The following is a 57,671-nucleotide window of genomic DNA, read 5'->3' as shown; positions in this document are numbered from 1 at the left end:
TGGAAGAGAAAATCTTCGATCGTTCCTTAGTTTTATATAGCGAACATGAAATGCCAAATTCTACCTTTACAGCACGCGTGATTGCATCTACTCAATCAGATTTATATGGTGCTTTAACTGGTGCGGTTGCATCTTTAAAAGGAAGCTTACATGGCGGTGCAAATGAAGCGGTTATGTACATGCTGTTAGAGGCAGGTAATGTTGAGAAATTTGAAGAGTTACTGCAAAAGAAATTATATAACAAAGAAAAAATCATGGGATTTGGACATCGCGTTTATATGAAGAAGATGGATCCAAGGGCACTTATGATGAAAGAAGCTTTAAAACAGTTATGTGATGTAAAAGGTGATTATTCATTATATGAAATGTGTGAAGCTGGAGAAAAGATTATGGAGAAGGAAAAAGGCATTTATCCGAACTTAGATTATTATGCAGCTCCAGTGTATTGGATGTTAGGTATTCCAATTCAACTATATACACCAATCTTTTTCAGTTCAAGAACGGTGGGCTTATGTGCGCATGTGATTGAGCAACATGCAAATAATCGATTGTTCCGTCCACGTGTAAATTATATCGGCGAGCGACATGTGCTTAGCAAATAAAAACAACTGGGGAGTTGTTAGAGCCGCCCGCCAGGTGGGTGTTTGATCGACACCCATCCTTAATAATAACGAATTTTCGACAGAAAGGGAAGAATAGCATGATTAAAACAAATGAAATTAAACAAAAAGATGCAATTTTAGAAGAGATTACGGATTATGTACTAAACAAAGAGGTGACAAGCTCAGAAGCGTTCAGTACAGCTCGCTATGTGTTACTTGATACGCTTGGATGTGGAATTTTAGCACTTCAATACCCGGAGTGTACGAAATTATTAGGGCCAGTTGTACCAGGGACTATCGTGCCAAATGGTACACGTGTACCGGGAACGTCATTTGTACTTGATCCAGTAAAAGGTGCTTTTAATATTGGGTGTATGATTCGTTGGCTAGATTATAACGATACATGGCTAGCTGCAGAATGGGGACATCCATCAGATAACTTAGGTGGAATTTTAGCTGTTGCAGATTACATTAGCCGCGTTCGTATTTCAGAAGGGAAAGAGCCATTAAAAGTACGAGATGTACTTGAAATGATGATTAAAGCACATGAAATTCAAGGTGTACTTGCATTAGAAAATAGTTTAAACCGCGTTGGTCTTGATCATGTATTATATGTAAAAGTAGCAACAACAGCAGTTGTTACAAAAATGCTAGGTGGTACACGTGAAGAGATTTTTAACGCATTGTCTCATGCTTGGATTGATAATTCGAGTCTTCGTACATATCGTCATGCTCCAAATACTGGTTCACGTAAATCATGGGCAGCAGGTGATGCGACGAGCCGTGGTGTTCATCTTGCAATGACTGCTCTAAAAGGTGAAATGGGTTACCCAACAGCATTATCTGCACCAGGCTGGGGATTCCAAGATGTACTGTTTAATAAACAAGAATTAAAATTAGCAAGACCTTTAGATTCTTATGTAATGGAAAATGTATTATTTAAAGTATCATATCCAGCAGAATTCCATGCACAAACAGCTGCGGAATGTGCAGTCAAATTACATCCAGAAGTGATAGAACGACTAGATGAAATTGATCGTATTACAATTACGACACATGAATCAGCAGTTCGTATTATCGATAAAGAAGGTCCATTAAATAATCCAGCTGACCGCGATCATTGCTTGCAATATATTACGGCAATTGGTTTATTAAAAGGTGATATTGTCGCGGATGATTATGAGGATGAAGTAGCAGCTGACATGCGTGTAGATGAATTACGTAATAAGATGGTTGTTGTTGAAAACAAACAGTACAGTTTAGATTACCTTGATCCGAACAAGCGCTCAATCGCCAACGCTGTTCAAGTTCATTTTAAAGATGGTACTGTAACAGAAAATGTGGAATGTGAATACCCACTTGGCCACCGTTTCCGTAGAGACGAAGCGATTCCAAAAGTTGTTCAAAAATTCACTGCAAATATGGCAGGTCATTATTCTAGTAAACAACAAGAAAAAATTCATGAAGCTTGTCTAAATGAAGAAAAACTAGAAAATATGAATGTAAATGAATTTGTAGACCTTTTCTTAATTTAAAATAGGGGGAATAGAAATGGCTTGGGTTGTGAATAAACAGTCAACACAAGAAGAGCTTGCTAATCGATTCCGAGCTTTAGTAGAAGCACCTGAAATTTTACAAATCCCTGGTGCACATGATGCAATGGCTGCTCTTGTTGCAAAAAACACTGGATTTTCAGCTCTTTATTTATCAGGAGCTGCTTATACAGCAAGTAAAGGGTTGCCGGATTTAGGAATTGTAACGTCTACTGAAGTAGCTGAACGAGCAAGAGATCTTGTTAGAGCAACGGATTTACCTCTTCTTGTTGATATTGATACAGGATTTGGCGGAGTATTAAATGTAGCAAGAACAGCTGTAGAAATGGTAGAAGCAAATGTAGCTGCTGTTCAAATTGAAGATCAACAATTACCGAAAAAATGTGGACACTTAAATGGAAAAAAACTAGTTTCCACTGAAGAATTAGTACAGAAGATTAAAGCGATTAAAGAAGTAGCACCAACACTTGTTGTTGTAGCACGTACAGATGCTCGCGGTGTTGAAGGATTGGATGCAGCAATCGAAAGAGCAATTGCTTACGTAGAAGCAGGTGCAGATGCTATATTCCCGGAAGCGCTTCAATCTGAAGAGGAATTCCGTTTATTTAACAGTAAAGTAAATGTTCCACTACTTGCGAACATGACTGAGTTTGGAAAGACACCATATTATAGTGCAGAAGAATTTGCAAATATGGGCTTCCAAATGGTAATTTATCCGGTTACATCACTTCGCGTTGCAGCAAAAGCATATGAGCGTGTATTCACACTTATTAAAGAAACAGGCTCACAAAAAGAAGGACTATCTAATATGCAAACGAGAAGTGAATTATATGAAACAATTTCGTATCATGATTTTGAAGAATTAGATAACGGAATTGCAAAAACAGTTTTATCTGAAGATCAATAAAACAAAGGGAAAAGGCGATGATGATACATCTTTGGCAAAAACAACTGCTTGATGTGAAGAGTCATCGCCTTTTCATATTTCCTAATTGCTTGCAAAAGAGGTGGAAACATATGAACTCTATAGAAGATTACTCTGTAGGAAGATGGCTGAATAAAGAGTTTCAGTTTGTGAAAATGAGTAATACGGTTGCAGAGGCAATCAATCTACTAATCGCAACAAAAACTGATGAACTGCCTGTACTAGAGGAAGAAAGAATAATAGGTATTGTGAAATTACTAGATTGTGTGCAGTGGGTGAAAGAAAATAGTGATGAAAGTACATTAGTTCATATGATTATAGATAAATCTTTTCACAAGGGAACAAGAGTGAATGCAATGGAAGTGGTTCAACATGTACCGTTTTATGTGATAAATGAAAAAAGCGGAGTGCTAGAAGGGGTTATTGGTCAAAATGAGCTTTTCGCTTTTCAGAAACATATAAAAGAACAATTGGAAGAAGCAGGGCGTGTGATTGAATGGCTACGACTCTCTTTTGATACTGCATATGAGGGCATTGCAATTGTGGATGAAAACGGCGTTATTCAAATGTTTAATGACACGTATAGTCGCTTTGTCGGTGTGACGAAAGAAGAGGCAATTGGACAGCGTGCTGAAAATATAATTGAGAATACGCGCCTGCCAGTTGTATTAAAAACGGGAGTACCAGAAAGAAATCAAGTGCATCGTCTGCAAGGGCAGAATTTAGTTGTACACCGCATGCCAATTTGGAAGCAGGGAAGAGTAATTGGTGCAGTAGGGATGCTGATTCATGAAGGGATTTCAGATATTTACAAAATACTAGAGCGATTTGATCAAAAGGATAGGAAAATCCAACCAACGTTTTCTAAACCGAAAAAGAAGCAGATTCGATTTGAAGATATTCTTGGAGAAAGCCAAACAATTTCTGAAACGAAAAAAATGGCCCGAAAAGCAGCTGGATCGAAAGCATCGGTGTTAATTACTGGGGAAAGTGGTGTTGGTAAGGAGCAATTCGCAAGAGCTATACATGATGCAGGTATAACGCAAAATGGTCCATTTATTAGCGTGAACTGTGCTGCCATTCCTGATAATTTACTAGAATCTGAATTGTTTGGTTATGCAGAAGGGGCTTTTACGGGTGCGAAAAAGAACGGGAAGGCAGGAAAGTTTGAGCTTGCAAATCATGGAACGTTATTTTTAGACGAGATTGGCGATATGTCTCTATTAACGCAAGTGAAAATTTTACGCGTTTTGCAAGAAAGGGAAATAGAAAGGATAGGTGGTACACATCCAATACCTGTTGATTTCAGGTTAATCGCAGCGACAAATAAAGATTTAAAACAAATGGTTAGAGAAGGAACCTTTAGAGAGGATTTATATCATCGTCTTCATGTTATTCCGATTCATATTCCGCCGCTTCGCTTTCGAAAACAAGATATACCACTCATTGTCGAAGAACATTTACAAAAGTTATGTCAAATGTATGGTGCTGAAGAAAAGACACTTGATAAAGAAGTATTGCGTCGTATGTTCCATTATAACTGGCCAGGTAATGTCAGGGAATTAATCAATGTGTTAGAAAGGCTATTCGCACTATCAGATGATGCACATATACGAGCGAAGGATTTACCAGAAGAATTTTATTATCGGGATATGGAGCAAAAGAAACTAGTACCTATGATTCAGTCCTTACCTGCAAAACAAGAAGCGATGAAAGTTGTGCGTGAAGAGGAAGAGAGAGGATTAATTGAACGCGTTTTAAAAGAAGCCAAAGGAAATAAGTCAAAAGCAGCAGCGTTGTTAGGGATTTCTAGGGCGACCCTGTATAACAAATTGTCCCGATTCAAAATCTAGACAATTTGTTATATCAAGTGTAAAACTGTCTAGACAGTTTTACGTTTTCTTGTCATTTCGCCCTTGTTCTATCAAGTTTTTAGTTTGGCATAGATTTTGCATATAAATAAAATGAAGATCGAAATGATAGGGGGATACAGATGGAGAAAACAAAGTTGCAATGGGACGAATTTTTTTCGCTGAATCAGGAGCTTCATACAACCTTTTTTACACCTGAGGATTTTTCAGGGGATGAAGATTTAATCGCAAAAACAACAGAACAATTTGTGAAACAAGAAATTGTTCCGCAAATTGAACATATTGAGCAGCACAATTATCAAGTTTCTCGCCAGTTGTTTGAAAAGGCTGGAGAACTTGGATTACTAAGTATAGAAGTTCCAGAAGAATATGGAGGGTTTGAATTAGGAAAAGCAGTTTCTGGCTTGGTGGCAGAAAAGATGGGATATGCAGGCGCGTTTAGTGTTTCCTTTAACATTCATGCCGGAGTAGGAACACTGCCATATATATACTACGGAACCAAAGAGCAAAAGGAAAAGTATTTACCTAAAATTGCATCAGGCGAATGGATTGGAGCTTATGCATTAACAGAGCCAAATGCTGGATCTGATGCGTTAAGTGCAAAAACAAGTGCGGTCTTAAGTGAAGATGGCACAACATGGACATTAAACGGTGAAAAGCAGTGGATTACGAATGCTCATATGGCTGATGTATATGTTGTTTTTGCGAAAACAAATAAAGGAATGACAGCATTTATTGTCGAAAGAACATGTGAAGGCGTTTCTATTGGCCTAGAAGAAAAGAAGATGGGTATTAAAGGTTCTTCTACTGCAACGTTGATATTAGAGGATGTTGTAATTCCAGCTGAAAATGTATTAGGGAAAGTTGGAAAAGGGCATCATGTGGCTCTTAATATTCTCAATTTTGCGAGATTGAAACTTGCTTTCGGAAATATTGGGACAGCAAAGCAAGCAATTGGTCTATCTGTTCAATACGGAAAAGAACGAAGACAGTTTCAAACAGAATTAGTTGATTTCACGATGATCCAAGAGAAAATTGCAAATATGATTATTGATACATATGGTGCAGAGAGCGCAGCTTATCGAACAGCAGGCGTAATTGATGACGCGATTCATGAGAGTGATGAAAGTATTATGCAGAAAATGTCACAATTTGCAATAGAGTGTGCGATTAATAAAGTGAACGCTTCAGAAACACTTGGAAATATTGTGGATGAGGCGGTACAAATTCACGGTGGTTATGGTTATATGCAAGAATATGAAGTAGAACGATTATATCGTGATGCTAGAATTAGCCGTATATTTGAAGGGACAAATGAAATTAATCGCTTAACAGTTGCGAAAATGTTAATGAAACAAACGAAGCTACTAGGGGACCAAGTAGATGAAGGCACATTTGAAAATGTGGAACGAAATCATCGCTATATTTTATTATCGAAACAATTATTGAAGCAATCTTTGAAAACGCTATCTCAAACTCCTGAACTAAAAATTGAACAAGAACAAGAATATTCACGCGTGCTAGCAGACATGTTGAAAGATGTGTATGTAATGGAATCAGCATTTTTACGTACAAAGAAAGCGGTAAGTAAAAATGGTGAAGAAAAAGAACGTACAAAACAGTCTATAACAGATGTTCTTTGTGAAGAAGGATATCGAAAAGTGGAATCAGCGGCAATTGTTCTTCTTTCTGCAGCAGTACAAGAGGAGCAAAATAGAAATGCTATTCTAGATGAAATTCGTCAACTGTCAGTACCTCTATATACGAACGTATTTACGAAGAAGAGAGAAATCGCAAAAGCGATTATAAATCGCGGGAAATATATTGTTTAAATAGGAGGAGAACAGTATGAAAAAGATTGGTTTTATTGGTTTAGGTAATATGGGTCTTCCAATGTCTAAAAATTTAGTTAAATCAAATTACACAGTATATGGATTCGATTTAAATAAAGATGCGGAAGCTTCTTTTGAGAAAGAAGGAGGAATCATTGGCTTATCAATTGCAAATTTGGCAGAAACATGTGATTTGATTTTTACAAGTTTACCATCACCTCGAGCTGTTGAAGCTGTTTACTTTGGTGAAGAAGGTTTAATTGAGAATAGCCATTCGAATGTTGTTCTAATTGATACAAGTACAGTAGCACCAGAGCTAAATAAAAGATTGGCAGATGCTGCGAATGATAAAAAAGTAGACTTCTTAGCAGGGCCAGTTAGTGGTGGAGTGATTGGAGCGGAAAACCGCACATTAACTTTTATGGTTGGTGGATCAAAAGAAGTGTACGAAAAGGGCTTACCAGTGATGGAAGTATTAGGGGCAAATATTTTTCATGTGAGTGAGCAAATTGATAGTGGTACGACTGTAAAGCTTATAAATAACTTATTGATAGGCTTCTACACAGCAGGTGTTAGTGAAGCTCTGACTTTAGCGAAGAAAAACAATATGGATTTAGATAAAATGTTTGATATTTTAAATGTGAGTTATGGACAAAGTAGAATTTACGAGCGTAATTATAAAAGCTTTATTGCGCCGGAAAACTATGAACCAGGATTTACTGTAAATCTACTAAAGAAAGACTTAGGATTTGCAGTTGATCTAGCGAAAGAAAGCGAGCTTCACTTACCAGTAAGTGAAATGCTATTGAACTTGTATGATGAAGCTGGGAAAGCAGGATATGGTGAAAAAGACATGGCTGCTTTATATCAAAAGGTAAGTGAACAATTAATCTCTAATCAAAAATAATAATGATACTAGCAAATATAAAAAATAAAAAGGAGCGAATACAATGATTACAACAGAAATTAAACGCGTGAAAAATCATATTAATGGTGAATGGGTAGAATCTACTGGTACAGAAGTGGAAGCTGTTCCAAATCCTGCGACTGGTAAAATAATTGCTTATGTTCCGCTTTCCCCAAAAGAAGATGTGGATCGTGCAGTTGAAGCTGCAAAATTTGCTTATGAAACATGGTCTAAAGTACCAGTTCCAAATCGCTCAAGACAGCTATATAAATATTTACAACTTTTACAAGAAAACAAAGATGAACTTGCAAAAATCATTACATTAGAAAATGGTAAAACGCTAAAAGATGCGACTGGCGAAGTACAGCGAGGGATTGAAGCTGTAGAACTAGCAACATCAACACCAAATTTAATGATGGGGCAAGCACTTCCAAATATTGCGGGCGGGATTGATGGTTCGATTTGGCGTTACCCAATTGGAGTTGTTGCTGGTATTACACCGTTTAACTTCCCAATGATGATTCCTTTATGGATGTTCCCACTTGCAATTGCTTGCGGTAATACATTCGTATTAAAAACATCTGAAAGAACACCACTTTTAGCTGAAAGATTAGTAGAATTATTCTATGAAGCAGGTTTTCCAAAAGGCGTCTTAAACTTAGTGCAAGGTGGTAAAGATGTTGTAAATAGTATTCTAGAAAATAAAGACATTCAAGCTGTTTCATTTGTTGGATCTGAACCAGTTGCACGTTACGTGTACGAAACAGGAACAAAATATGGAAAACGAGTACAAGCACTTGCAGGAGCAAAAAACCATGCGATTGTTATGCCAGATTGTAACCTTGAAAAGACGGTACAAGGTGTAATTGGTTCTGCGTTTGCGAGTAGTGGAGAGCGCTGCATGGCATGCTCTGTTGTAGCAGTTGTGGATGAAATTGCTGATGAATTTATTGATGTTCTAGTAGCGGAAACACGTAAATTAAAAGTAGGTGATGGTTTCCACGAAGATAATTATGTAGGACCATTAATTCGTGAATCTCACAAAGAGCGTGTACTAGGTTATATTAATGGTGGTGTAGCAGATGGAGCTACTTTATTAGTAGATGGCCGTAAAATAGATGAGGAAGTTGGCGATGGGTATTTTGTTGGAGCAACTATTTTTGATGGTGTAAATCAAGATATGAAAATTTGGCAAGAAGAAATTTTTGCTCCAGTATTAAGCATTGTGAGAGTAAAAGATTTAGAAGAGGGAATTAAGCTGACGAACCAATCAAAATTCGCAAATGGTGCCGTTATTTATACATCAAGTGGTAAACATGCACAAACATTCCGTGATAATATCGATGCTGGAATGATTGGTGTAAACGTTAACGTTCCAGCTCCAATGGCATTCTTCGCATTTGCAGGAAATAAAGCGTCCTTCTACGGTGATCTTGGAACAAATGGGACAGATGGTGTTCAATTCTACACACGTAAAAAAGTGGTAACAGAGCGCTGGTTTTAATAGAGAGAACACGTATGTAACTTGTTACATGTACGAAAAATCCACCCCTCATTCATGAGTGGTGGATTTTTCTTGTTAACTGTTTTTTTCGAACGCTAATTTTATACCAAATCCAATTAATATAATACCAGTAAGCCCTTGAATATATCTTTGTGTAGCAGGCTTTTTCATAAAGACACTTATTTTATCAATTAAAAATATATAAAAAGCAAACCATATTACAGTTAAAACAAGATAGGTAAGCCCCATAATCAAAAACTGAATAAGTGTATTATGATTAGGATTTAAAAATTGCGGTAAAAAGGTCAAAAAGAAAACAGCAACTTTAGGATTTAAAAGGTTAGTAAGAAAACCTTGGCGAAAACAAGAAGTGTTTCCATCGGTGTGTTTCATAGGCAAGTCATTCATATTTATGTTGTTTTTGTTTTTTAAGGATAAAAGTGCTTTTATGCCTAAATAGACGAGATAAAGTGCACCAACATATTTAAAAATAGAAAATAAGAAAGCTGATTTAACAATAATAGCAGAAAGACCAATTACAGCAGCTAAAGTATGAATTAAGAGTGCGATACATGTACCGAAAACCGTTTTCACACCTCCGATTTTCCCAGCAGTAAGAGTGTTTTTCGTAGCCATTGCAGTGTCAGGTCCTGGTAAAATGATAAGACAAATCGACATGATAATAAAAAGAAGATAGTTCTCCATAATCACTCCGCCTTTCTTTATTTATATTTTGAAAATTTAATTAAAATAAGTTTAACACAATTTAAGTTGCATGTTAAACTAAATTTAAGTGTGTTAAAATATATTTAATTAAAGTCGTTAAAAGGGGTATAAAATGTGGAGAATATAAATATAGGGAAAAAGGTGGAAGAGCTACGAAAACAAAAAAACTTAAGTATGAGGGAGCTAGCAAAGTTAGCAGAAATAACACCCTCTATGCTAAGTCAAATTGAGAGGGGATTAGCCAACCCTTCTATTCAAACGTTGAAACTATTAGCGAGAGCATTAGAGGTTCCAACTTTTAGCTTTTTAATGGAAGATACGAATACGAATGACTTAGTTGTAAGAGCGAATGAACGTAAGAAAATGATTGTAGGAAATTTATCATATGAATTATTATCACCAGATTTAACGGGTTCTTTGGCTGTATCTTTAATGACCTTACCACCTAATGCTATTTCCTCAGAAAAACTTTTGGAACATAAAGGAGAAGAAATTGCACATGTTTTAGAAGGAGAGGTTGTTTTTCATTTACAACAAAATATATACACTTTACATTCAGGTGATAGCGTGAAAATTCCTTCGTACATGAAACATAAATGGGAAAATCCATTTGATCAGGATGCTATTATTTTATTCGCTGTAACACCTCCGTCATTTTAATCGTACGGTAATAAACCAGGCTAGATAGAGCAGAAAATAAACTGCTTTTATCTAGCCTGGTTGCTATTATGCATTAAGAAGGTTAAAGAAGCGATTTACCTCTTCATCTGAAACATCACTTAATTGTTTATATTTGTATTGTGGGTTTTGATCCTTATCGACTACGACAGAACGGACTCCTTCAAAGAAATCTTCGTGTCTCATGAAATTTTTAGCGAGTATGAGATCAGTTGCAAAGCATTCTTCTATCGATTTTTCTTTCCCATCAATCAGTTGCTTTAATGTTACTTTTAATGAGAATGGAGATTTTGAGAGTAACTTTTCTTTTGTTTTTAAAGCGAAAGAACTGTCAGTATTCTCTAATGAATGGATGATATCCTCGACTGTTTGGAATGAAAAGTGCTTATCAATTTCTTCTTGCACGGAAGTAAGTTCACCTTCTACACTAGGTGTTGTTTCATATTTATTTATGAGTTCTTTTAAAGTAATATGTACATTTTGATTGTGCCAATTTACTTTTTCGATTGCATCAAGAAAAGTAGGTAACGTTTCAGATGGCATGTAATGATCAGCAGCATTTATATATAACACATCAGTAGCTTGTAAGACAGATGCTGATAATGCGACATAACGGCCAGCTTGTCCAGGAGCTTTATTTAAGAAATAAGCAGCGCCGACATCTGGGAAAAACCCAATGTTCATTTCAGGCATTGCCCATTTTGTACGCTCTGTGACAATTCTATGTTTGGCGCCATTCGTAAGGCCGACGCCACCACCCATAACAATTCCATCTAAACAAGCGATAATTGGCTTTGGATAATGATATAAATAAGTATCTATTTCATATTCTTCTTCAAAAAACTGTTCTGCATGTTGTAATGCAACTTCACTTGAACGCGCTTCATATAATGTTTTAATATCACCGCCAGCACAAAAGCCTTTTGTACCAGCGCCTTTTAAGACGATCATGGCGATGCGATCATCCTTTTCCCATTCTTTTAGTTTTTGCCCAATTGGTTGTAACATATCATAAGATAAAGAGTTAAGTGCTTTTGGACGGTTTAAAGTAATCGATGCAACACCATTTTCACTAATGGAAAATAAAACATTTTCAGTCATTTTAAATCCTCCTCTTATATATTTTCTCGTTCTTATTTCTCGATACAATCTGAAATGTCCTTTATAATTTACTTAATAAGCAAGTAACGTGCCAGTTTTAATGCCTTTCATAAAGAAGAAATACTAGCAAAAAAGTGTCTAACTGTCTAAACAAATAAACAATTAGACATAATATTAGACTTTTTGTAGAAAATTGCATATTTTGACGAGTTCTATTTGCAGGATTTCCACGGATGAAAAGGAATATTACAACAATCATGATTGATTATAGGTTAAAAATGGAGGATATACTATATATGACTCTTATGCTTGGAAGGAAAGGGTTGAATATAGATAAGAATCATATTTTGTTATATTCGCTGAATTGTCAAACTTTTAACGAAGCTTGAGTTTGTATATAATAAGGAATAGAGAAAGGGGAGATCGGAATGCCAGGGCCTTTGCTATTATCGGTTATTATTTTGTCTTCTCTCATGGTAGGAATTACACAGTATTTTCATCATACAGATACGACAGAAGAAGTGAAAGATAAAGTACGTCTCGTGTTTCCGGTTTTTATCATATCTATTTCACTTTGTTTTATATTAAATAAAGATGGGTATATCGTGGCCTTATTTTCATTTATTATAGCGATTATTTTAATTACTGTATTGTACTATGTAATGAAAGATTATTTGCAAAAATAAAATTTGATTAAAGGTACCTCCACAAATTAGATTATTCCACATTATAAAAAAGAAACTGTTTTGAAAAAAGATGGATCAAAATGGTTTCTTTTCTTTTGGAAAGAACAAGCTCTGCATGCAAAATAATTGCGCAATGAAGCAATAGACATCATCATAGTATTTTCTAATTGTAAAATTTCACATACTGTATTATAAAATGAAAAATAAACAAATGTGTAAGTAAATTCTTTATCATCTATTCACTTGTCAATCATGAGTAGCCACTATACTATTAAAGTATAGTGAATAGTAAAAGGAGTTGTGTTTATATGAAATTTGAGATGCACACAAAGATTATTTCAAATGAAAAAGAAACGAGATTACATATAGAAGAAAATGTATTTCAATTAATGTTAGATGGTCATCATTTATTTGCTATGAATGAAATGTTACCTTTATATAAATCAGATCAAGAAAGAATTGGTAGTGTAATTGTTCAAAAGATAGAGTGGGAAAATGGAAAGACCACACTTAAGTATCAACTTGTTTCATTACAATCAGTAAATTAAAAGAGAGAAAGGAAGGGAAAGATGAAACTTTTTCATACAGCAGATTGGCATTTAGGAAAACTTGTTCACGGTGTATATATGACCGAAGATCAACGAATTGTTTTAGAGCAGTTCGTTCGAGCTGTACAAGAAGAAAAACCAGATGCCGTAATCATTGCAGGTGATTTATACGACCGAGCAATTCCACCGACAGAAGCAGTAGACTTATTAAATGAGGTATTACAAAAAATAGTGATTGATTTACAAACACCGGTAATCGCGGTAGCAGGGAATCATGATAGTCCAGACCGTATTCATTTTGGCAGTAGTTTAATGAAGAAACAAGGGTTACATATTGTGGGACAATTTCAATTTCCTTATGAACCAGTTGTTTTGCATGATGCGTATGGAGAGGTCCATTTTCATTTAGTACCATATGCTGACCCGAGTATTGTTAGACATGTGATGCAAAATGAAGATATTCGCTCGCATGATGATGCGATGCGTATTTTTATGAATGAACTTTCGGAAACAATGAATCAAAAAGCAAGACATGTATTTGTGGGACATGCATTTGTTACTTCTTCAGGTGAAGCAGAAGAAAATACGAGTGATGCAGAACGTCCTCTTTCAATTGGTGGTGCTGAATATGTTAATAGTCACTATTTTGACAAGTTTCATTACACAGCGCTTGGTCATTTACATCAAGCGCATTTTGTACGTAATGAAACAATTCGCTATTCAGGGTCACCACTTGCGTATTCCATTTCTGAAGAGCGACATAAAAAAGGGTATTATATTGTTGAATTAGATGAAACGGGACAAACCACAATAGAGAAGCGTTTATTTACACCTCGACGCCAAATGCGAACAGTAGAAGCGAAAATAGATGATTTATTAAAGCATCCGACAAGTGAAGATTACGTTTTCGTCAAATTATTAGATGAAAATCCTGTACTGCAGCCAATGGAGAAAGTTCGTTCTGTCTATCCAAATGCAATGCATGTTGAACGTTCTATGAAAAGAAGAGAATTTACAGAAGCAGATGAAATTGTTGTTTCTAGGCATAAAATGGATGACGTATCTCTTTTAAAAGCTTTTTATAAAGAAATGAAGGGGGCAGATTTATCAGAAGAGAAAGAATGTCTTTTCTTAGAAGTATTACAAACAGTGCAGGAACGGGAAGGTGAACGAAGATGAGGCCACTGCAACTTATTATGACGGCGTTTGGTCCTTATAAACAGCGAGAGATTATTGATTTCAGTGATTTAGGGGATCATCGCATTTTTGCAATTTCAGGAAATACAGGAGCGGGAAAAACGACGATATTTGATGCGATTTGTTATGTGTTATATGGGGAAGCGAGCGGAGAGGAACGTAGTGATACGAGTATGCTTCGCAGCCAATTTGCTGATGACAACGTATATACCAGTGTAGAATTAATCTTTCAATTGAAAGGTAAACAATATGAAATTAAAAGACAGCTTGGTCATAAAAAACAAGGGAATAAAACAGTTACTGGGCATGCTGTTGAGTTATATGAAGTAATAGGTGATGAGAAAGTTCCATGTGTGGACCGTTTTCATGTAACAGATGTGAACAAAAAGGTTGAAGATTTAATTGGACTTAGTAAGCATCAATTTAGTCAAATTGTTATGCTTCCGCAAGGAGAATTTCGAAAACTACTAACATCTGAAACAGAAAACAAAGAAGAAATTTTACGACGTATTTTTAAAACAGATCGCTATAAGTTAATGCGTGAATTATTGGATCAAAAACGGAAGCAGTGGAAAGACGTCTTGCAAGAAAAGCAAAAAGAAAGAGAACTATATTTTCGTAATGTCTTTAAGTTGCCGATTCGAGATGGTTCGTTGTTAGAAACATTGGTGCAGCAGGAACATGTTAATACCCATCAAGTAGTCGAAGCACTTGAACAAGAAACGAGTTGTTATGAAGCAGAAGTTGAGCAATTACAAGCGCAGCAAACAGTACAAACACAGCAATTAAAAGAAGTAGACAGTCGTTTTCATATAGCGAAGTCTGTTAATGAAAAGTTCAAAGATTTAGAGCAGAAACAAGAGCAACAAACAACTTTACAAGAGAATCGCACGCAAATAGAAATGCAGGAACAGCGTTTTAAACATGCAGAACAAGCAAAACGATTATTGCCATTCGAACAGTGGTATGAAGAAGCAGTGCAAAGTGAACAAAATGCTGAACAATTACTAAAGCAAATAGTTGTTAAGAAGGAAAAGACGACTGCAACCTTTGCACTTGCACAGGAGAAATATGAAGAATTAAAGGGCAGAGAGCCTGTACGTGAAGAGGCTAAGAAAAATGTACAGAGATTAGAAGAATTACAGCCAATTATTGCTTCATTGGCAGAGAAAAAATCAACATTGCAAAAGATAGAGCGTCAGAGTGAGCAGTTAAAAACAGGTATTCATAAGCTTGAACAACAGCTAGAAGGACAGATATCCCAAAAACAACAAATAGCTGGAGAACTGCAGCAGTTAGAAGTAGCACTTGAACAATATGTAGTAAAAGTAGAAGAACTAACAAATATGCGAGAAGATGCAAAAGTCTTAAAGCAAGCATATGACGTTTGGAAAGAAAAACAAACATATGAACAAGAAAAACAAACTGCTTATCAAAAAATGGAAATAGTTGTTAAATCGTATGAAGATATGGAACGCCGCTGGCTAAACGAACAAGCTGGTGTGTTGGCTCTTCATCTTCATGACGGGGAATCTTGTCCAGTATGTGGTAGCATGAATCACCCGAAGAAAGCTACAGAATTGGGAGATTCCATCGATGAGAAGCAGCTTAATGAACTGCGGGAAAATAAGAATGTTGCTGAAAAATTGCACGTTCAATTAGAAGAAAAATGGAATTTCTATCGCTTGCAGTATGAACAAGTAATAGAAGAAGTCGTGAAGCGTGGGTATCGCTCAGAAGAATTAGTTGAAACATATCGCGAATTGGTGCAAAAAGGAAAACAACTAGCAGCTGAAGTAAATGCATTAAAAGCAAGCGAAGAAAAGCGTAAACAATTGGCTTCAAATCTAAAAGGATTAGAAGAACAATTAGAAGAGTTACAGAAGCAAAAGCGTGAAGCAGAGGCTATGCAGCATCGCATCGAAATAGAATGCATAGAGCTTCGTACGTCTTATGAACATGATCAACAAAAAATCCCTGAAAGCTTGCAAACGTTAGCAGCATGGAAACAGCAGTATGACAATGTTGTTCAAGAGCTTCGTTTTATGGAAGATGAGTGGAAGAAAGTACAAGAAGCTTATCAACATTGGCAAAATGAAAATATACGTGTACAAGCTGAGTACGATGGGGCTGTGAAGCAAGTAACTCATACAAAAGAAAAGAAAGAAGAAACTTTACTTCGTTTTACGACAGAGCTAAAGCAAGGTGGATTTATTGATCAACAAGCTTATAAAGAAGCAAAATTAACAGATGTAGAAATGAAACATCTGCAAGAGCACATCCAAAAATACTATTCATCCCTTGAAGTATTAGCGAAACAAATTGAAGAATTAGCAAATGAATTAGAGGAGAAAGAATGGATAGATATTACGATTCTAGAAGAACAAGTGAAAGAACTAGAAATTCAACTTGATATTACAAAAGAAAAACGTCAGCGCGCTCAAAGTGCAGTTGCGTACATTTCTGATTTACATGAAAATATTAGACGAATTGATGAACAAATTCATGAAGAAGAAAAAGCTTTCCAAGAACTTGTTGATTTATACGAAGTAATGAAAGGGGATAACGAGAGCCGTATTTCCTTTGAACGATACATTTTAATTGAGTATCTAGAACAAATTGTTCAAATTGCTAACGAAAGACTTCGTAAACTATCAAATGGACAATTCTATTTAAAAAGAAGTGAACGAGTTGAAAAACGAAATCGTCAAAGTGGATTAGGATTAGATGTATATGATGCATACACAGGCCAAACGCGTGACGTAAAAACATTGTCCGGCGGAGAGAAATTTAATGCATCGCTTTGTCTAGCGCTTGGTATGGCAGATGTAATTCAAGCGTATGAAGGCGGTATTTCTATCGAAACGATGTTTATCGATGAAGGATTTGGCTCACTTGACGAAGAGTCACTAACAAAAGCAGTCGATGCATTAATAGACTTACAAAAATCAGGACGATTTATCGGTGTAATTTCGCACGTACAAGAGTTGAAAAATGCAATGCCGGCAGTGCTTGAAGTAACAAAGCAGAAGGATGGTTGTAGTCAGACGAGGTTTGTGGTGAAGTAACAGTCTCAATAGAGCAACCAAAATGTGATGAATTAGAAAGAAGTACTTACGAAACGGATTGAAAACTCCTTTGATATGATGGAACTTTTAGAACCAACAATTACATTTGAAGAAACGATTGTAAGAATATAAGGAAAAGAGTCAGCGTAGGCTGGCTCTTTTTTATACTTAGAAATATAATGTTTATTCTATTATAGGGGGGAGTATGTGAATGGAATTATGTTATTTAGAAAAGAAAGTAAGATTGTTACAAGTTAATAAAAAATGAAATTATATATTTCCAGGTGTTTTTTCAGAAATTTATTGAGAAAATATTTAATTTATAAAATAGTATTCCCTGTATTAAAAGGTAATATGTATAAATTTATCTAAAATATAGATAATTTATAGAGGGGGGTAAATCTTATTTTGAATTATTATTTTTAAAGAAAAAGACATTGAAAACACGTTTTTCATAGGTATTAGTATAGGAAAATAACAAAATATTTTATCTGAAAAGTAAAAAAAGATTGACAAGTATATTGAGAAACATTATCATTTCGATGTAACAAAAGAAAATGAAAATCATTATCAATTAATCAATTGTGATTATTATTTAGGATAGTGTGTAAAAAATTAAGATTTAAATACACTTGACTGATAAGTTTACTAAGTGTATTATTTTTTGTGAAAACATTAATTGATAATGATTATCAGTATTGATTAGTGTTTTCGATATGGGGTTCGTCTTTTGCAAGACAGAAGTATATAAGAATCTAATAGATTCTTGCAAAGAAAGGAATTGAGAATATGGACCTTAGAGAGTTTGATGGGAAAGTTGCTTTAGTTACTGGTGCAGCACAAGGAATTGGCGAGACTGTAGCAAATATGTTTGCGGAAAGAGGAGCAAAGGTTGCAGCGGTTGATAAAAATATTTTAGGTCTTAATAAACTTTCCGATTATCATGCAACAAGAGGCAGCTCGTTGAAAACATTCGCTTTAGACGTGAGTGATAGTTCCGCTGTGGAAGACACAGTAAATCAGATTGAGGATGCGATGGGGCCGATTGGTATTTTAATTAACGTTGCTGGTGTTTTGAAGATGAATGCAATTCATTCTTTAAGTGATGAAGATTGGGATAAGACGTTTTCTGTAAATGCTACAGGGGTGTTTTATGTATCCAGATCAGTAAGTAAACGTATGATGTCACGTAAATCAGGTGCGATTGTAACTGTAGGGTCCAATGCGGCGAGTGTACCGAGAATGGAAATGGCTGCTTATGTAGCATCGAAAGCTGCTGCAACGATGTTTACAAAATGTCTTGCTCTAGAGCTTGCGGAATATAATATTCGCTGCAATTTAGTTTCTCCTGGTTCAACTGAGACAGAAATGCAGCGCCTACTTTGGACAGATGAAAATGGGGCTGAAAAAATTATTGCAGGCTCACAAGATACATATAGATTAGGAATTCCATTAAAAAAAATAGCAACGCCTTTTGAGATTGCTGAAGCAGTTCTATTTTTAGCCTCAGATAAAGCAAGTCATATTACAATGCATAATCTATGCATTGATGGCGGTGCTACTTTAGGAATCTAAATTAAATATAGGAGGTTCAAAATAATGAATCATACAACTGCTTTAAAGGAGTTAGCAACAAAATTACTAGATGACTATAAAGCTGGATCTTCATTCTTTTTTGCTTCACCGTACCGCACAATACTTGCCGAGGGGACATTTGCTACGGTGAAAAATAGTCAGGTAGAAAATTTTCCTGAGCTGGTTCATGCTGTACTAAATAATGCGAAGCAAGCTGGGCACCATAATCCCATTGTTGTAGGAGCGCTACCTTTTGATCGTAGAAAGGCGGTACAGCTCGTTGTACCTCAAGAGAGCAGGCTAGCAGAACGTTTACAATTTGATTTTACAGATCGAATGCAGCAATCACCTGCACTTACATATGAAATGAACCCTATCCCGGCACCTGCAGAATATATGCGCGGTGTAGAGCAAGGAGTAGCGAAAATAAAGAGCGGTGACCTAAAAAAAATCGTTCTATCTAGATCACTAGATTTAAAATCTCCAGAAAAGGTTGATATTCAAAAACTACTTTGTGATTTAGCACAGCACAATAAACACGGGTATACGTTTGCAGTAGATTTACCGAAGAGTGAAGGAGGAGAGAATTGTGATGTTTCATCAAAGTGTAGTCGTACACTTATAGGAGCGAGTCCAGAGTTACTTGTTTCACGGAGTGGAATGCATGTCATTTCTAATCCACTTGCAGGATCTAGACCTCGTAGTGAGGATCCTGTAGAAGATAAAAGACGAGCAGATGAGTTGCTTTCTTCGGCTAAAGATTTACATGAACATGCTGTTGTTGTTGAAGCAGTAGCTGCAGCGCTTCGTCCGTACTGCCGCACATTACATGTTCCAGAAAAGCCAACATTAATAAATAGTGAAGTAATGTGGCATTTATCTACTGAAGTAAAAGGAGAATTACTTGATGCATCAGTGTCTGCGTTAGAATTAGCACTTGCACTTCATCCTACACCAGCAGTTTGTGGAACTCCGACAGAAGAAGCTCGTGAAGCTATTAACGAAATTGAACCGTTTGATCGAGAGTTTTTCACGGGAATGCTTGGGTGGAATGATTTGAATGGTGACGGTGAATGGATTGTTACGATTCGTTGTGCGGAAGTTGAAGAAAATTCTCTTCGTTTATTCGCAGGAGCTGGTATTGTTGCGGAGTCAAAACCTAAAGATGAATTAGCTGAAACATCAGCTAAATTTCGCACAATGCTTCGGGCTATGGGATTAAATGATGAATCTTTGAAATAGAAGTTATAGGGGGATAAATGATGTTAACAGGATGCCGTGAGTGGCCAAAAGAGTTTGCAAATCGATATAGAGAGAAAGGTTGCTGGCGCGGAGAGACCTTTGGAGAGATGCTGCGAGAGCGGGCGATGAGACATGGTGACCAGATTGCAGTGACAAGTGGCGAAAATCACTTAAGCTATAGTGAACTGGACAAAAGGGTGGATCGGTTAGCTGCAGGATTTCTAAATTTGGGAATTAAACAAACGGATCGAGTGGTTCTTCAGTTACCAAATATTGCTGAGTTTTTCGAAGTCTGCTTTGCGCTTTTTCGAATTGGTGCACTTCCAGTTTTTGCTTTGCCGTCACACCGAAGTAGTGAAATAAGCTATTTTTGTGAATTCGCTGAAGCGACTGCTTATATTATTTCTGATAAACAGCTTGGATTCGACTATCGAAAACTTGCAAGAGAAATAAAAGACAAAGTTCCAACGCTGCAACATGTAATTGTTGTAGGAGAGGCAGAGGAATTTGTAGGAATTTGTGATCTTTATATGAATCCGGTCAATCTGCCAGAAGTGAAATCTAGCGATGTAGCTTTCTTGCAATTATCAGGCGGAACAACAGGGTTATCTAAATTAATCCCAAGAACACATGATGACTATATTTATAGTTTAAGAGTGAGTGCTGAAATTTGTAAATTGGATCAAGGTAGTGTGTATCTTGCTGTCCTTCCAGTTGCACATAACTATCCCCTCAGTTCACCGGGGACTTTTGGAACGTTATATGCCGGAGGACGGATTGTTCTAGCTTCTGGGGGAAGTCCAGATGAAGCGTTCGCCCTTATTGAGAAGGAACGTGTCACAATTACAGCGCTTGTGCCACCCCTTGCAATGATATGGCTTGACGCAATAGCTTTACGCAATAATGATTTATCTAGCCTTCAAGTTTTACAGGTAGGTGGCGCAAAATTTAGCGCGGAAGTGGCCAAGCGTATACGTCCAGCATTCGGTTGTACATTACAACAAGTATTTGGTATGGCAGAAGGACTAGTAAATTACACAAGACTGGATGATCCAGAAGAAATCATTATTCATACGCAAGGAAGACCAATGTCAGAGTTTGATGAAGTTCGTGTGGTTGATAAAGATGATAATGATGTAGAACCTGGACAAGTTGGGAGTTTATTAACGCGTGGGCCATATACAATCCGTGGATATTACAAAGCTGAAGAACATAATGCGAAATCCTTTACTTCGGATGGTTTTTACCGCACAGGTGATCTTGTCAAAATAAATGGGCAAGGATATTTAGTAGTTGAAGGACGCGATAAGGATCAGATTAATCGTGGCGGAGAGAAAGTTGCAGCTGAAGAAGTTGAAAATCATCTGTTAGCTCATGCAGAGGTACATGATGTAGCAATTGTATCTATGCCAGATGATTATTTAGGGGAGCGTACTTGTGCTTTTGTAATAGCTCGTGGGCAAGCACCTACTGTCGGGGAGTTGAAAATGTTTTTAAGGAATCGAGGAATTGCAGCATACAAGATTCCAGATCGTATCGAATTTATCGAATCGTTTCCACAAACTGGTGTCGGAAAAGTGAGTAAGAAAGAATTACGAAAAGCAATTGCTGAAAAATTAACAACTACTATCAATTCATAGAGTTTAAATATTATTAATAATTCGGAAGGAAGTGATTAGATGGCTATTCCAGCTATCTCAGTATACCCAATGCCATTAGCGTCAGACTTACCAAGTAATAAAGTAACGTGGAAACCAGATCCAAAACGTGCGGTTCTTCTTATTCATGACATGCAAGAGTACTTTCTGGATGCATATCATGCAGAGGAGTCACCAAGGGTAGAACTGATTTCGAATATTCAATCTATCAGACAAACATGTAAGGAACTTGGTGTTCCTGTTGTTTATACTGCACAGCCAGGTGGACAAACGATAGAGCAAAGGGGATTATTACAAGATTTCTGGGGAGCGGGCATTCCTGAAGGGCCTCATAAGCAACAAATTGTAGATGAGCTCACTCCTGATGAGAATGATATTTTTCTTACAAAATGGCGATACAGTGCTTTTAAGAAAACAAATCTTCTAGAAATTTTACAGGAACAAGGGCGCGATCAGCTTATTATTTGCGGAGTGTATGCACATATCGGATGCCTTTTAACAGCATGTGAAGCATTCATGGACGGGATACAGCCATTCTTCATCGCTGATGCAGTTGCCGATTTTTCACAAGAACATCATAAACAAGCCATGCAGTATGCATCTGATCGATGTGCAGTGACTACAACGACAAGTTTATTAGTAGCAGATTTACAGAGTTTAACAAACACTTCTAAGGTAGAAGAAACTACAGAATTCACAATACAGTCAGTACGTGAACAAGTTGCTGAATTACTTCGTGAATCACCAGCAGATATTGGGGATGATGAAGATTTATTAAATAGAGGGCTGGACTCAGTTAGAATTATGAGTTTAGTAGAGAAATGGCGCCAAATAGGTGTAGAAGTCACATTTGCAGATTTGGCTGAGCGTCCAACAATTTATGAATGGTTTAATTTGTTATCCTCCAGAGAAGAAAAGGTGCTGTCAAATACAGATAAATAAAGGGGTAAATACGAATGTCTAATTGTCTAAAGGTTCGTCATTCATTATCAGGTGCGCAAACAGGTATGTGGTTTGCGCAGCAACTTGATCCAGAAAACCCAATTTATAATACGGGTGAGTACATAGAAATACATGGTTCAGTTGATGTAAAAACATTTGAATTAGCTGTGCGTAAGGTTGTAATGGAAGCTGAATCTTTACATGTCCACTTTGAAGAAGATGAGAAAGGACCATGGCAAGTTATCGATGCTTCTCCTGCATTTCATATGCATATTATCGATGTTAGTAAAGAAGAGAATCCTCAAAAAGCCGCTGAAACGTGGATGAAAGTAGATTTATCTACACCAGTTAATTTGAAAAAGGACAAGCTGTATACAGAGGCGCTCTTTAAAGTCGATTCTAATCGTTACTTCTGGTATCAGCGCATTCACCACATTGTGATGGATGGCTACGGTTTTTCGTTACTTGCAGAACGAGTAGCAAAAGTGTATACGGCATTTATGAATAATCAATCGTATGATGAGAGAACATTTGGTTCTTTACATTCCATTTTAGAGGAGGATGCTACATATCAAGCGTCAGAGCAATTTGAGAAAGATCGAAGCTTTTGGTTAGGACGATTCCAAGATCAACCAGAAGTAGTAAGTTTGGCGGAACGTGCTCCTAGAACATCAAAGGGATTTCTTCGCCAAACAGCGCGCTTGTCTCGTGTACATACAGAGTCGTTGCAAAAAGTTGCACATGGATGTACGGCAAATTGGCCGGATCTTATCATCGCTGCAACTGCTATCTATATACACAAGTTAACAAATACGGAGAATGTAATTTTAGGTTTACCAATGATGGGACGTTTAGGATCAGTGTCAATTAATACTCCTAGTATGGTTATGAATGTTGTTCCGCTTAGATTGTCTATAAGCTCTAATATGAGTTTTGCTGAAGTTGTAAAGCAGGTTTCTAATGAAATTCGTCATATACGTCTTCACCATAAGTATCGTCATGAAGAATTACGCCGAGACCTTAAATTATTAGGGGAAAACCAAAGATTATTTGGCCCAATCATTAATGTCATGCCATTTGATTATAGTCTAAGTTTTGCAGGAAGTTATGGTGTTAAACATAACCTTTCAGCAGGACCGGTTGATGACCTTTCAATAAATGTGTCAAACGAGTTTGGCGGAAATGGTTTAAGGATTAATTTTGATGCAAACCCTGAAGTATATAGCTTAGAAGAGTTATTCACTCATAAAAAGAGATTTATGAATATTCTAGAAAATATCGCGCATCTTCAGGTAGATTCACCGATTGGCAAACTAGAACTCTTACTTCATGAGGAACGTAAGCAAGTCTTAGTAGAGTGGAATCAAACTACGAAAGGAAGCTCATTCGTAAGTGTACCTGCTCTCATTGAAAAACAAGTAAGTAAATCTCCTGATTCTATTGCTGTAGTATGTGATGAATTAGAACTTACTTATAAAGAATTAAATGAACAGGCAAATCAACTTGCTCACTTATTGTTAGAACGGGGAGTTCAATCTCAACAATTTGTAGCGTTAGCATTTCCAAGATCTGTAGAGATGGTTATCGGTATGATCGCAGTTCTTAAGACAGGAGCAGCGTATTTACCAATTGACCCAGAATATCCAGAAGATCGAATTACATATATACTAGGTGATGCTCAGCCTACTTGTATCCTAACACATTCTTCTATTTTGGCTAATATACCGAATGAGGATCATATACAAAGAATTATATTAGATGATAAGGATACAAAAGAGGAGTTAAGAGGATATTCAAAAAATAATTTAGATTTATTTGATGGTGTATCACCTTTAAATCCTTCATACACAATTTATACTTCAGGTTCAACAGGAAGGCCAAAGGGTGTAGTTGTGCCGATGCAAAGTTTAAGTAACTTTTTATTGGCAATGCAAGATCAGTTTGCATTACATGTGAATGACCGCTTGTTAGCTGTTACAACTTTTGCATTTGATATTTCTGCTTTAGAAATTTATTTACCACTTATTAGTGGAGCAAGTGTTCAAGTTGCACAAAAAGAAACAGTTCAAGATTCTTCAGCTTTAACAGAGATCATCCAAAAGAAAGATATTACAATTATGCAAGCCACGCCAACACTTTGGCATGCGCTTGTAACAGATTATCCAGAAAAATTAATTGGACTTAAAGTTCTTGTTGGTGGTGAGGCGCTTCCATCGAATTTAGCGCCTCGGTTAAAAGAATTAAATTGTCATGTTACAAATCTTTATGGGCCAACCGAGACAACAATTTGGTCAACTTTTATGGATATGAATGAAGAAGAGAGTGATATACCTTCTATTGGAAGACCAATTTGGAATACAGAGGTGTATGTACTAGATGCAGGGTTACAACCAGTACCACCTGGAGTGGTAGGAGAACTGTATATTGCTGGTACGGGGCTTGCTAATGGATATTTAGGAAAACCAGAATTAACAGCTGAACGATTTGTTGCGAATCCATTTGGGAAACCTGGTACAAGGATGTATCGCACAGGTGACCTTGTTAAATGGCGTAAGGATGGTTCGTTAGATTATGTGAGCCGTGCTGACCATCAAATTAAGATTCGCGGATTCCGTATTGAGTTATCTGAAGTAGAAACTGTATTATCTCAGCACCCTCATGTGGAGCAAGTCGTTGTAATTGTTCGAGAAGATCAACCTGGTGATAAACGTTTGGTTGCTTACATTGTACCTGGTGCTGAAGGCAATCTTGATCTTGCAGAAATTCGAATATATGCAGCAGAGAGTTTACCAGGTTATATGATACCGGCAGCAATTATGATGATGCCTGAATTGCCATTGACACCAAACGGAAAGATTAATCGGAAAGTGTTACCAGCACCTGACTTTAATTTACTTGTTAGTGAACGCGTAGCTAGAAATCCACAAGAAGAAATTTTATGTGATTTATTTGCGGAAGTGCTTAGCTTAGCGCGGATTGGAATCGATGATAACTTCTTTGAAATAGGCGGACATTCTTTGTTAGCTGCCCAGTTAATGGGACGTATTCGTGAAACATTAGGTGTGGAATTAGGTATTGGAAAACTATTTGAATCACCTACAGTCGCTGAACTCGCTAAACAATTAGATAGGACGCAGAGTGCAAGGCCAGCTATTCAGAAGGTAGAGCGACCAAAAGAAGTACCGCTTTCTTTTGCACAGCGTCGTTTATGGTTCTTGAACTGCTTAGAAGGTCCGAGCCCAACTTACAATATTCCAGTAGTCATTCGAATGTCTGGTGAATTGAATCGAGAAGCTTTACAAGCTGCATTTTATGATATCGTCGATCGACATGAGACACTTCGAACTATTTTTCCTAACACGCTTGGTACGTCATATCAGCAAATTTTGGAGACTAATGAGGCAAATCCTACTTTAATTGTTACGCAGACTACTGATTCAGAATTACCTAAAGTACTTGCTGAAGCTGTAAGATATAGTTTTAATCTTGCAGAAGAGCCAGCTATCCGTATGGAGCTTTTTGAAATAAATCCGGATGAACATGTGTTACTTGTATTGTTGCATCATATTGTAGGGGATGGATGGTCATTAAATCCATTGTCAAGAGACATAGCAGCTGCTTACCAAGCACATTGTAAAGGTGAATCAGTTCAGTGGAAGTCACTTCCAGTACAGTATGTCGATTATGCCCTTTGGCAACAAGAACTATTAGGAAATGAGAGTTTACAAGATAGTCTTATTTCACAACAAATTGAGTTTTGGAAAGAAGAGCTGAAGGGATTACCCGATCAACTGGAGTTACCTACAGATTATCAACGTCCTGTGGAAACGAGTTATCGTGGAGAAACGATAGATTTTCATATGAATCCAGAGTTACATGAACGACTATTAGAGCTTGCTCGTAAAAATGGTGTTAGCTTGTTTATGGTGTTGCAATCCGGACTTGCTGCATTACTTACACGATTAGGAGCTGGAACGGATATTCCAATAGGCAGTCCAATTGCGGGACGCAGTGATGATGCGCTTGGAAATATTGTTGGATTGTTCGTAAATACACTTGTATTACGTACAGATACATCTGGAGATCCTAGCTTTAGTGAACTATTAAGTAGGGTACGTAAAGTTAACCTTTCGGCATATGAAAATCAAGATGTTCCGTTTGAAAGGCTTGTTGAAGTATTGAACCCTGTGCGTTCGAGAAATAGTCATCCGCTATTCCAAATTATGTTAGCCTTTCAAAACACACCAGAGGCTACACTTAATATACCGAATCTAGAAACGCATCTTGAGATTAAGAGTGTTGGTTCTTCGAAGTTTGATATGACGATAGAAATAAGTGAAAGTAGCACGTCTGAAGGTCAGCCAAATGGATTACATGGTTTACTTGAATTTAGTACAGATTTATTTAAGCGTGAGACAGCTGAAAAATTTGTGAGTCGTTTCATTCGTTTATTAGAAGATGCAGCAAAGGATCCAGAACAATCTATTGGACGTTTGGAAATTTTGGAGGAAGAAGAGCGTCGAACAATACTTGAAAAATGGAATGGTGGCTTTCAAATTGCTCCTGAAATGACTTTGCCGGAATTGTTTGAGAAACAAGTTCACTTAATGCCAGATGCAACCGCTATCGTATTTGAGGATACTACGCTCACTTATGAAGAGTTAAATAAGAGGTCGAATAAACTTGCACGTCTCTTAATTGAAAAAGGAGTAGGTCCAGAGCAATTGGTTGCTTTGGCGATGCCAAGATCTCTTGATATGGTCGTAAGTTTATTAGCAGTTTTAAAAGCGGGAGCAGGATATTTACCGCTAGATCCTGATTATCCATCAGACCGAATTTCATTTATGTTAAGTGATGCTAAGCCTGTTTGTATGATTACGAACAGGGAAGTGATAATAGAGATTGATGAGATCGAAGCGATTGTAGTAGATGATCCGAAAATAATTGAGACATTAAACAAATATAGTGAAGAGAATATAGAGAATGTGGAGCGAATACAGCCACTATCCCCTTTACACATTGCTTATGTAATTTACACATCAGGTTCAACAGGTAGACCAAAAGGTGTAATGATCCCTCATCAAAATGTTGTAAGGTTATTTGGAGCAACTGATCATTGGTTCCAATTTGATTCAAATGATATTTGGACAATGTTCCATTCTTACGCGTTTGATTTCTCAGTTTGGGAAATTTGGGGACCGTTACTGTATGGAGGGCATCTCGTTATTGTACCGCATACTGTGAGTCGTTCACCTAGGGAATTTTTAAATCTGCTTGTTCAAGAAAAGGTAACAGTTTTAAATCAGACACCATCAGCGTTTTACCAACTTATGCAGGCGGATCGTGAAAATGCCCAATTAGGGCAGAAGCTTTCTTTACGATATGTCGTTTTTGGAGGGGAGGCACTGGAATTAAGTCGCCTAGAAGATTGGTATAGTCGTCATCCAGAAAACGCACCTAAGCTTATTAATATGTATGGTATTACTGAAACAACTGTACACGTAAGCTATATCGAGCTAGATCAAAATATCGTATCTTTACGAGCAAATAGCTTAATTGGATGTAGTATACCAGACCTTAAAGTATACGTATTAGATAACTACTTACAACCTGTACTACCGGGAGTAGTGGGAGAAATGTATGTGGCAGGAGCAGGACTTGCCCGTGGATATTTAGGTCGTGCGGGTTTAACTGCAGAACGATTTATAGCAGATCCATATGGGAAACCTGGCACTCGAATGTATCGTACAGGAGATTTAGCACGTTGGCGTCAAGATGGCACATTAGATTATATGGGACGTGCAGATCATCAAATTAAGATTCGCGGTTTCCGAATTGAACTTGGTGAAATTGAAGCGGTTATAATGCAGCATCCTCACGTTGAACAAGTTGCTGTCATTGTACGTGAAGATCAGCCTGGTGATAAGCGCTTAGTCGCCTATATTGTTCCGTCAGAACATGTACACATTGATACAGCTGAAATGCGCCAATATGTAGGACTTAGCCTACCTGATTATATGGTGCCATATGCTTTCGTTATGATAAGTGAATTACCTTTAACTCCAAATGGTAAGTTAGATCGTAAAGCATTACCAGTACCTGAATTCACGGCATCTACTATAAGCCGAGGACCAAGAACACCAAAAGAGGAAATTTTATGTGAATTATTTACAGAAGTTTTGAATTTACCTCGAATTGGTATTGATGATGGTTTCTTTGATCTTGGTGGTCATTCCCTACTTGCTGTGCAGTTAATGAGCCGGATCAGAGAAGCGCTAGGAATTGAGTTAAGTATTGGTAGCTTATTTGCAGCGCCAACAATTGCAAGGCTTGCTGAAAGACTTGAGATGGGGACGAGTCAAAGTGCACTAGATGTAATCTTGCCATTAAGAACAAGTGGTGGTGAGCTACCTATGTTCTGTGTACATCCAGCAGGTGGCCTTAGTTGGTGTTATGCAGGATTAATGAGGTCTTTAGGAAGCGATCATCCAATTTATGGTGTACAGGCACGCGGTATTGCAAAAAGTGAAGAACTTCCAAAATCATTAGACGAAATGGCTGCTGACTATCTTGAGCACATTCGTGAAATACAGCCACATGGGCCGTACAGATTGTTAGGTTGGTCTCTTGGCGGAAATGTTGTTCATGCAATGGCAACACATTTGCAAAATCAAGGAGAAGAAGTTGAACTACTTGTCATGCTGGATTCTTATCCTGGTCACTTTTTACCGAATACAGAGGCACCTACTGAGGAAGAAGCGCTTATTGCATTACTTGCATTAGGAGGATATGATCCAGATAACATGGACGGGAAACCACTTGATATGGCAAATGCTATTGATATACTTCGCAGGGATGGTAGTGCATTAGCGAGTCTGGAAGAGGAAACAATTTTAAACTTGAAAGAAACATACGTAAATTCTGTTGGTCTTTTAGGAAAGTATGTTCCAAAACAATTCCATGGCAACATTGTATTCTTTAGATCAACTATCATACCAGAATGGTTCGATCCAATTTCTCCAGATACATGGCTTAACTATATCGATGGAGAAATTGAACAATATGATATTGATTGTCGCCATAAAGATTTATGTCAGCCAGGACCACTTACAGAAATCGGACAAGTATTAGCTAGTAGACAGCAAAGGGTGAAAGGGGTAAGTAAAGCATGACGAATCCATTTGAAAACGATAATTTTATGTATAAAGTGTTAGTAAATAAGGAAGGCCAGCATTCTGTCTGGCCAGCCTTTCTCGATGTACCAGCCGGGTGGGATGTTGTTCATGAACAAGATAGTAGGCAAGCTTGTCTTGCATATATCGAATTACATTGGGGTGATATGCAGCCCAAGAGTCTTCGTGCACTTGAATATGTTTCAGTAGGGGAGTAGTAATGAATTTGAAGTTGAATCCGAAAATTGTTGTTAGTGTTGTATATGTAACTGCGATGTTTATGGCTGCTATGGATGCAACGATTGTAAATGTAGCACTGCAAACGATTAGTCATGAACTACAAGTTCCAGCTTCAGCAATGGGGACAGTCAATGTTGGATACTTAGTAAGTCTAGCTGTATTTATACCGATTTCTGGATGGCTTGGAGATCGATTTGGTACAAAGCGGGTATTCCTAATTGCACTTTCTGTATTTACAGCTGCTTCCGCGTTATGCGGACTTGCTGATAATATTACCGCCTTAAATATATTCCGCGTTATACAAGGTGCTGGCGGAGGATTATTGACTCCAGTAGGAATGGCAATGTTATTTCGAACATTCTCACCACAAGAAAGACCGAAGATTTCTAGGTTTATAGTTTTGCCTATTGCTGTTGCGCCAGCAATAGGGCCAATTGTTAGTGGGTTCTTTGTTGATTATATGTCTTGGCGCTGGGCATTTTATATTAATTTACCGTTTGGAATAGTAGCTTTATTAATTGGTACGTTATTTTTAGTAGAGCATATTGAAAAAACTGCTGGGCGGTTAGATTTACCTGGTTTTATACTTTCCACACCAGGATTTGCAATGTTGATATATGCAATGAGTCAAGGGCCATCAAAAGGCTGGGATTCCTTAGAAATAATAGGGACAGGATTGGGTGGACTTTCGCTTATTATTCTCTTTGTATTTGTTGAACTTCGTGTGAAGCAGCCAATGCTAGATTTACGTTTGCTACAAGATCGTTTATTTCGGAATATGAGTCTCATTTCATTATTTTCAGCCGCTGGATTACTGGGCATGTTATTTATATTCCCGCTTATGTATCAAAATGTGTTACATGCATCAGCACTGGAAACAGGGCTCACTACATTTCCAGAAGCAATTGGACTTATGATTTCTTCACAAATAGTGCCTTGGTCGTATAAAAGGCTTGGACCACGTAAGCTAATCTCTCTTGGATTGTTGTGCTCAGCAATCATATTTGTTGTATTAAGCTTCGTGAATCAGGAGACAAACCCTTGGGTGATTCGAATGTTATTATTCGGCATAGGATTTTTCTTAGGTCATTCTGTAGGAGCTGTGCAATTTTCAGCTTTTAACAATATTTATCCATCTTCAATGGGGAGAGCGACAACCATTTTTAATGTGCAAAATCGTTTAGGTTCTGCCATTGGTGTTGCGATTCTTGCGAGTCTTCTAGCTGCTTTTGGAAATCATAATGTAAGTGAAGCTGGAAATGAGAGTGCTAGTATTGTAGCGTATCAAATCGCTCTAATTGGTGCAGCTATATTTCTATGCATTGCATTATTGTTTGCATTACGTATTCGTGAAGCAGATGCAATAGTTACAGCAAAGAAAAAAGCGGCAGTCCAATCAAATGAATCTCATTCAAAAGCAGTTGCAGGTGAATAACGGAGAAGGATCTGCCCAGGTGTAATAATAAATATTGATAGGTTTCTCTATTACAGTAGCAATAATAAAGTGAAACTTTAATCAGTTGGGGATGAATCCTCTCCAACTGATTATCAGCCCTAACGAATTGGGCTTTTACGGGCAGTTGACCACTTATCTAACTTCTTTGCTTTTGCTGAATTTGGAAGCGAAGGTCTTACTGCCCGTTAATACGGGATAAAAAGTTAGAAGAGGAATCGCTAGTAAAGCTATTTGTTGAAAGACTAGAATAGATTTCATACTTTTCTTAGTGTGAGTATTGGATATGAAAAGGGGAGAGTTTTTATGAAAGATTGGGAGATTGTAGATTCAGTACCAAAGCTAAGAAGCCATCATTGCCAAGTATGGTGGGCTCGAATTTCAGACTTGCAACCTTGGCACTATGATTTACTAAATGACACCGAGCGCGAGAAAGCAAACTTGTTCCATCAGCCTGGGGATCGAGCAAGATTTATGATTGGATGTGCAATTAGTCGATTGGTACTGGGAAAACAACTCGCAATGTCCCCTCTTCAAGTACCCATCGATCGAACCTGTCCAGTTTGTAAGTTAGCACACGGACGCCCGCAATTACCTGTAGGTATGCCGCAATTATCTGTGTCGCATTCAGGAGAACGAATTGCTGTTGCGTTTACAACGTCCGCAGCTGTCGGCATAGATGTGGAACAAATAAATTCTAATATTGATGTGCTTAAAATGGCAGTAGGAGTATTAACAGATATAGAAATTGCTCAGCTAGAAAAACTGCCGATTGAAAGCAAAGTTGAAGGGTTTTTAACATATTGGACACGGAAGGAAGCGATACTCAAGGCGACTGGAGAAGGATTAATGATATCACCTTCTCATCTGACTGTATCAACTCCAGATTATTTACCAGAACTACTTGTTTTTCAGGATAAGCCAGAGCTTGTTGGAACTACAAATTTGATGGATTTGCGACCTGGTTCAGGCTATGTTGCTTCAATGGCTTTATTAAACAAAGATATAACAGAAATAAGGCAGTTTGATGCAGGGACACTTTTGCAAAGTAGTAGATTTCTTACACATAAATGAGCAGTAACTGATTAGTTAATGGAAGTTTGTATCGATAATAGAACCGATACCTACCATAGTCGTTTTCATATGAAGTAACTTTAAGAATATGTTCCGTCTGAGTTAATACAAGATTATATAAATATAGAAGAGGTGTTAGTCATGTTAGTAGTGGAAAATAAAAAAAGAGAATTGGCTGATGCTGCAGTAGTTAAAGTGGTTAAAGATCTATTGTTTTCTAAAGAAACGCCATTTATTGCAGCTTTAGAAAAGATTGTGAAAGATACGGTTCAGTTTAATGTTGTGGAACAAGAAATGATAGATCGAAAATATATTCCAAAAGAAGCGAAAAGCTTTTTTGATAAAAATGGAACATTTATTTACAGAGTTTCGTCTGTTAGCTATAAGGAGAAGGTGTTATCTGAAAATCTAATTTTTGCTGATACTTCACTTTTACCAATTGAAATTGTTAAAGAATTAGAAATTGGAGACGTACCAATTGAAAAACTAATTGAGGAAATGGACATAAGAAAAAATATGTTATACCAAGGGTATCAACCTTCTGGAAACATTATTGAACTGTTTGATGGGTGCTTATTACAATCTAGTATATACCCTACGAGAAAATATCAAATTGTAAGTAACTGTAGATGCATATTTTATATTTGTGAAGTATATCATGCAGACAATATATATGCGGTTATGAAATAAAATAATAAACCAGCCTAATTGGCTGGTTTATTATTATTTTACAGCTTCTTTTAACTCTTTTCCTGCTTTAAAGGCTGGGACCTTCCCAGCTGCAATTTGAATTTCTTCACCTGTTTGAGGATTTCGTCCTGTACGAGCCGCTCTTTCACGTACCTCGAATGTTCCAAAACCGATAAGTTGTACCTTATCACCAGTTTGTAAAGCATTCGTAATTGCATCAAATACAGATTGGACAGCTACTGAAGCTTCTTTTTGTGAGATATCGGCTGTTTGAGCCACATTTTTAATTAATTCAGTTTTGTTCATTTTTTTCACCTCATATAAATATTTTTGTCTAGGTTTGTTTTTGTAATGAGTGATAGGATGTAGCAATATTGTTGAAAGCATTGATAGAATCACATTGTTATCTTAAGTTCGGTGAAAGAAGCGGAATCCCTGCAAAGCACTGATGAATTTATTTTTATCTCCCACCTAACTTCTTTGCTCCCGCCGAATTTTGAGGTGGGAGTATTACTGCCCGTTAGTGCGGGATAAAAATGTTTTTTCAATCCTCCTCATTTCTCGTAATACTTTAGCTACTTTATTTTGACTATAGGAACTTAAATAGTAGGTAGTTCCATATATTGTTACTTGTTGAATGGGTCAAGTCCTTTTTAGACAGCCTCTTGTTACATTAATCAAGAATTTTCATTTAGGCTTAGAATTTTTTTGGTAATTTCATTTCTTTCAGTACTTGTAAAAGTCATTAGTTTTGGAGGTGAAGGGAGGTTGAAATTCACATGAGAATGAGATAATTCAAAAAGAAAAGTACCAATTAATTGTTTATTTTGGTTTTCAATGACAATCCAAAAGATACGCTTTTCATGATCAGGCGTTCCCCATTTTGCTTTTTCAATAGAATTTCTAAAATTTAAGCACCCACCAATAATAAAGTCATCTTCTTTTGTTTTTTCAGCAGACTGAAAACCTGCTTTCTTAAGCTCTTTCCATGCTGGAGGAAGTAGTTTATCTAAGTACATACCATACGTGGCATCTTCATATTTCGGAAATAATTTTTGGAGTTCCTCAATGGTATTTGCAAGAACTTCTTCCCAATGGTCCTTTAGATAACTAGATACTTTTTGTCCTAACTCTTCAATTGACATTTCGGGTTGAATGTTTAATTTTGACACTTAGATCCCTCCATCATTTTTTATCACTTACTCCCTAATCTTATAACATTAAAGCCAATTGTAAAGTTTTCAATTGTATATACTTATTTTAGAGGGAATTAAATGATAAACTTTATAATAAATTTAATGTTGATAGGGATGAAAAAGAATGAAGAGTAATATAAGGCCTATTGATATTGCGAAAAGGTTAAATTTAAGTACTAGCACTTTAAGAAGTTACGAAACAAGGGGGATTATCCCACCGACAGAAAGGTTGGGTACAGGATATCGAATCTATACGGAGGAACATTTAGCATATTTTGAATGTATAGTAGCCATGTCACCCGGGTTTGGAATGGAGATAACAACAGCTGTATTAAAAAAACTGCAACAAAAAAATCTGAATTCTGCACTCTGGATAATCAACGAGATACAAGCAGTTACCTATCAAGAAAAAGAGTTAGCTACTAGAATAATAAAAGACCTAAACAATATGGTTGATTCTCAATCGATAGCAAATAACCTAATGACGATTGGAGAAGTAGCAAATAAAGCAAAAATTTCTACTTCTACTATACGATATTGGGAAAAAGAGAGATATGTTAATTCAAAGAGAGGTGAAAATAATTATCGTTACTTTAATTCATATCAGTTTATTAAAATTTTGTTAATGAAGCTTACACAAAACGCTGTGTATTCACACGAAATTGTTCAATTAAAAAAATCTATTAGAAATTTGGAGGAATACAATATTGAAGGGGCAAAAAGCATTGTCGAGGAGTACCAACAGCATTTAAATAAACGGAATCAAGAACAGTTACATGGACTATACTTTTTGTATCGATTATGTGCAAAGTTAGGATTAAAATAACTAAGAAAATAAAATGTATAATTTTTCGTTTCGAAAATATAACTTATCTATATTTGGAATATATCGATATATTTGTATAAGTTTTGAAATGTATATTTTGATGTTTAATCTAAATCTAATTTAGAATATTTTGTATTAACATCCCTTTTCGGGGGTTGGGCAAAAACATCCAACATGGATTAATCAGTCTTTTTAATATCCCGATTTGCTTAGCGTGTTTTTTTCCGAAATGCTGGCGGGTACCCCATCGCTATCAAGCTAAGAAATACAAATACCTCCAAAACGAGAAAATTGACATCTTCATGTGAAAATGTACAATTTTTTGGTTTTGGGGTGTTATAAAATTCTTAAGTTGATGGGCGTGAGGTACAGCCAACAAAACGCGAATTTTGTACGCTAAGCAAATTTTCATTTGAAACAGTCGAATTCTCGTACACTAAGGATTCGACTGTTTTAGATTGAATTATTCGACTAAAGCTCCCGATAATACAATAAGATTCATCATATAATTAATTATTGTTTATCAAAAGAAATTAAATAAATTCCTTACATGCCCAAGCGTCTACCTCTACTTTAAATACAGGAGCTGCTAACGCCACTACATAAATCATAGTAGTACAAGGAAGATGTTCACCTAGAAAATCTCCTATAATTTTTCTTCTCTTATCTGTATTAAAATCACCTACTAAATAAAATACCATCTTCGTTAAATCTCCTACGTTCATATTAGCAGCCTCAAGATTTCTTCTAATATTATCTAGAGCTAATTGTAACTGCTCCAATGGATCATCTGGAACCATTCCATCTATTTCTATGCCTAATTGACCTGATAATGTGAGCCATTTATTGGGACCTGTTACTTCTATTTGATGTACATATGGTGCTACTGGTTTATGTACTGTTTCTGGATTTTGGGATTTCTTCAACTAGAATCATTCCTTTGCTGAAATTTTATAATAATCTAAATTATTATATCAGTTTTCTGAGTGTGGTGTTAACTCGCCTTGTTAGTTAAATTATATTTCTTCATAATTTTTTTGTAACATATTTATCCAATTTATTTTCTCTAAAAGTACCGAAAACGACCATTTTTGTTACAAGGGGTTATACCAAAATATAAAGTCAAGTAAATTCACAATCAAGTTGTAACAAAAATATGTAACAATATCTATTAATAAACGTTTTTGATACAATAAAAATAAAAACAGGAAGAATTATATGAAATTTGGCTATATGCGAGTATCTACAATTGATCAGAATTTAGATCGACAAGAACAGCAACAAAAAGAGGCTGGTTGCGAACGAATCTTTTTTGAAAAAGTGACTGGGACAGAGTAGAAATAATATATCATTATTTGTTACTTTGTCCCTGGTTACAGCAACGCTGGTACCGGGCCTTTTAATCAAACATTCTTCTAAATCAACAAATAACGTATTAGACGATTAAAAACGTATAATACGAAAGGGGGATAGATTTAGTAAGGGTTTTGTCTATATGAGACACCCCCTCACTAAAGATAAATTATGATTATTCGTATAAATCCAGACGAAATCATCTTAATTCGACAACATGACCATGGTTTTTTGGCGGGAGAATTTGCAAAAAACTTTAGAAAAGATGTATTTGAAGACAAAACATATTTAAAAGAGTGTATTGATGCGATTTATGAACATGATAGAGGATGGATTGGCTTAGATAAAACACCAATTTGGAATGATGTAGAAGGTGTGCCGTATACGTTTATGGATTGTCCGAGCTCTTTGCGTTTTGTTTTTTATACGTTAGGACTTAATGAGATTGAAAATGAAAACCCTTATGGTGCTATATTGTGTAGTAAACATTTTATATCATTTCCTCTTAATCAAGAAGATAAGGAAATGGTGAATTTCTATAAGCAGGAATTAGATCGCCAAAAGAAATTTTTGAAAACGCTAACAAAAGAGCGGCACGCCATGTTTGATAAGCATTATAAACTTTTGAAGTTTTGTGACGAGTTATCTTTATATGTTTGTATGAATGAACCTGGTGTAACGAAAAAAGAAGAAATTGATTTATTTAAAGAAGGGTTTGAAGGGACTGAAATTTTTAACACTGTTACCGATAAACCGTATACAGCTGAGTGGATAGATAACGAAAAAATCCGAATTATACCGTTTCCATTCGAATCAGAATGTAAGACACATGTAAGATATAAATCTATACAAAAAAATAGAATAGAGGAAATTGGTATTGTTAAAGCGGATGCGGAAGCCGAATTTCAAAGGCAAGAGTTACATTTTGTACGGTAATATCATATCTAGTCATAAAACATATGAGTAAATGGTAGACATTCATCCTTCCAGAATTGATAAACAGAAACAAGACATAGAAGGTTTACATACATATATACAATCCCTATAAAGGGTATACCAATTTTATATGAGATACCCTTTATTTAATATTTTGATTAACTTGCTATCTTTTTATTTGATGTTTTGAGTTTTTCAGCTTGTAAGAAAAGATTTGTTTCTGCTACCACAACACCACTTAATCCAATTAGACCAATTAAGTTTGGAATTGCCATAAGTCCGTTTGCGATATCAGCAAATGTCCACACGATTCCGAGTTTTAAGTTGGCACCGATTGCAATCATTACAATAAAGATGGCTTTATAATATCGTACGGCACCTTGTCCGAATAAATAAGCTACACATTTTTCACCATAATAAGACCATCCTAAAATAGTGGAGTAGGCAAATAATATAATTGCAATACCGAGAATCATACTGCCAGCATTGCCAAATACAGATTGGAAAGCAAGTGTTGTTGCTTCAACACCAGTTTTTCCAGATTTCCAGGCGCCTGTTGTAATTAATACTAAACCAGTAATTGTACAAACAATAAATGTATCAAGGAAAGTCCCTGTCATTGACACAAGTGCTTGTTTAGCAGGTGAATCTGTTTTTGCAGCAGCTGCTGCAATTGGGGCGCTTCCTAATCCTGCTTCATTCGCAAATACTCCGCGTGCCATCCCGATTTGGATAGCAGAAGCAACCGTAGCACCGATAAAACCACCAGCAGCTGCAGTACCTTGAAATGCACCAGAAAAAATAAGTGAAAATGCCTCTGGAACTTGATCAAAGTGATAAAAAATAATAATGAGGCCAGAAATTACATAAAAGAAAGCTTTAAGTGGAACAAAAAATCCAGTGACTTTCCCGATTTTTTTCACCCCACCTAAAATAACAATCGCAATTAAGAAAGCCATTAATATACCAGTTAAAGCAGGGGGAAATGAAAAGTTTATTCTCATAGCCTCTGCAACGGAATTCGATTGGACCATATTTCCGATTCCAAAAGAAGCTGTTGTTCCAAAAATCGCAAATAAAATAGCGAGCCATTTTTTCCCTAAACCACGTTCTAAGTAATACATTGGACCACCAGAATATTCGCCGTTTTCATTACTTACACGATACTTTACTGCGAGGATTGCTTCTGCATATTTCGTTGCCATACCGAACAAGGCAGTGATCCACATCCAAAATATTGCCCCTGGCCCACCGATTGTAACAGCTGTTGCGACACCAGCTATATTTCCCATACCAATGGTCGCGGCCATTGCTGTCATGAGTGCTTGGAAATGACTAATATCTCCCGAAGAAGATATGTCTTCTGATTTTCGAAATGCTAGTTTGTGAGCGTATAATAGTTTACTAAACTGTAAACCTTTTAGACGCACTGTGAGAATGATTCCAGTCCCGACTAGAAGGAATAAGGTTGGTAATCCCCATACGTAGTGATTGATTTGTTCTAATACTTTACTTACTGTCTCCATCTTTATTCTCCTTTTAGAAAAAATAAAAAACCACTTCACATAAATGAAATGGTCTCTGGAGAAACAAGGAATAGAAAAATAAACCGATACAAATCGGTGTTTTCTTTCTCTTGTCTCTGTCCTTTTACCTGAGAGATTATCCGCTAGTATAAGCGGATTTGCTCCTTCGGTGCTCTGTTTCCTCTGCACTATATGATAGGCGAGAGGGAGTCTCTCCAGAGATTCGTCCCCATGCAGTTCTACTTGTAACCAAGACCTGAGAGTTTCAAAGCTGAATCATCAACTTTTTGCCCCGTCGGTAGATCAATTGATCTTCTCCTGAATGGTTCATCCGAATTATGTGATTAAAAGCTTAGTTATATTGATATGAAATGATTTTTACATAATCAATAAACAACATTATAGGCTCCTTATAAAAGAATTGCAATTATTTTATATTGGAAAATAATTTTTAGCAAAAGTCTTATATCTTAAAATGAAGAGAATTATTTCTGTGTAATCCCTGATATTCTTTCTATTTCATTTAAAGTAGATAACGCAATTACAATATGTTGATCAGCAAGTCCTAAAGATTCCTTTGCGTTATGTATACTTTCGTCTAACGGTGTATCATCGTTATAACTTTGTATAACAGATAAAGCGGCGTTTCCCATATAATTTGAGGCAGCAATAAATTCTTTTCTAAAGCTATTCATCTTCTTTTTTAAATTAGGATCATTCATGTTGTTTTCAGCTTGAAAAGCATCCATTTTGGTAGATAGCTCCTTGTAATGATTCGCTATATTGTTCATTTTATCTAGTGATTCAGCTGTATTTATATGGTTTGGGTTTGAATTTAGCTCAGTCCACGCCGGTAGCCATTCTTGCTCGACAGTATTATCGTATTTTGTAGTAAGAAAATCGATTTGGGATTTTAATTCTTGCTGATAGATTTTTTTATCGATAGGTTCTTTTGTAGTTTGTATTTTTGTTTCTTTTGCGTGGTTCAATAAAATAATGGTTCCAATGCTGGTGATAATCAGTATGCTAAAAAGCCAAAACCACCATTTTTTATAGAACGATTTTTTCATCTGGTATATCCTCCTAACATGCAAAACATGAGATGTATCAATCTATAATAACAAGTTACATAGTTGAAAAATGTTGTATTTTGTCGAAAAAAAGAAGGGGTTGGAGAAATAAATAATAATAGGATTATACAGTAAGAATTAGTAAAATATTAAATGATATTACTTTAATATATAAGGATGGAATTTTCGATGGAGAAAAAGAGACGGAAAATATACTCTAATATTATTATGATAGGAGTTTTAGGAGGGCTATTCGCGCTAATATTCATGACGAAAGAATCAAAGATTAAAGATTTTCCAGTTCCTATGTCAGCTATTCATATTGAAGATGACAATCAAGCAGATTATCAATATATAAGTCTAATGCCTATTTCAAAAGTAAAGGGATGGGAGAATCTTGGAGAAGATGGACATACTGTAGTATTTCAAAAAGGAGATAGGAAGGTGATTGTATTGCATTATCCAGGGGAAAATACGTATTTCTTGTTTGAGAAATAGATTTAGATATTGAAAAGTGGAAAAAACGTTATTAAACAAGAAGGAAGACATATATAACAAGTAATAATATTCACAAATAGGAGGGACTTGGAATGCGAAAAAAGTCATCCGTTTTTGGATTGATTGCGGGTATAGTATCAATATTATTGTAGATTATTTTAAACTTCTTTAATCCTTATTCAAATCAAGAGAATGATGGGACAGTTTTAATAACTTTAGTTAGATTGGTTCTTCCTGCTTGTTTAGCGATGGTTTCTTTTTTTATTTCCAAAAAAATATTAATGTTAATTGCTTTCATTTGGTCCTTTCCTTTAAGTTTGTATCTACTAATGACCCCCAGTATATTTATCTTGTTTGGAATTACAAATTTTACTTATCTTTTTAGTTATATTAATGCGAAAAGAACTAGTTGCTAGGTAGCACCTTTTATGAAACTTTCCTTTTGTCAGTTAATTTGCAAATCGAGGAGAGTACTTCTCACGTGTACAACAATGGTATCTATTAGGATAAACAAAAAAGGATAGAGAAGAGGATGGATCACATGAAACGGATTCTGACGTATGTAGTACCGATTTTTTTAATGATGTTAGGGAGTTGCAGTATGTTTCATAAAGAAACAACTGATATCAAGTACTTGATTCCTGAAGGCTATGAAGGAGATTTGGTCGTGCTATATAATGTACCAGACGCCAAACCGCTTGAAATAGAAGATGGGTTTCAGGTTGTTTCGTTTACAAGCGAAGGAACTGCTATCACATCTACCAAAGATATGAAATATGGCAGGGTAAATGATCAGTATTTTACGGTTGATAAGAACGGAAATCGCAAAAAATTAGATCAATCTTGTATTCATATGATGTCAAACGGGGCTTCTACAAACCACGCAGGAGAACCTAATGAACATACGTTGCCTTTTAATAAACTAGAAATCACACAGTCACAGTGTGGTCCGCAATTCAATTCAGCTGGAAGAAAGGTACCTGATAATCAGGCACACCCCATTGAAGAGAAACTAGAAAAACTAATTCAAAGTGTATATGACAAAGGATTAATCCAACAAAAGTAACGTTCACAAAGTTATTTTTCTGAATTTTTTTGTTTTATAATCAATTTGTACATAATACTTTATATAGAAATGAGCTGATTAGTTGTCAACTATTAAGAAAATAGGTCGTTTTTGTCCTGTGGATGATACGGGATACATTATTAATGATTCACATATCAATAATATTCAGCCAGTCTTTTTGAAAGTTATACAACAAGTAAAGGATATATGTTTTCATTTGCTGCAGGATGACCTTCATAGCATTTATATAAGAGGATCTGTTCCAAGAGGGATTGGAATAGAGGGGATTGCAGATATAGATACGATTATATTAGTTCGAAAAGCGCCTGAAGAAATAGATTTGGAATGGAGTGAAAATATAGAGCAACAATTGCTTCGGAAATTTGGTTGTATATCTGGTGTGGAATTGAGTTTTTATGATGTTGAAGAAGTATTACATTCCAGTCGTTTTTCGTTTATAAGTTTTATGATTCAAACACATGGAGTATGTCTATTCGGTGAAGATATAAGGCCACAGCTACCTAAATATAAAGTAAGTCAAGAATTAGCTCGTGAACATCTTATACATTTACAGTCACAAATCGAACAAGCTTGTGGAGAGTTAATTCATAATAAAGGCAGTGATGATATAACCGATTGTTGTCGCTGGATTATGAAGATAGTAGTTAGAGCAGGATTAGCATTAACAATTGATAAAGAAGGACTTTATTCTAGAGACCTTTATCCAGCGTATGAGTTGTTCAGTAAGCATTATCCAGAGCAAGAACAAAATATGAGGAAAGCACTGCAATATGCAGTTGATCCTATAGATGACATAATAGAAAATTTAGCGTTTTTAGATAATTTTGGAGGTTGGATGTTAAAAGAAGTGGATCATTATTTAAATAATAGGGAACGAAACAAAACATAATTTTATTATGTAAACAAAAGGGTTCCATTTTTTTAGTTATAGGTAAGGAGAAATGAGAAAGATGGATTTTTACATTGTTGATGTCTTTTCACAGGGGAAGTATACAGGTAATCAACTTGCAGTATTTGTAGATGCTCATCAAATTTCAAGTAAGGAAATGCAGTTAATAGCAAAGGAAATAAACTATGCTGAAACAACGTTTATTCTCTCAAAAGAACAGAAGAATGAAGGGTATGATGTACGCATTTTTACACCAAATGAAGAAATACCTTTTGCTGGGCATCCTGCATTAGGAACTGCTTTTGTACTTAGAAAAGAAATTCTTCAAAATGATACGATTAAAGATATTCTGTTACGTTTTCAAGGTGGTTCTATACAGGTTACTTTTCATGATGAAAAAAATGTAGTATGGATGCATCAAAATGAACCTAGATTTGGAAGGGAATTAGATAGAGATACGATTGCAGAAGTACTAAATATTGATATTTCTCAAATAGATCTTCGATATCCAATTCAAGAAGTATCAACAGGTTTACCAGTTATTCTTGTGCCGTTAAAATCACTAGCTGCTGTAAAAGAAGTTCAAATCAATAAGGAAAAATATTTTAAGCTAATCGAAAAGAGAGAGGCAAAAGGAATTATGGTATTTACCTCTGAAACATATGAAGAAGTAAATGATCTGAATGTCCGTGATTTTGCAGAGTACTATGGTATTCCGGAAGATGCAGCAACTGGTAGCTCTAATGGATGTTTAGCAGCATATTTAATAAAAAATCGGTATTTTTACAAAAAGAAAATAAGTTTGCGTGTTGAACAAGGATATGAGATAAATCGACCTTCATTATTACATATTCGAGCAGAAGAAATAGAAGATGTAATTGATGTTTTTGTAGGTGGAGAAGTAACAAGCATCGCAAAAGGGATATGGAATATATAGTAGGGGGGAGCAGCATGTTATTAAAAACGATATTTTGTCAGGTAGAAAAAGAGAAAAAGGGTTTGTTTTCAGGGGCGCAAGAGAAATGGAGAGTTTTACAAAATCTAGAGGGATTTCATGGACAATTTGGAGGCTGGCATGAAGGTGAGGCCTGTGTATTTACTGTATGGGAAAACATGAATACATATCAAAAATTTATGAATGAAATGCATGATCCAATTTTTTATAATAACAATCAAAAGGATACGTATGTATCTTGTGAAATAGAGTTATTTCAAACGTTATTTGATATAAAAGTTACTCCATTTACGAATGTACTTGCAAAAACTCCATTTGTCAGAGCAGCAGTTTGTGATGTGAAAAGAGGCAGGAAAGAGAACTTTTTACATATACAAGAAACAATTTGGAATAAAGGAATGGAAAAATCAGAAGGAATGTTAGGAGGCGTTGTGGGAAGATCTCTTAAAAACGCTAATCGCTATGTCGTCCTTTCTTTTTGGGAAAATGAAATGTCACATCAGCGTTATGTGAAAGAAGTTTTTCCTGGGTTATATGAGTTAGCTAATGTAACGGAGGATGTTGAAAATATAAATGGAAAGCAAGTTGCGTGTATAAAAGAATGGTCTGTATATTAATTATAAAAAAAGTGAATAAATGATGTATATCTAGGATAAATGATTTTAGTAGTTATGGTTGTATGAATTGTTAGTTTGAAAGTAGAGGGCGTGCAGTGAATGTATTATTGGAATGTAGTTCAATAAGACGAATTCTTTTCTTTTAAACATAAAATTTATAGAAGACGCCATATACCCTTTCATGTTACTATATTTAAGTTATAATAGGAGGCTTACCCTTTTGTATTGTACGGTAGAAGCAGTGTGAGCTTGAAATTTTTAAAGAAAAGGATGTGCCAACTTGCGAATTAATAAATTTATTAGTGAATCTGGAAAAGCATCTAGACGTGGAGCAGATAAGTTAATTAATGAAAGAAGAGTAATTATTAACGGAAAGGTTGCAAAAATAGGTGACCAAGTACAACCAGGTGATGATGTGCGAGTAAATGGAGAGCAACTTAGAATTGCTCGAGACCATGTGTATATCGCTTTAAATAAACCAGTAGGTATTACATGTACAAGTGAAAAGGCAGTTAAAGGAAACATTATCGATTTAGTGAATCATCCTTTACGAATTCATCACGTTGGACGTCTTGATAAAGATTCAGACGGTTTAATTTTGTTAACGAATGATGGCGATATTATTAATGAAATTTTACGTGCTGAAAATAAACATGAAAAAGAATATATTGTTTCAGTAGATAAACCGATTACACCTGAATTTTTAAAACAAATGGCAGCGGGTGTTAAAATTTTAGGTACAAAAACACTTCCTTGTGAAGTAACACAGTTATCAAAATATGAGTTTCAAATTATTTTAACACAAGGATTGAATCGCCAAATTCGTCGTATGTGTGAAGCTTTAGGTTATCAAGTTTACACATTAAAACGTACGCGAATTATGAATATCCAGTTGAATAATTTACCAGTTGGACAGTGGAGAGATTTAACGAAGAAAGAGAAAAAAAGATTATTTGCAGACTTAAACTATGAACCACAAGATTGGTAAAAAAGATAGGGGAAATCAAAAAGCATGAAAATTGTTTTTGGTTTCCCTTTTTTTATTGAACAAAAATTTTTTTTGACACTTGCAAAAATAAAAGGAATAAGATATATTAAATAACAATTAATGGATTTATTATAAAAGCAAAGAAAAGGACACGAGTTATTTTTAACGGTTGTACAGAGAGGGAAGAAATGCTGAGAACTTCCCAACGCAGGGAAATAACTTACCACCTTAGAGCTGTACTGGGGAAAATCAAAGTATCTAGTGCCGTGTAAGCGACGTTACCGCAAAAGAAGCCATTGTACGATGATGTATGATGGGAATCTGGGTGGAACCACGAATATAAGCATATTCGTCCCTTTTATTAGGGATGAGTATGCTTTTTTATTTTTAATTTTATAATAAGCGAAGAAAAGGACACGAGTTATTTTAAACGGTTGTACAGAGAGGGAAGAAATGCTGAGAACTTCCTAACGCAGGGAAATAACTTACCACCTTAGAGCTGCACTGGGGAAAATCAAAGTATCTAGTGCCGTGTAAGCGACGTTACCGCAAAAGAAGCCATTGTACAATGATGTATGATGGGAATCTGGGTGGAACCACGGGTAAAAGCACGCTCGTCCCTATTATTAGGGATGAGTGTGCTTTTTTATTATGAAATGGAGCGATAAAAATGAGAGAACAGATGATTGAAATTATTTTTCCAGATGGTAGTGCTAAAGATTTTGTAAAAGGTATTACTCTAGAAGAAATTGCAAATTCAATTAGTACTAGTTTAAAAAAGAAAGCAGTAGCCGGAAAGGTAAATGACCAATTACTTGATTTACACCGAAATATTGAAGAAGATGCAGAAATTCAAATTATAACTCTTGATTCAGAGGAAGGAATAGAAGTTGCAAGACATACCGCTGCACATATATTAGCTCAAGCTGTTAAGAGAATATATGGTGATGTGAAATTTGGTGTAGGACCTGTTATTGAAAATGGATTTTATTATGATATGGATCTTTCAAGCAGTATAGGTGTTGAAGATTTACCTAAACTCGAAAAAGAAATGCAGAATATTGTGAACGGAAATTTGAAAATAGAGAGAGTTGAAATTACTAGAAAAGAAGCAGAGGAGCTTTTTCAAAATGTAAATGATCATTTGAAATTGGAACTTTTAGAAGCGATTCCTGAAGAGGAAGTTGTTACAATTTATAAACAAGGAGAATTTATTGATTTGTGTCGTGGTCCACATTTACCGTCAACTGGCTATTTGAAAGCATTTCAATTAACTCATGTTTCCGGTGCATATTGGCGTGGAGATAGTAATAATCAAGTACTTCAGCGCATATACGGCGTTGCGTTTTCTTCGCAAAAAGAATTAGAAAGCTATTTGCAGTTTGTAGAAGAGGCAGCAAAGAGAAATCATCGTAAACTCGGAAACGAACTTGAATTATTCATGTTCTCGGAAGAAGCACCAGGAATGCCTTTTTATTTACCGAAAGGACAAATCATTCGTAATGAATTAGAGTCTTTTTTAAGAGAGATACAACAAAAATATGATTATCAAGAAGTTCGTACTCCTTTAATGATGAATCAAGGATTGTGGGAAGAATCGGGGCACTGGGATCATTATAAAGATAATATGTATTTCTAAGAGGTAGACAATAAAAGCTTCGCATTAAAACCGATGAATTGTCCTGGACATATGTTGATATTTAAAAATAAACTACGTTCATACCGTGATTTACCAATTCGAATGTGTGAATTTGGTCAAGTACATCGTCACGAATTCAGCGGTGCATTGAACGGACTACTAAGAGTTCGTACATTCTGTCAGGATGATGCACATTTATTTGTGACTCCTGAACAAATAGAAAGTGAAATAAAGTCAGTGTTAAAACAAATTGACTATGTCTATAGAACATTTGGTTTTGAATACGAAGTTGAGCTTTCAACAAGACCTGAAGACTCAATGGGTGATGATGAGCTATGGAATCAAGCTGAATCATCTCTCGAGAATGTGCTGAAATCATTAGATTATAATTATAGAGTAAATGAAGGAGATGGCGCATTTTACGGACCAAAAATCGATTTTCACATTAAAGATGCTTTACAAAGAAGCCATCAATGCGGAACAGTTCAGCTTGATTTCCAAATGCCAGAGAAATTTGACTTGAATTATATTGATGAGAGAAATGAGAAAAGAAGACCAGTTGTAATTCACCGAGCTGTATTAGGTTCTTTTGATCGCTTTTTAGGAATATTAATTGAACATTTTGGAGGAGCATTCCCAACATGGTTAGCTCCGGTTCAAGTAAAGGTAATTCCTGTTTCTACTCTAGTGCATGAACAATATACAAAAGAAATTGAAGAAAAGTTACAGAGCGTTGGTCTTCGCGTCGAACGAGATGTTCGTAGTGAAAAACTAGGTTATAAAATAAGAGAAGCTCAGATTCAAAAGATACCATACGTTCTTGTTATAGGAGATAAAGAAATGGAGAATGGAGCGGTAAATGTACGCAAGTATGGTGAAGAAAAATCTGAAGTGGTTTCGCTATCTACATTTATAAAAGGTATACAGGAGGAAATTTATCATAAAAAATCTAGATAATTAACTAAACATGTAAGAGTACACCACTTGATATGAAGTGGTGTGTTTTTTGAAGTTACATATGATTGTTGGCTTTATGAGAAGGTCGTCATTGAGGAGGCAGGAGAAAAAAGACTCCTTTTGGATTTGCTCCGAATCGAGTTCGTGAATTAAATATACAAGAGGTATCAGTATTATGTATGATTGTAGTCCTTCTTATGTTGGCAAGGTGAAGAGACAGTGGAAGAAAGGGGATGGGTCTTGGAAGTTAGAATAGAGTTATGAAAATGCATGAATTAATACTAAATTTGAATTTTGTTAAGAAATGAAGAATAAATGTGAATGATTAGATGATAATGGGGAAAAGCAAAAGAATTCTTTATAAGGATCCTTTTGGTGAGTTAATCTAACAATCACATTTGCAATCACAGTAATATTCATCACACGAATCACTCTTATCATTGCAACAGATGCAAAATGTTTTTTTGATTTAATCAGCCATATGTCCCTCTCCTTGTATTTTTGTCCATATATATTATTTGGAAGACAGAAGGTATGATTGGACAAAATGGTATCAAGTTTTTCGGTATAAAAATTCTATTTTGTCGAGAGAATTTTGCAAGAACGAAGTTGAAAAACAGATGAAAAGTGCAAGAAAAGATTTTTCTTTCCATCAAAAAGTATCTAAATAAAAAAGATAGATGAGAACAATCTGTTTTCAGCTATCTTTTTTCAATTTTACAAAGGTGGTAAATCAAGTTTTCCTTCTTCAAATAACTCTTTTAACATATGTTTCGTATAACCTGCTGCTTGCCCAAATGTAATTTTGGCAGGCATCGGTGCTTCATTTACATCTACCACTACATCAATAATGCAAGGTTTATCTTGCTTAACTGCATTTTCAAAAGCAGGAAGTAATTCATCGATATGTTCAACACGGTAACCCACTCCGCCGCATATTTCGGCATATTTCGCAAAATTAGGGTTTGTTAAGTCTGTACCAAATTCAACATTTCCCATTACTTCTTGTTCGAATTTAATCATAGCGATTTTATTGTTATTTAAGACAACAACGATAATTGGTAATTTATATTTAACGGCAGTAACAAAATCATTCATCGTCATCCCAAATCCACCATCACCGCAAATTGCAAAGACTTGTTTATCTGGATAAGCAAGTTGCCCGGCAATTGCCCCAGGTAGACCACATCCGAGTGTAGCGAGCCAACTAGAGATGATGAATTGTTGATTTGTCATCCGAAAATGACGAGCAGCCCATACTGTAACATTCCCCACATCTACTGATAAAATGGCATCATCGTGCGCGACATGCTGCAGGGCATGCATAACCCTTTGTGGTTTAATTGGTGTAGAAGAGTCCTCTTCTTGATTATGCAATTTTTCTTCCCATTTTTTCATTAGTTCTTGATGATGCTCTAGGAATGAATGATCTTGATGCTTTTCTACATTTGCTAAAAACCACTTTAATGTTTTATCTGCATCACCAGCTAGGCCGATATCTGTCGCATAACGCTTTCCGATTTGCGCAGGATCTGTATCAATATGAAGTGTCTTTGCTTTTTCAGGTAAAAAGCCAGTGAAAGGATAAGAAGTACCGACCATGATTAATGTATCTGCATGCTTCATTGCTTCGTAAGACGGTTTTGTCCCAATTAACCCTAATCCGCCTATACAAAGAGGATGTTCATCTGGAATAATCCCTTTTGCCGGAAGTGTTAAAACGATTGGAGCGCCAATATGTTCTGCAAATGCAAGTAAAGATTCTTTCGCATGTTTTGCTCCTTTTCCAGCTAAAATAACAGGTTTTTTCGCTTCATTTAGTGCTAGTTTTGCCAGCTTTAGATCCTCTTCTTGCGGGAAGAGGTCGGGTAATGTAAAAGAAGAACTTGTTATACGCGCACCAGCTTCCACTTCAAACTTCGGAATATCATCTGGTATAGTAAGAACAGATACACCTTTCTTTGTATACGCCATACGAATGGCTTGGTTTACAACTGCAGGGAGTTGTTCAGCTGACATAATTCGTTGATTATAAACAGCCACATCATCAAACATTCTTTCTAAGTTTATTTCTTGGAAGAATCCAGTTCCGAGTAAATCTGATTCCACTTGCCCTGTAATTGCAAGAACGGGTGCTTGATCTAGTTTCGCGTCATATAATCCATTTAATAAATGAATCGCCCCAGGTCCAGCAATCGCCATACAAACACCGAGTTTACCGGTTAATTTTGCATAGGAAGCGGCCGCTAAAGCACCAGCTTCTTCGTGGCGAACTTGAATGAATTTAATTTTGTCTTGTTTTTTTCGAAGCGGTTCAATAATAGAATTGATTGAATCCCCAGGCATGCCGTAAATGTGATCAACACCCCATTCGATAAGCAAATCAACAAGGGTTTCACCTGCTGTTTTACGAAACATAATAGATCCTCCTTGTGCATTGAGATACTATTATGTTTTGGATAAATAGGAAAAATATACAAAAAGTAAGTCCTTATTTTAATGATGGTTAGCGAAAAGAGTAAAAACGGTTATGAGTAAAAATCCACTAAGAGACCAAGAAAGGAAGGGGAAAGGAGAAAGGTGTTTTTTTGCTTTCCATAACATCTCATGTATTGTCACATATCCTAAAGAACCGATTGCACTCCCCATTACTAGTCCTTGTAAGTGAATTGCTTTCCCGTTCATCATCATTCCAAAGAGTGTACCAGTGCCGAGGATAATTGATAATAGCAAAATTGTTAATAGAAATGAAATATATTTATATTGTGTAAAGAGAAAAGGAATGATTAAAGCTAATCCTTCTGGAATATGGTGTATAACAATCGCAAATAAGAACGTAATTGCAGTTTCGTTATGACTTGTAAAGGCAGCCCCTAATGCAAACCCACTTGGCATGTTGTGAATAAAAATGGCGAAGGAAAGAAATAAAAAAGTTTGCCATGTTTGCTTGTCTTTTTTATGTATGATAGGGTGATGGCAATAACTATCTAGTAAACCCATAATTAATATACCAAGAGTAATTCCGAGCATAGGACCAATGATTTCATAGCTCGAAAAAGTTTCTGGAATGATTTCTAATGATAATAACCCAAATAAGATGCCGCCACATAGCGCGTATAAACAGTGCATTTTTTCTTCAATCAGTTGACGTGTGGCAAGGCCAACAGCGCTGCCTAATAATAACCCACCAAATGAAAAAAACGTAACGATCATCGGGATCCATAACCGTTCCATATTATCACACTCCATTTTTGTAACCTTCATTTTCAGCTTACTGTGATAGGAAAGAGATTAGTCCACATTATTAGGAAGTAATTCTAGAGAAAGTGAAAAAAGATATCTATTTATTTGTTGTAAAAAGAAACTATTGTTGAGTAACCTTGAAGCAGTCAGAAATGGGGTAATTCAAACGGGGAGTGTGATTACATTAGCAGGCTTAATCTTAGCAGGAACGTTTGCTGTTTTAGCTACTTTACCAATTTAAGTGCTTGTTCAATTTGGTATTGTTACAGCAATAGGTGTACTGCTGGATACTTTTATTGTACGACCTCTTCTTGTACTTGCTATTACCGTTGTTCTAGGACGTTTTGCTTTCTGGCCAGGTAAGCTATGGAAGAAGGAAGAACAATCACAAAAATTAGATGCATGATAACATATTGAAGGTGAAAAAACCAAGGGTAAGTGAGTTTCCCTTGGTTTTTTATTGGAAATTACGTATTTACTAGCAGGAGGAGAAAACACTGCTAGTAAATAACTTGAGAAAATTATTATTAAAGTCACTTATATTCTTTTAATAGAAGTTTATTTAAAAGAAAGTATATTGGTAAAAAGACGCTTAAATAAATTCCAAAATTCAATATGAACAATAAGAAATCAAATTTATCAATAAACAAATTATAATTTAGATTGATCTGGAAATATATTAGGTCGGAAATCATATTTGATATTAAAATAGAGATGAAAATTACCATGAAGTGCTTCATCGGGATCACTCCTATAAAATAATAACTCTTACTGACATTCCTACCTTGAACAAACGAAAGGAATACACACCTAAAGGATATGTTGACCTTGCTTTGGAATGGCTCTTTCCAGATAAAGTGATTGTTGCTCGTGCAAAAGAAAACAAGGAGTGGAAAGAGGGATCAGTTCCAACTATGTTTACAATGTTATATGTAATTAATATAAAATTAGGAGAACAAAAGCAAATTACCTTTCTAAAGAAGAAGGAATTAGATAATGAGCCTCAAGTAGTTGGATCAAATATTACTTGGTATCGAAAGATTGAAAAGGAGAAGCAGGGAGATGTATGGGTAAAAGGTGGAATAAATGGTCTGGAATATCGGTGGTTAAAAAATGTTGACTCTGCACTGGTTTTTTTTATAAAAAGTAAATGAAACATCCTCAACTCCTATATTTTCTTATTCACCTAAAGTGGCGATTGCGCAATAACACTTAGATTTTAACGACTTTATTTTTGTTTTTTTTAGGTGCAGTGAAAAATTAAATAACTGTATTATCACGTTATCAAAAAAGATTCCTTTTAAATTCAAGGAATCTTTTTTGTTTTTTGCAATGAAATGTATGTGTTTGTTTAAAAAAAGATATTATTATTTGTTATATCTTTTTTACATATTGAAAATAAGAATAGAGATCTTTAGTTGTTTAAGCTAAAGATGGCGTTAATACAAATAAAATATGATTTGTTTCACCACTTTTGTTTGAAAATCGGTGTTTCACATTTGGCGGAATACGCACTACATCACCTTCGTCTAAAAAATATTCAGTTCCTTCTAGTTCAACATACGCTTGTCCTTTCATGACAACAGCGATTTCTTCTTTATCTTCGTGTGAATAATGGCTTTCCGTAGTGATTGCATGTGCATTTAAGTCCATCATTAAGAGTTCAATACGTGCTTTCATGAAATCTGGTGTTAACACATCATAGACAATATGATCGTTATTTTCACGATATACTTTCTTACGGTCTTTTTTTCTCGAAATGAGTGAATCCGTATCAATATCATTAATGAAAAGTGTAAACAATGGTACATTTAATGCTTTGGCGATTAATTCTAGTACACTTAATGAAGGATTCGCTTGTCCTCTTTCAATTTGGCTAATAAGCGAAGTACTGATTCCTGCATAATCGGCAAACTCACGAATTGTCATATTGTTTTTCTTACGATAGCTTAATACGGTTTGGCCAAGGCGATGGTTGATCATGATAAAAACTCCTTTCCATCATAATGTATGTTTTAATCCTTTTGTGCTGACATACTGAACATAAGCAATTCGTACTGTATTTCATTACAGAATCGTTTTATACTTACTCTTGTACATTATAATATATATATTTTATTATTATAAACAAAGTATCGGAGGATATAAAATTGAAATCACCAATTCTTTCTTACGCAATTTTATTTTTTGGTGTATTTGCTTTGTCAACTTCAGCAATCTTTGTAAAGTTAGCAGATGCACCGGCGGCAATCGTAGCATTTTATCGATTATTTTTTGCAACAATCATGCTTGTACCATTTTTATTAATCAGTAAAAAGAATCGAAATGAATTATATTCGTTGTCAAAAAAACAATGGGGACTCGGATTATTATCGGGTATATTTCTAGCAGCACATTATGTTTTGTGGTTTGAATCACTACATTACACTTCTGTAGCAAGTTCAACGGTTATCGTTACATTACAGCCACTGTTTTCGATGATTGGAAGCTATTTTCTATTTAAAGAAAGATTCAGTAAAGGTGCTGTAGTAGGTTGTCTTATAGCGGTTGTTGGAAGTATAGTTATTGGGTGGAAAGATTTTCAAATTAGTGGTCAGGCTTTATTTGGCGACATATTAGCTTTTATTGCTGCTGGCATCATAACTGCTTATTTCTTCGTAGGTCAACATGTTCGTAAAAAGCTATCTCTTGTTCCATATTCAGTTATTAGTTATGGGAGTAGTAGTTTGTTTTTAGGGATATTTACCTACAGTCAAAAAACATCCTTCTTCAATTATTCTGCGCAAACATGGTGGTCATTTATTGGATTAGCACTGATTGCAACGATTTTAGGGCAAACCATTTTCAATTGGTTGTTGAAATGGCTAAGTACTTCAGTGATTTCAATGAGTATATTAGGAGAGACAATCGGAACGTGTATCCTTGCATATTACATTTTGAATGAAGTCATTTCTTTACAACAAGGTATAGGTATTGTACTCATCTTAATTGGTCTGGCTATATTTCTGCTACAACCAAAGAAATAATGAATTATAGGATTTTGATTGATTGTAATTATTACCAATTGGGTGATAATGTTAAAATTATAAATAGGAAATCAATAAGATGTAGATCAGCCGACAGAAGTCTTACAAATCGAACGGTTACACTTGTTTGAAAGTGAAAAGAAAAAACTAGTAAAACTATTTATATGATAAAAAAGAGCACTTTGTCCCAGATTTTTACGCTTATTACCAGAGCAGATAACAAGTCTAGGAACTGAATGCATGACAGAGTGTTCTGGCCTCGATATAAGAAAAAGTAGTTGTACCTATTTTGTTTGCCTTTCGTCGGAAGATAGAATAGGTCGTCTTACATTCCATACAGACACTACCGAACTCTATATCGTTGTATCCCCTTTGTTGAACGAGAGGAACTGTTTTTGTGAGGACAGAGACGAGAATCCCCCACCTCAAGCTCTTGTAGAGGTAGGTGGGGGTAGTTCAATATCGGGACACAGATGTACAACTGGCTGTATAGGTGCTTATTTTCAGAGGATACCAAAAGACAGAAATATTTTAAGGTTTTCATCCAATAATGGAGAATATAAGGTATATAAATTTAAGTATATTGTATAGTAGGTAAGAGATGCTAGACTTTATGTTTTACAAAGCTTCATGAAGAGGTGAATCATTTGGTGAAAACAAGAAAATTAGCCTTCTAAAATAAAAAGCATAATTTTAGGAGGCTAATGAGATGAAATTTCATATAATTGACAGAGAAAATTGGGGCAGAAAACTATATTTTGAACATTATTTAAAGCTAAAATGTACATTTAGCGTGACGGCTAATATAGACATTACGAAGTTATTGAAACAACTTCGCAAAAAAGAAATAAAACTATATCCTGCTTTTATTTATATGGTCAGTAGGACAGTCAATGCCCATAAAGAATTTCGGACTTGCTTTAACAATGAAGATGTTTTAGGGTACTGGGATAAAATGATACCTAGTTATACAATATTTCATAATGATACGAAATCTTTTTCGAGTATATGGACCGAGTTTTCTAACGAATTCAGTATTTTTTATCAAAATTATCAAGATGATAGAAAGCAATATGGTGATGTTAAAGGGTTTTTCACAAAAGAAAATATTCCACCAAATTCTTTTCCTATATCTAGTATCCCTTGGGTTAGTTTCACGAGCTTTAATTTAAATATAAATAATGATAATAATTTCTTATTACCTATCATTACAGGTGGAAAATATTTTAATCAAGAAAATAAAATATTCTTACCGATCTCGTTACAAGCTCATCATGCTGTTTGTGATGGATATCATGCTAGTATGTTTATAGAAGAGCTGCAAGAATTAGTTAATAATTGTCATGATTGGCTTTATGAATGAGGGTGTTTACAGAAAAGTTAGTTTGTAAGAGGGGCTAATATGTATGAAAATTATAGAATTCAATAAACAAGACGCTGAAGAGATTATTAATTTGTTCTATGAGACAGTTCATTCAGTGAATGCAAAAGATTATTCAAAAATCCAATTAGATGTGTGGGCTCCTAAAGAAGAGAAATGCAATAAGATTGAAATTTGGAGAGAGTCTTTCATTCAAAATATCACGTATGTGGCCAAAATAAATGATACGATTGTGGGCTTTAGTGATATGACACATAAAGGCTATCTCGATCGACTTTATGTTCATAAAAATTATCAAGGAAAAGGAATAGCTTTGGCTTTAATTAATAAAATTGAAGCCAAAGCTAGAAAGTTAAAGTTACAAGAAATCAATACAAATGCAAGTATTACTGCTAAACCTTTTTTTCAGCGACGTGGTTACAGTATAGTTTGTGTACAAGATATAGAACGTAAAGGTGTTACTCTGATGAATTATCACATGAAAAAAGCATTAGACTAAAACAACAAGACAAGTAAATAATTAAACAGCTCGTTTTCTATATGAAAAATTAAATTAGATTAATATACTTCAGCCTATTTCAGCCAAGTAAATATGAGATTTCTTACGGGATAATAGGAAAAGATTTAAGCACTATATAAATAGTTGGTATCTCATATTTGTTTTTTAGTCTAAATGCACCGTGCAATTATATAATTCTGAATCCCATCCGTTCTCTAGCTTTCTAATTTTAGTAATGGATGTATTCTTTGGAGAATCATTCATGCTCAAATGCGGTACTAGTTCTTTAAGAAGATGCTTAATAAATGCGCCATGACTAACGATTAAGATATTTTTGTTAGGGTATTTATATGTAATTTCTTCAATAAAAGGTATAGCTCTGGCTATGACACTATCGGTACTTTCGATTCCTAAATCGAGCTCTCTCCAATCCTTTCCCCATTTTGAAATTCGTTCTTCTTCAGTTGTTCCCTCAATTTGACCACCACCTGCTTCACGAAGTCTAGGATCAAAATGGATTTCTATATTTTTAATGTTTTTTCCTATTGTTTTGGCAGTTTGCTTTGCTCTTAGTAAATCACTAGAGTAAATTAAATCCCAATTTTCTGTAGCTAAACGTTCTGCTAGTTTATAAGCATCATTGAATCCGTCTTGATCAAGTGGGATATTAGAATTTCCTTGCGCTCTACCTTCTTTATTCCAATGTGTGCTGCCATGGCGAATGATGCCTAGTGTTGTCATTTTGTATCCCCCTAATAAATAATAGATTTATCTCAACAATTATATAACAATTCAGGAAAAAAATGTTGTCATTCTATGGGATTAATTATGTGGACATGAGACAAAAAACAACTTCAAGTAGGAATTTTGCGCCGTAGTAAGGAATCTTTAAGATGTATGAGTTGGGAAATGGGGGGATTATGATGGAAGTTACAATTCGAGCAGTAGAAATACAAGATGCTAGAGCGATTCATCGTATATGTATACAAAATGAAGTGTTACCTTATATGGTTTTCTTACCTAGTATGCGGGTGGATGCAATGGAAAATAGAATTAGAAATTTAGCACCGAATCAATTTGAATTTGTGGCGGAGTATGATGGAAAAGTTATTGGATTTGTTGGTTTAACGCAAGGACAAGGACGAAGAGCACATTCGGGAGATTTATTCATTGGTGTAGATAGTGAATGTCATAATAAAGGGATTGGAAAAGCTCTGCTGACGAAAATGTTGGATCTTGCAGACAATTGGTTAATGCTAGAGAGGATAGAACTTGGTGTTTTGGAAATAAATCCTGGGGCAAAAGCATTATATGAAAAATTTGGATTTAGAGAAGAAGGGATAAAAAGGAGAAGTTTAAAAGCTCGCGGTAAGTTTATTGATGAAATTATGATGAGTCGCTTTCGACCAAATGGTTCAATTGTACATAATTAAAAGCTGGATGATTTTAAGAAAAGTGTAGAATTTATAGTGTAGTTACGGAATCTATAAAGAAGTTGTATAATAAAAAACAAAAAGTATGATATAAAATTGTCATGCTTTTTTGTTATGGTGAGATTGTTAAGGTAAGACCGTTTATATAAATTAATAATAATTGTAAAAAGAATATTGTATTTTAAAAAGGAATTCTGGGCATAAAGATTCAACAATAGAGAATTTCCGCTGCATTATCAGTTATTAGCAAGGAAGCTATACGGATGTTTTCGTATCATCTTATAAAGAGACTTAGGAAATGATCCTTC

General features: G+C 35.6%; 45 protein-coding genes, 5 pseudogenes, 1 riboswitch and 2 other annotated features (1 of these 53 running past the window's edge). Of the genes and pseudogenes, 39 read left to right on the top strand and 11 right to left on the bottom strand.

Going from position 1 to position 57,671, the window contains the following annotated elements; genetic code table 11:
- The 7 genes from mmgD to HRG09_RS16800 all read left to right on the top strand — a co-directional run.
- On the top strand, positions 1-602 hold the 3' portion of the coding sequence (gene mmgD / locus HRG09_RS16830; RefSeq protein WP_174102057.1) for a citrate synthase. Its footprint begins 517 nt before the window's first position; the window shows 602 of its 1,119 coding nt (coding positions 518-1,119); its start codon lies off the left edge, out of view; its stop codon occupies positions 600-602.
- A 98-nt stretch (positions 603-700) separates the two neighbouring features.
- On the top strand, positions 701-2,137 hold the full coding sequence (gene prpD / locus HRG09_RS16825; protein WP_174102056.1) for a 2-methylcitrate dehydratase: 1,437 nt from the start codon (positions 701-703) through the stop codon (positions 2,135-2,137).
- A 16-nt stretch (positions 2,138-2,153) separates the two neighbouring features.
- Positions 2,154-3,062 (top strand): methylisocitrate lyase, encoded by a 909-nt coding sequence (gene prpB / locus HRG09_RS16820; protein WP_174102055.1) that lies wholly within the window; start codon positions 2,154-2,156, stop codon positions 3,060-3,062.
- A 110-nt stretch (positions 3,063-3,172) separates the two neighbouring features.
- Positions 3,173-4,933: a sigma 54-interacting transcriptional regulator gene (locus HRG09_RS16815; protein WP_174102054.1), complete on the top strand. Its 1,761-nt coding sequence runs from the start codon at positions 3,173-3,175 to the stop codon at positions 4,931-4,933.
- Between the two features lie 140 nt (positions 4,934-5,073).
- A complete protein-coding gene (locus HRG09_RS16810) occupies positions 5,074-6,783 on the top strand; it encodes an acyl-CoA dehydrogenase family protein (RefSeq protein ID WP_174102053.1) in 1,710 nt (569 codons plus the stop codon).
- A gap of 16 nt (positions 6,784-6,799) precedes the next feature.
- A complete protein-coding gene (locus HRG09_RS16805; protein WP_174102052.1) occupies positions 6,800-7,690 on the top strand; it encodes an NAD(P)-dependent oxidoreductase in 891 nt (296 codons plus the stop codon).
- Positions 7,691-7,733: 43 nt separating this feature from the next.
- The gene (locus HRG09_RS16800; protein WP_174102051.1) at positions 7,734-9,194 is read left to right on the top strand and encodes a CoA-acylating methylmalonate-semialdehyde dehydrogenase; all 1,461 of its coding nucleotides are present in this window, start codon (positions 7,734-7,736) and stop codon (positions 9,192-9,194) included.
- A gap of 75 nt (positions 9,195-9,269) precedes the next feature.
- On the opposite strand, the gene HRG09_RS16795 is transcribed toward HRG09_RS16800, so the two are convergent.
- Positions 9,270-9,899 carry a LysE family translocator gene (locus HRG09_RS16795; RefSeq protein WP_174102050.1) on the bottom strand — a complete coding sequence of 210 codons (630 nt, stop codon included), beginning with the start codon at positions 9,897-9,899 and terminating at the stop codon, positions 9,270-9,272.
- 135 nt (positions 9,900-10,034) lie between these two features.
- On the opposite strand from HRG09_RS16795, the gene HRG09_RS16790 reads away from it, so the two are divergent.
- Positions 10,035-10,580 carry a helix-turn-helix domain-containing protein gene (locus HRG09_RS16790; protein ID WP_174102049.1) on the top strand — a complete coding sequence of 182 codons (546 nt, stop codon included), beginning with the start codon at positions 10,035-10,037 and terminating at the stop codon, positions 10,578-10,580.
- 66 nt (positions 10,581-10,646) lie between these two features.
- On the opposite strand, the gene HRG09_RS16785 is transcribed toward HRG09_RS16790, so the two are convergent.
- Positions 10,647-11,699 carry an enoyl-CoA hydratase/isomerase family protein gene (locus HRG09_RS16785; protein WP_174102048.1) on the bottom strand — a complete coding sequence of 351 codons (1,053 nt, stop codon included), beginning with the start codon at positions 11,697-11,699 and terminating at the stop codon, positions 10,647-10,649.
- A gap of 428 nt (positions 11,700-12,127) precedes the next feature.
- Here HRG09_RS16785 and HRG09_RS16780 point away from each other — a divergent pair, with 428 nt between their 5' ends.
- The 13 genes from HRG09_RS16780 (at position 12,128) to HRG09_RS16720 (ending at position 33,244) form a co-directional block, all read left to right on the top strand.
- Complete coding sequence (locus HRG09_RS16780; protein ID WP_174102047.1) at positions 12,128-12,385, top strand: hypothetical protein; 258 nt, start codon at positions 12,128-12,130, stop codon at positions 12,383-12,385.
- Positions 12,386-12,693: 308 nt separating this feature from the next.
- Entirely contained in the window at positions 12,694-12,933 is a 240-nt protein-coding gene (locus HRG09_RS16775) for a DUF2584 family protein (RefSeq protein ID WP_174102046.1), read from the top strand.
- A gap of 21 nt (positions 12,934-12,954) precedes the next feature.
- A complete protein-coding gene (locus HRG09_RS16770; protein WP_174102045.1) occupies positions 12,955-14,112 on the top strand; it encodes an exonuclease SbcCD subunit D in 1,158 nt (385 codons plus the stop codon).
- Positions 14,109-17,198 (top strand): AAA family ATPase, encoded by a 3,090-nt coding sequence (locus HRG09_RS16765; RefSeq protein WP_174102044.1) that lies wholly within the window; start codon positions 14,109-14,111, stop codon positions 17,196-17,198. The genes HRG09_RS16770 and HRG09_RS16765 overlap by 4 nt, the downstream gene beginning before the upstream one ends.
- Before the next feature lie 789 nt (positions 17,199-17,987).
- Positions 17,988-18,773, top strand: coding sequence for a 2,3-dihydro-2,3-dihydroxybenzoate dehydrogenase (locus tag HRG09_RS16760; RefSeq protein WP_174102043.1), 786 nt, complete (start codon positions 17,988-17,990; stop codon positions 18,771-18,773).
- A gap of 24 nt (positions 18,774-18,797) precedes the next feature.
- Positions 18,798-20,015 (top strand): isochorismate synthase DhbC, encoded by a 1,218-nt coding sequence (gene dhbC / locus HRG09_RS16755; protein WP_174102042.1) that lies wholly within the window; start codon positions 18,798-18,800, stop codon positions 20,013-20,015.
- Positions 20,016-20,035: 20 nt separating this feature from the next.
- Positions 20,036-21,655, top strand: a complete 1,620-nt coding sequence (locus tag HRG09_RS16750) for a (2,3-dihydroxybenzoyl)adenylate synthase (protein WP_174102041.1) — start codon at positions 20,036-20,038, stop codon at positions 21,653-21,655.
- Between the two features lie 39 nt (positions 21,656-21,694).
- Positions 21,695-22,615: an isochorismatase gene (locus HRG09_RS16745; protein ID WP_174102040.1), complete on the top strand. Its 921-nt coding sequence runs from the start codon at positions 21,695-21,697 to the stop codon at positions 22,613-22,615.
- A 14-nt stretch (positions 22,616-22,629) separates the two neighbouring features.
- Positions 22,630-29,787, top strand: coding sequence for an amino acid adenylation domain-containing protein (locus tag HRG09_RS16740; RefSeq protein ID WP_174102039.1), 7,158 nt, complete (start codon positions 22,630-22,632; stop codon positions 29,785-29,787).
- Positions 29,784-30,005 carry an MbtH family protein gene (locus HRG09_RS16735; protein ID WP_174102038.1) on the top strand — a complete coding sequence of 74 codons (222 nt, stop codon included), beginning with the start codon at positions 29,784-29,786 and terminating at the stop codon, positions 30,003-30,005. Before HRG09_RS16740 ends, HRG09_RS16735 begins: the two co-directional genes overlap by 4 nt.
- 2 nt (positions 30,006-30,007) lie before the next feature.
- Positions 30,008-31,462, top strand: coding sequence for an MDR family MFS transporter (locus tag HRG09_RS16730; RefSeq protein ID WP_174102037.1), 1,455 nt, complete (start codon positions 30,008-30,010; stop codon positions 31,460-31,462).
- 324 nt (positions 31,463-31,786) lie between these two features.
- The gene (locus HRG09_RS16725) at positions 31,787-32,554 is read left to right on the top strand and encodes a 4'-phosphopantetheinyl transferase family protein (protein ID WP_174102036.1); all 768 of its coding nucleotides are present in this window, start codon (positions 31,787-31,789) and stop codon (positions 32,552-32,554) included.
- A gap of 141 nt (positions 32,555-32,695) precedes the next feature.
- On the top strand, positions 32,696-33,244 hold the full coding sequence (locus tag HRG09_RS16720; protein WP_174102035.1) for a cold-shock protein: 549 nt from the start codon (positions 32,696-32,698) through the stop codon (positions 33,242-33,244).
- A 33-nt stretch (positions 33,245-33,277) separates the two neighbouring features.
- Here the strand turns inward: HRG09_RS16720 and HRG09_RS16715 are convergent, their stop codons facing one another.
- Both HRG09_RS16715 and HRG09_RS16710 read right to left on the bottom strand, forming a co-directional pair.
- Positions 33,278-33,550, bottom strand: a complete 273-nt coding sequence (locus HRG09_RS16715; protein WP_017149588.1) for an HU family DNA-binding protein — start codon at positions 33,548-33,550, stop codon at positions 33,278-33,280.
- A 371-nt stretch (positions 33,551-33,921) separates the two neighbouring features.
- The gene (locus tag HRG09_RS16710; RefSeq protein ID WP_174102034.1) at positions 33,922-34,416 is read right to left on the bottom strand and encodes a DUF6022 family protein; all 495 of its coding nucleotides are present in this window, start codon (positions 34,414-34,416) and stop codon (positions 33,922-33,924) included.
- Between the two features lie 148 nt (positions 34,417-34,564).
- Between HRG09_RS16710 and HRG09_RS16705 the strand changes: the two genes are divergently transcribed.
- Positions 34,565-35,266, top strand: a complete 702-nt coding sequence (locus tag HRG09_RS16705) for a MerR family transcriptional regulator (RefSeq protein ID WP_217448074.1) — start codon at positions 34,565-34,567, stop codon at positions 35,264-35,266.
- A 533-nt stretch (positions 35,267-35,799) separates the two neighbouring features.
- Here the strand turns inward: HRG09_RS16705 and HRG09_RS16700 are convergent.
- Positions 35,800-36,192 carry a RidA family protein gene (locus tag HRG09_RS16700; protein ID WP_174102033.1) on the bottom strand — a complete coding sequence of 131 codons (393 nt, stop codon included), beginning with the start codon at positions 36,190-36,192 and terminating at the stop codon, positions 35,800-35,802.
- Between the two features lie 292 nt (positions 36,193-36,484).
- Between HRG09_RS16700 and HRG09_RS16695 the strand changes: the two are divergent.
- The 3 genes and pseudogenes from HRG09_RS16695 to HRG09_RS29525 form a co-directional block, all read left to right on the top strand.
- Positions 36,485-36,601, top strand: a pseudogene (locus HRG09_RS16695) (recombinase family protein); the annotation flags it as partial.
- Positions 36,602-36,790: 189 nt separating this feature from the next.
- Complete coding sequence (locus tag HRG09_RS16690) at positions 36,791-37,555, top strand: DUF3891 family protein (protein ID WP_174102032.1); 765 nt, start codon at positions 36,791-36,793, stop codon at positions 37,553-37,555.
- Positions 37,551-37,664 (top strand): annotated as a pseudogene (locus HRG09_RS29525) (MBL fold metallo-hydrolase); the annotation flags it as partial. The gene HRG09_RS16690 and the pseudogene HRG09_RS29525, both read left to right, overlap by 5 nt.
- 49 nt (positions 37,665-37,713) lie before the next feature.
- On the opposite strand, the gene HRG09_RS16685 reads toward HRG09_RS29525, so the two are convergent.
- A complete protein-coding gene (locus tag HRG09_RS16685; protein ID WP_174102031.1) occupies positions 37,714-39,081 on the bottom strand; it encodes an alanine/glycine:cation symporter family protein in 1,368 nt (455 codons plus the stop codon).
- A 106-nt stretch (positions 39,082-39,187) separates the two neighbouring features.
- Positions 39,188-39,310: riboswitch (glycine riboswitch) on the bottom strand.
- A gap of 256 nt (positions 39,311-39,566) precedes the next feature.
- Entirely contained in the window at positions 39,567-40,151 is a 585-nt protein-coding gene (locus HRG09_RS16680) for a hypothetical protein (RefSeq protein WP_174102030.1), read from the bottom strand.
- A gap of 189 nt (positions 40,152-40,340) precedes the next feature.
- Between HRG09_RS16680 and HRG09_RS16675 the strand changes: the two genes are divergently transcribed.
- The 7 genes and pseudogenes from HRG09_RS16675 to thrS all read left to right on the top strand — a co-directional run bounded on the left by HRG09_RS16675 (position 40,341) and on the right by thrS (position 47,781).
- Positions 40,341-40,649, top strand: coding sequence for a hypothetical protein (locus HRG09_RS16675; RefSeq protein WP_174102029.1), 309 nt, complete (start codon positions 40,341-40,343; stop codon positions 40,647-40,649).
- Positions 40,650-41,190: 541 nt separating this feature from the next.
- Positions 41,191-41,715 carry a DUF6843 domain-containing protein gene (locus tag HRG09_RS16670; protein ID WP_174102028.1) on the top strand — a complete coding sequence of 175 codons (525 nt, stop codon included), beginning with the start codon at positions 41,191-41,193 and terminating at the stop codon, positions 41,713-41,715.
- Positions 41,716-41,797: 82 nt separating this feature from the next.
- On the top strand, positions 41,798-42,625 hold the full coding sequence (locus HRG09_RS16665) for a nucleotidyltransferase (protein WP_174102027.1): 828 nt from the start codon (positions 41,798-41,800) through the stop codon (positions 42,623-42,625).
- Between the two features lie 52 nt (positions 42,626-42,677).
- Positions 42,678-43,562 (top strand): PhzF family phenazine biosynthesis protein, encoded by an 885-nt coding sequence (locus HRG09_RS16660; RefSeq protein ID WP_174102026.1) that lies wholly within the window; start codon positions 42,678-42,680, stop codon positions 43,560-43,562.
- A 14-nt stretch (positions 43,563-43,576) separates the two neighbouring features.
- The gene (locus HRG09_RS16655; RefSeq protein ID WP_174102025.1) at positions 43,577-44,197 is read left to right on the top strand and encodes a DUF4937 domain-containing protein; all 621 of its coding nucleotides are present in this window, start codon (positions 43,577-43,579) and stop codon (positions 44,195-44,197) included.
- Between the two features lie 280 nt (positions 44,198-44,477).
- Positions 44,478-45,185, top strand: coding sequence for a 23S rRNA pseudouridine(2604) synthase RluF (gene rluF / locus HRG09_RS16650; protein WP_042983665.1), 708 nt, complete (start codon positions 44,478-44,480; stop codon positions 45,183-45,185).
- Positions 45,186-45,316: 131 nt separating this feature from the next.
- Positions 45,317-45,545, top strand: a binding site (T-box leader).
- A gap of 36 nt (positions 45,546-45,581) precedes the next feature.
- Positions 45,582-45,810: a binding site (T-box leader), on the top strand.
- Positions 45,811-45,855: 45 nt separating this feature from the next.
- Positions 45,856-47,781, top strand: a pseudogene (gene thrS, locus HRG09_RS16645) (threonine--tRNA ligase).
- 717 nt (positions 47,782-48,498) lie between these two features.
- On the opposite strand, the gene HRG09_RS16640 reads toward thrS, so the two are convergent.
- Together HRG09_RS16640 and HRG09_RS16635 are read right to left on the bottom strand one after the other, a co-directional pair.
- The gene (locus tag HRG09_RS16640) at positions 48,499-50,199 is read right to left on the bottom strand and encodes a pyruvate oxidase (RefSeq protein WP_174102024.1); all 1,701 of its coding nucleotides are present in this window, start codon (positions 50,197-50,199) and stop codon (positions 48,499-48,501) included.
- Positions 50,200-50,277: 78 nt separating this feature from the next.
- Positions 50,278-51,015, bottom strand: coding sequence for a ZIP family metal transporter (locus tag HRG09_RS16635; RefSeq protein WP_174102023.1), 738 nt, complete (start codon positions 51,013-51,015; stop codon positions 50,278-50,280).
- Positions 51,016-51,160: 145 nt separating this feature from the next.
- Here HRG09_RS16635 and HRG09_RS16630 point away from each other — a divergent pair.
- Positions 51,161-51,430: pseudogene (locus tag HRG09_RS16630) on the top strand (MMPL family transporter); the annotation flags it as partial.
- A 379-nt stretch (positions 51,431-51,809) separates the two neighbouring features.
- Positions 51,810-52,178 carry a hypothetical protein gene (locus HRG09_RS16625; protein WP_174102022.1) on the top strand — a complete coding sequence of 123 codons (369 nt, stop codon included), beginning with the start codon at positions 51,810-51,812 and terminating at the stop codon, positions 52,176-52,178.
- Positions 52,179-52,446: 268 nt separating this feature from the next.
- Here HRG09_RS16625 and HRG09_RS16620 read toward each other — a convergent pair whose 3' ends face one another.
- A complete protein-coding gene (locus HRG09_RS16620; protein ID WP_174102021.1) occupies positions 52,447-53,007 on the bottom strand; it encodes a helix-turn-helix domain-containing protein in 561 nt (186 codons plus the stop codon).
- Positions 53,008-53,174: 167 nt separating this feature from the next.
- Between HRG09_RS16620 and HRG09_RS16615 the strand changes: the two genes are divergently transcribed.
- The 4 genes and pseudogenes from HRG09_RS16615 (at position 53,175) to HRG09_RS16605 (ending at position 55,930) form a co-directional block, all read left to right on the top strand.
- The gene (locus tag HRG09_RS16615) at positions 53,175-54,050 is read left to right on the top strand and encodes a DMT family transporter (RefSeq protein WP_174102020.1); all 876 of its coding nucleotides are present in this window, start codon (positions 53,175-53,177) and stop codon (positions 54,048-54,050) included.
- Positions 54,051-54,509: 459 nt separating this feature from the next.
- Positions 54,510-54,641 (top strand): annotated as a pseudogene (locus tag HRG09_RS28995) (histidine phosphatase family protein); the annotation flags it as partial.
- A gap of 118 nt (positions 54,642-54,759) precedes the next feature.
- On the top strand, positions 54,760-55,413 hold the full coding sequence (catA, locus tag HRG09_RS16610; protein ID WP_174102019.1) for a type A chloramphenicol O-acetyltransferase: 654 nt from the start codon (positions 54,760-54,762) through the stop codon (positions 55,411-55,413).
- A gap of 43 nt (positions 55,414-55,456) precedes the next feature.
- On the top strand, positions 55,457-55,930 hold the full coding sequence (locus HRG09_RS16605; protein ID WP_174102018.1) for a GNAT family N-acetyltransferase: 474 nt from the start codon (positions 55,457-55,459) through the stop codon (positions 55,928-55,930).
- Between the two features lie 165 nt (positions 55,931-56,095).
- Here HRG09_RS16605 and HRG09_RS16600 read toward each other — a convergent pair whose 3' ends face one another.
- Complete coding sequence (locus HRG09_RS16600) at positions 56,096-56,671, bottom strand: histidine phosphatase family protein (RefSeq protein WP_174102017.1); 576 nt, start codon at positions 56,669-56,671, stop codon at positions 56,096-56,098.
- A 182-nt stretch (positions 56,672-56,853) separates the two neighbouring features.
- Here HRG09_RS16600 and HRG09_RS16595 point away from each other — a divergent pair, with 182 nt between their 5' ends.
- On the top strand, positions 56,854-57,363 hold the full coding sequence (locus tag HRG09_RS16595) for a GNAT family N-acetyltransferase (protein ID WP_174102016.1): 510 nt from the start codon (positions 56,854-56,856) through the stop codon (positions 57,361-57,363).
- Positions 57,364-57,671: the final 308 nt, after the last annotated feature.

The organism is Bacillus sp. Xin1 (genome assembly GCF_013314535.1).
GTDB lineage: Bacteria > Bacillota > Bacilli > Bacillales > Bacillaceae_G > Bacillus_A.
Note: the sequence above shows the minus strand (reverse complement) of the source record. Positions and strands in the feature narration are given on the sequence as shown.

Bases quoted from the DNA above. Each gene is read 5' to 3' on its own strand.
- prpD (WP_174102056.1), top strand. From the start codon at position 701: ATGATTAAAACAAATGAAATTAAACAAAAAGATGCAATTTTAGAAGAG.
- prpB (WP_174102055.1), top strand. From the start codon at position 2,154: ATGGCTTGGGTTGTGAATAAACAGTCAACACAAGAAGAGCTTGCTAAT.
- HRG09_RS16815 (WP_174102054.1), top strand. From the start codon at position 3,173: ATGAACTCTATAGAAGATTACTCTGTAGGAAGATGGCTGAATAAAGAG.
- HRG09_RS16810 (WP_174102053.1), top strand. From the start codon at position 5,074: ATGGAGAAAACAAAGTTGCAATGGGACGAATTTTTTTCGCTGAATCAG.
- HRG09_RS16805 (WP_174102052.1), top strand. From the start codon at position 6,800: ATGAAAAAGATTGGTTTTATTGGTTTAGGTAATATGGGTCTTCCAATG.
- HRG09_RS16800 (WP_174102051.1), top strand. From the start codon at position 7,734: ATGATTACAACAGAAATTAAACGCGTGAAAAATCATATTAATGGTGAA.
- HRG09_RS16795 (WP_174102050.1), bottom strand. From the start codon at position 9,899: ATGGAGAACTATCTTCTTTTTATTATCATGTCGATTTGTCTTATCATT.
- HRG09_RS16785 (WP_174102048.1), bottom strand. From the start codon at position 11,699: ATGACTGAAAATGTTTTATTTTCCATTAGTGAAAATGGTGTTGCATCG.
- HRG09_RS16780 (WP_174102047.1), top strand. From the start codon at position 12,128: ATGCCAGGGCCTTTGCTATTATCGGTTATTATTTTGTCTTCTCTCATG.
- HRG09_RS16775 (WP_174102046.1), top strand. From the start codon at position 12,694: ATGAAATTTGAGATGCACACAAAGATTATTTCAAATGAAAAAGAAACG.
- HRG09_RS16770 (WP_174102045.1), top strand. From the start codon at position 12,955: ATGAAACTTTTTCATACAGCAGATTGGCATTTAGGAAAACTTGTTCAC.
- HRG09_RS16765 (WP_174102044.1), top strand. From the start codon at position 14,109: ATGAGGCCACTGCAACTTATTATGACGGCGTTTGGTCCTTATAAACAG.
- HRG09_RS16760 (WP_174102043.1), top strand. From the start codon at position 17,988: ATGGACCTTAGAGAGTTTGATGGGAAAGTTGCTTTAGTTACTGGTGCA.
- dhbC (WP_174102042.1), top strand. From the start codon at position 18,798: ATGAATCATACAACTGCTTTAAAGGAGTTAGCAACAAAATTACTAGAT.
- HRG09_RS16750 (WP_174102041.1), top strand. From the start codon at position 20,036: ATGTTAACAGGATGCCGTGAGTGGCCAAAAGAGTTTGCAAATCGATAT.
- HRG09_RS16745 (WP_174102040.1), top strand. From the start codon at position 21,695: ATGGCTATTCCAGCTATCTCAGTATACCCAATGCCATTAGCGTCAGAC.
- HRG09_RS16740 (WP_174102039.1), top strand. From the start codon at position 22,630: ATGTCTAATTGTCTAAAGGTTCGTCATTCATTATCAGGTGCGCAAACA.
- HRG09_RS16735 (WP_174102038.1), top strand. From the start codon at position 29,784: ATGACGAATCCATTTGAAAACGATAATTTTATGTATAAAGTGTTAGTA.
- HRG09_RS16730 (WP_174102037.1), top strand. From the start codon at position 30,008: ATGAATTTGAAGTTGAATCCGAAAATTGTTGTTAGTGTTGTATATGTA.
- HRG09_RS16725 (WP_174102036.1), top strand. From the start codon at position 31,787: ATGAAAGATTGGGAGATTGTAGATTCAGTACCAAAGCTAAGAAGCCAT.
- HRG09_RS16720 (WP_174102035.1), top strand. From the start codon at position 32,696: ATGTTAGTAGTGGAAAATAAAAAAAGAGAATTGGCTGATGCTGCAGTA.
- HRG09_RS16715 (WP_017149588.1), bottom strand. From the start codon at position 33,550: ATGAACAAAACTGAATTAATTAAAAATGTGGCTCAAACAGCCGATATC.
- HRG09_RS16705 (WP_217448074.1), top strand. From the start codon at position 34,565: ATGAAGAGTAATATAAGGCCTATTGATATTGCGAAAAGGTTAAATTTA.
- HRG09_RS16690 (WP_174102032.1), top strand. From the start codon at position 36,791: ATGATTATTCGTATAAATCCAGACGAAATCATCTTAATTCGACAACAT.
- HRG09_RS16685 (WP_174102031.1), bottom strand. From the start codon at position 39,081: ATGGAGACAGTAAGTAAAGTATTAGAACAAATCAATCACTACGTATGG.
- HRG09_RS16680 (WP_174102030.1), bottom strand. From the start codon at position 40,151: ATGAAAAAATCGTTCTATAAAAAATGGTGGTTTTGGCTTTTTAGCATA.
- HRG09_RS16675 (WP_174102029.1), top strand. From the start codon at position 40,341: ATGGAGAAAAAGAGACGGAAAATATACTCTAATATTATTATGATAGGA.
- HRG09_RS16670 (WP_174102028.1), top strand. From the start codon at position 41,191: ATGAAACGGATTCTGACGTATGTAGTACCGATTTTTTTAATGATGTTA.
- HRG09_RS16660 (WP_174102026.1), top strand. From the start codon at position 42,678: ATGAGAAAGATGGATTTTTACATTGTTGATGTCTTTTCACAGGGGAAG.
- HRG09_RS16655 (WP_174102025.1), top strand. From the start codon at position 43,577: ATGTTATTAAAAACGATATTTTGTCAGGTAGAAAAAGAGAAAAAGGGT.
- HRG09_RS16640 (WP_174102024.1), bottom strand. From the start codon at position 50,199: ATGTTTCGTAAAACAGCAGGTGAAACCCTTGTTGATTTGCTTATCGAA.
- HRG09_RS16635 (WP_174102023.1), bottom strand. From the start codon at position 51,015: ATGGAACGGTTATGGATCCCGATGATCGTTACGTTTTTTTCATTTGGT.
- HRG09_RS16620 (WP_174102021.1), bottom strand. From the start codon at position 53,007: ATGATCAACCATCGCCTTGGCCAAACCGTATTAAGCTATCGTAAGAAA.
- catA (WP_174102019.1), top strand. From the start codon at position 54,760: ATGAAATTTCATATAATTGACAGAGAAAATTGGGGCAGAAAACTATAT.
- HRG09_RS16605 (WP_174102018.1), top strand. From the start codon at position 55,457: ATGAAAATTATAGAATTCAATAAACAAGACGCTGAAGAGATTATTAAT.
- HRG09_RS16600 (WP_174102017.1), bottom strand. From the start codon at position 56,671: ATGACAACACTAGGCATCATTCGCCATGGCAGCACACATTGGAATAAA.
- HRG09_RS16595 (WP_174102016.1), top strand. From the start codon at position 56,854: ATGGAAGTTACAATTCGAGCAGTAGAAATACAAGATGCTAGAGCGATT.